The sequence below is a fragment of the Actinoplanes auranticolor genome, from assembly GCF_018332655.1.
Taxonomy (GTDB): Bacteria; Actinomycetota; Actinomycetes; order Mycobacteriales; family Micromonosporaceae; genus Actinoplanes; species Actinoplanes auranticolor.
The window spans coordinates 1-57,671 of sequence record NZ_BOQL01000065.1 but is presented as its reverse complement, the minus strand read 5'-3'; the positions used below and the strand labels follow the sequence as shown (position 1 = coordinate 57,671).

The following is a 57,671-nucleotide window of genomic DNA, read 5'->3' as shown; positions in this document are numbered from 1 at the left end:
ACCAGGGGCTGTCACTGGTGTCCTTGGCCATGCTTCCGGCCGGCAGCAGCATCCTGGTCACCGGGGCCAGCGGCGGTGTCGGCGGCTTCGCCGCCCAGCTTGCCGTTCAGAGCGGCTACCGCGTCCTGGCGCAGGCCAGCCACGACGATGAGCAATGGGTGCACGATCTCGGCGCTCACGAGGTGGTTTCCCGTTCGGTCGACCTGTCCACGGTGGGGCCGGTGGCAGCGGTGTTCGACGCGATCCCCCTCGGCGAGGCGGCGGCCGCTGCCGTCGAGGACAGGGGAGTCGTGGTCGTGACCCGGCCCACGCCGGCCATCGTTCCGGCACGTGGTGTGCGCCAAGAGCTGCAACTGATCCGGCTCGAGCGCGAGCTGTTGGCCGACCTGGTGGGGCAGGTGGCGACGGGACGGCTGCGCACGCGCGTGGCGGTCACGATGCCGTTGACCGAAGCGGCCGACGCCCACCGGCGGGTGCTGGCCGGTGGCCTGCGCGGAAAGGTCGTTCTGACGGTGGGCTGACGGGGAGCGTGGCGGCCGTCAGCTCGCGCGTTCACCGGTTGGTGGAGGACGTCCGGTCCAGGTACGGATCGGCTTCGGTTCGGACCGTGAGACAGTTCTTGGGGATCGTGTCGACCATCGTGCCGGCGCCGTTCAGGCATCGGTAGCGGACCAGAGCTGCCCATTCGCAGGCGCTCTCGACCACTCCCGCACGACGGGCACCACTCCGGTGCACCCATACCGGGTCGCCCGGCCGGCACGCCACTCCAGATCCCGAGAGGGTCGGTTCCGGCGGAGACCCGGGGGTCGCGGCCGGCTCGTACGTCTCGGTGTGGTCGCCGCTCTCCGTGGCCACGACCCAGGTGATCCCGGCCTTGTCGGTGGTGCTCGCGTGCCGCTTGGCGCTGAACATCGCCTGGTCCGCACGGCGCAGCAGGTCGGGAAGGTCGGCGGAGGGCCCAGCCGGTACGACGCCGATCGAGGCGGTGACGGACAGGGTGTGGCCCTGCACGTCCATCGGCGGTGCGATCGCGGCGCTCAGCGAGCCGGCCACCTCATGCCACCACGCCTCCGGAACGTCGGCGCGCGGGGCGCGCGGCAGCGCGGCGAACTCGTCGCCGCCGAACCGGGCCACCAGATGATCGCCGAGGCAGGCGGCCATCCGCCGGGCGACCACGCAGAGGACCTCGTCGCCGGCATCGTGCCCGTACGTGTCGTTGATCGGCTTGAATCCATTGAGGTCGAGGATCAGGACGGCCGACGGGCAATCGTCGCCGCGGAGCAGCTCCGGGGCGAGCGCGTGGAAGAGGCGGCGGTTGGCGAGTCCGGTGAGCTCGTCATGGTCGGCCATCCACCGGAGCGAGGCGCGCTCCTGCTCCAGCTGCTGAACGTGCGCCGCGAGCTGATCGATGCGGGCCTGGAGGCGGGCGGTTGCGGGCTCAGACCGCAGCTGAGCGTCATCCGGTAGAACACCGCCCGTGTCGGCGGCAGGTTCGAGGATCCGCATCGGCCGTCCTCTCAAGACTGCGGCGGACCAGCGGGAGCTGTCGAGTCGACGGCGAGGCATCGCCGAGCGCCACAATGGAATCATGGCAGCCGGCCGGGGTGCGTGCAAGATTTCACGTCGACAACTGTCACGGTGACGTGATGCATCCACAGCAGGTTTCGGCTACTTTAGGTACGTGCACTTTCATGGTGAAAGAGTCGTCCTTGGACCTGAAGCACTGATTTCGCACTCCAGGCCGGCGCTGAGAGGCACACCGGGCCTCTGGGTCGGTGGCAAGCTGATGACCCACAGTAAGCAACTCCAGAAGGAGGGGCACTGATGAGTGGCGAAAGCGGTTGGATCATTTCCAGCAGATCGACCGGCAACGGAGGCAGCTGCGTCGAGGCGCGCCGCCAGGACGGCCTCATCGAGGTCCGCAACAGCAAGGCCCGCGAGGCCGGCACCGTGGTGTTCACGGTCGAGGAGTGGGACTCGTTCCTGTTCGGTGCCAAGCGCGGCGAGTTCGACCAGCTCTTGACCGACTGATCGCGGCGGACCTCGGCAACCAGATCAGTTCGTCAGCGGAACTCTCCGACCGGTACGGAATCTTTGCTGATGAGATCGAAGACCCGCCGGTATTCGTCGACCTCGACCTGCTCCTCCAGGTAGAGCGCACCGACGTGGGATTCGAGGTAGACCACGTCCGGATCGTCCGGGTCGTCGAACTCCAGGATCCGGAAGGCGCCGGCCATCGCCGCGTGCGCCCCGGCCGAGAACGGCAGCACCCGGATGTCGACCGTATCCTCTCGGGACAGCCGCCGTAGATGCTCGAGCTGCCCCTTCATCACCTGCTCGCCGCCGACCATCCGGGTCAACGTCCCCTCGCCGAGCACCGTCACGAGGCGGACCGGCGGGTTGCGGGCGAAGAGCGTTTTCTGCCGCTGCATGCGGAGCTTGATGTGGCGCTCGGCGATCTCCGAGTCGGCCGGCTGCTCAGCGCCGAAGACGGCTCGTGCGTACTCCGGGGTCTGCAGCTCGCCGGGGACGACCTCGCCGTCGTACCCGAACATCCGGGACGCGGACGCCTCCAGCCCGACGTACAGCTTGAACCAATCGGGGATCACCGGGCTGGCGTCCCACCACTCCTGCTGTGACGTGCCCAGCGCGAGGTCGGCAAGCGCGTCAGTGATGCTCTGGTCGGCACCGTAGAGCCAGCAGAGCGCGCGCACGTTGGCCCCGGTGACCGGCACCTTGCCCGTCTCGATGCGGTGCAGCGTCGGTTCCGAGATGCCCAGCCGCGCTTCCACCACGTCACGGCGGCTCATCCCGGACGCCGTGCGCAGGCGCGTCAACCGCCGCCCCAACGCCCGTCGCACGACGCGTTGGCCTGTGACCGGCACCCTTACCTCCGCCTTGCCAACCCCTGTGGACGGTGACGCCGACCACCGTACCCGCAACGCCGCGTTGTCAACAGGCGACCCGGCGCGGTGAGCTCGCTGGACGTGGCAGCGGCGTCCGAAATACCGGGGCTGTGGCTGCGTGCCCCTCGGGGCAAGGGTTCTGCCTAGATGGTCCCGAAACGACCGGATGAGACTGCGGCGCCGACCGGCCGACGTAGCGTCACGGCGTGGTTGACGAACACGCAGCGATGTCCGATGTGGCGTCGGCGCCGGGAGCTTGGCCACTGATCGGCCACCTGGTACCGCTCATGCGCGACCGGCTCGCGTTCCTCCGGCGGTTGCACCATTACGGCGACCTGGTCCGCGTGCACATCGGGCCGTGGCGGGCGCTGGTCGTCACGAGCGCCGAGCTGACCGGAGAAATGCTGGTCGCCGACCGGGTCTTCGACAAGGGCGGCTATCTGTTCGACCGCATCCGGGAGACCGGTGGCAACGGGCTGGTCAGCTGCCCGCACCGCGACCACAGGCGGCAACGGCGCCTCGTGCAGCCGGCTTTTCACCGCGACCGGTTGCCGGGATACCTGCGGATGATGAGCAGGCAGATCGACGTGGTCCTCGCGGGCTGGCGGGACGGCGAGACCGTCGACGTCCGTACCGACATGCAGGCGATCACCGCCCGCACGCTGCTACCCCGGGGCCTGCCGCCCGCCGTGATGGAGCAGATGTTCACCGACATGCACGTGATCCTGGCCGGGGTGACGTGGCGGGCGATCGTACCGAAGCGCCTGGACCGGGTGCCGACACCGGCCAACCGGCGTTATCGCCGGGCGCAGGAACGGCTGCGCGCCATCGTCGCCGGCCTCGTCGCCGAGCACCGCTCACGGGAGACCGACCACGACGACCTGCTGTCCGGTCTGCTGTCCTCCTATGACCCCGACGGTCTCACCGAGGACGAGATTCATGACCAGGTGCTGACGTTCCTGCTGGCCGGGACGGAAACGACGGCGAACGTGGTCAGCTGGGCCCTGCACCTGCTGGCCGGGCACCCCGACATCGAGCGGCGCCTGCGCGCCGAGGCGGTGGAGGTGGTCGGAGACGGCGAGGTCACGGTGGCGGACCTGTCGCGGCTGGCGGTGTGCCGCCAGGTGGTGCTGGAGACGATGCGGCTGTATCCGCCCGTTCCTTTCCTGACCCGGCTGACCACCGAGGACACGGAGTTGGGCGGGCATCCCGTACCCGCCGGCACGACGATCGCCTACAGCCCGTACGCGGTCCAGCGCCAGGCCGCGCACTTCCCGGACCCGGACGACTTCCGTCCCGGGAGATGGGCGGAACACGCGGACCCGCTGCGGCCGCCACGCGGTCCTTTCCTCGCCTTCGGTGGCGGCGCCCGGCGATGCGTCGGTGACGTGCTCGGCCTGGCCGAGGCGACGCTGATGGTGTCGGCCATCGTCCGCCGGTGGTCACTGCGGCCGGTGCCGGGCCCGCCCGTCCGCCCCGCGGTGAGCCTGGTGCTGACCCCACGGGCGCTGCGTATGCGTCTGCACGCCGCCGACCCCGAAGGAGCAGCCGCATGACCGCACGGCCGATGGAGACGCCTACGGACGGCGATCTCTGGTTCTACCCGAGTGTCCTGGAGCACGACCTGCGCGGGACCGGCCTGTCGGACGAGATCATCGCCGAGACGCTCGCCTGTGCGTGGGAGTACACCAGGTGCGTGATCCCGCAGTTCACCAACTGGGAGCGCTACGTCGCCTTCACCCGGATCATCATCATCGGGATCATCGCGGAGTTCCGCGGCTCGCTCGTCGAGATCACCACCGGCGGCGAAGTCCTGGGGTACGACCTCGACGAGCTGCTCGACACGGTCTTCGCCGGCACCCCGGGCCACCGGGAGATGGCGCGGGAGTACCGGACGTTCCTGCTGATCACCGCGGACAAGTCCAGCGACCGGCGCGACTCGGAGCTGTTCCGCCGGTACGTGAACGCGCTGGCCCGCTCGCCGCGGGACTGGTTCCGGCTGCGCGACTGCGACGCGCTGGCCCGCTTCACCATCGCCGCCGCCCTGGCCTGCAACGACCTCGACGACACCTGGTTCGGCGAGGAGGAGTTCGAGATCCTCACCGAGCTCGGCGACACGCTGTACGACGCGGTCGCGTACCACAAGCATCGGGCCGAGGGCGAGACCAACAGCACCTTCGCGTACGCCGGGCACGAGCTGCGCAACGAGTCCTTCCGGCGCGCTCGCGAGGTCCTGTGGGCACTGGACGTTGCCTGGGCGACATCGCCGGCACACCGCTGCGCGGTCAACTTCCTGCGTTACTTCGGCGGCCCGATCCACATGATGATGCGCCGGTACCGCTTCACGGAGGACGGCCTGACGGTGGGGTTGCCGGAGACCCCGCACGTGGTGGCCGAGACCCGCCGGAACGTCAAACTGTGGAACCGGATCGACGCGACCGGCCGCAGCACCAGCGACACGCGCTACACCGGCGTGATCGCGCGCAGCGGCGAACTGATGTTCCCCGGGCTTGCGGACATGCTGGAGAAGTCCGGTGAACCGCATTGCGTCCAGTGCCGCTATCGAGCCTCGTACGGGGCCGAGGGATCCAGTCGCTTCGGCGGCGTCGACCTCTGTCACGGATGCCGCACCGCGTGGCAGAGCTATCTTGCCGACCTGCCGGCGCGGGCCGCCGAGGTATTCCCCTTCCTGCGGTCCGGCCGGAGGAGGATCCATGCCGCCGATTGACCGGTTCATCAAGGACCACGCGATCGAGACCGTGGAACTGGCGGTGGTGGACACGCACGGCGCGATCCGGGGCAAACGCATACCCGCGGCTGTGTTCCAGCAGACTTCCCAGTTCGCGATGTCGTCCGGGTACTTCTGTCTCGACTACGGCCTCGGCGTGCTCTCCGCCGGCGAGTACAGCTGGGCGAGTGGCTATCCGGACGTCTTCCTGGTGCCCGACCCGGACACCGTACGGCTGGTGCCCTGGCGCCCGGGAACAGCGCTGGTGTTCTGCACTGTCGTGGACCGGGCCGGTCATCCCGTCCCGCTCGACCCGCGCCTGATCCTCAGCCGGGCGGAGACCGAGGCCCGGCAGGCGGGGTACGACGCGCGCTTCGGTCTCGAGACGGAGTTCTATCTGCTCGACCCCGGAACGCTCCGCCCCCGGCATCCGCGCATCCCCATCTACAGCCTGCACGACGACTCCTACCTGTGGCCGGTGCTCCGGGACATCCAGTCGGCGCTGCTGGCCGCGGGCGTCGCGGTGGAGGCCAGCGGAGCGGAGTACGGCGCCGGCCAGGTGGAGATCAACCTGGGCCAGTCCACGCCGCTGGCCGCGGCCGACGACCTGCTGTTCTTCCGCTACGCCGTCAAGCAGATCGCGGCCGCGCACGGCTATCTGGCCACTTTCATGGCCAAGCCGTGGGCGGAGTCGTCCGGCAGCGGCCTGCACGTCCACCAGAGCCTGCGCAGCCGGGAGACCGGTCGCAATGTGTTCTGGGACGCGGAATCCGGCGAACTCAGCATGCAGGCGCGGTGGTATCTGGGCGGGCTGATGCATCACGCCGCCGAGACGAGTTACGTCGCCGTGCCGACGCCCAACGGCTACAAACGGTCGGCCACCTATTCGTTCGCACCCACGCACGTGACGTGGGGGTACGACCACCGCTCCGTCGCCCTGCGGGCGCTGGTGCACGGGGACAGCGGAACACGGCTGGAGCACCGGGTGGCGGCGGCCGACGCCAACCCGTACTTCCTGGTCGCCACCCAGCTGCTCGCCGGCCTGGCCGGCCTGGAGAAGCAACTGGAACCGCCACCCGCCGTCACGAGCGACGTGTACGCGGCAACCGACGCCGACCCGCTGCCGGGGAACGTGTCGGAGGCCCTGGCCCTGCTCAGCGGCAGCACCTTTGCGCGGACGGCGCTGGGTGACCAGGTGACTGACCTGTTGTGCCAGCTGGGCCGGGCGGAGCAGGCGGCCGCCGACGCCGAGGTGTCCGGCTGGGAGCGCAGCCGTTACCTCGAATCTGTCTGACCTACGAAAGGGGCTCGCTTCCATGTGCGGTGTCGTCGGCTTCCTCAACAGCCGAAAGCGCAGGGACGACCGGATCACCAGCCTGCGCCGGGGCCTCCGTGGCATCGCCCATCGCGGCCCGGACGAGGCGGGCATCTACGACGACGACGAGTTCACCCTCGGGACGGTCCGGCTGTCGGTCATCGACCCCATGCTCGGCAAGCAACCGATGGTCACAGCCGACGAACGATTCGTGCTGGGCTTCAACGGAGAGATCTTCAACTATCTGGAGCTCCGGCAGGAGTTGGTGGCGCAGGGCGTCACCTTCGCCACGAACTCCGACACGGAAGTGCTGCTGCACAGCCTCGCCACCTGGGGTGAGGCCGCCCTCGACCGGCTCAACGGCCAGTTCGCCTTCGCCTTCTACGACCGGCAACGCCGTGAACTGCTGTTGGGGCGTGACCCGTTCGGAGAACGCCCGCTGTTCTACACCGAGCAGAACGGCGCCTTCCTCTTCGCCTCTGAGATCAAGGGGCTGTTCGCGTTCCCCGAAGTGCACCGTGAGCTGTCCGTCGAGGGCGTCCGGGCCAATGGCCGGTTCTGGACACCGGTGCCGGGCGAATCGTGTTTCACCGGGGTGCGCAGCCTTCCGCCTGGTCACACTCTGCGCGTCGGGCCCGGCGGGACGGTGCTGTCGGCCTACTTCGAGATCCCGATCGACCGTGGCGACCGCGGCCGGACGGAGCTGTCGTTCACCGACGCGAAGGCGGCGTTGCGCGACAAACTCGACGAAGCGGTCCGGTTCCGGCTGCGGGGGGACTACCCGCGCGGCGCGTTCCTCAGCGGCGGCCTCGACTCCAGCATCGTCGCCTGGATCGCCCGGCAGCACATCACCGGCGATCTGCCGACCTTCTCCATCACCGTGCCGGACTCGTGGGCCGACGAATCGGCGTACCAGAAGATCATCGCGGCGAAGCTGGGCACCCGGCACTCGTCCGTCGTGGCCACCGGCCGGGACATCCGCGAGCGGTTCCCCAATCTCGTCCGCAAGTGCGAGTCGCTGCTGCACTTCGCCGCACCGGTCGCCGTCGAGATGCTGGCCGAGCACGTGGGGCAGAGCGGGGTCCGGATCGTGCTCGGCGGGGAGGGCGCCGACGAGGCGTTCTTCGGGTACGACATCCTCAAGGAGGCCACCGTCCTGGATTCCTGCCTGGCCGGCGGGTTCACGGCGGAGCAGGAGAAGCTGCTGGGCTCCGGCCTGGCCGACGTCCTGCTCACCGATCCCACGACACCGGCCGCGATCCTGCGCTTCTTCGAGGACCGTGCCGGCCGGCAAACGCCGGTAATGGGGGCGCACCTGCGCCGGTTCGAGGCCGAGCTGTATCCCGGCCTGCTGCGGGCCAGGAACGGCGTCGCCGACGATGACCGGCGACTGGCCGACTTCGCGCGCTCCCGCATCACCGGCTTCGACGACCTGGACACGGTCGGCCGCTCCCAGTGGCTGGACTACCAGACACTGCTGAGCGGGTACGGGATGACCTGCCTCGCCGACCGTCCCGGCGCGGGGTGCCGCATCGAATCGCGATACCCCTTCGTGGATCGTTCGGTCGTCGCCTTCGCGGCCGGTCTGCCCCGCGAGTGGAAGCTGCGCGGATTGACCAGGGAGAAGCACATTCTTCGCGAGGCGTACGCGGACGTTCTGCCCGAGGAGATCCGTGACCGGCCGAAGTTCGGGATGCGGATCCCCGGGGCCGAGCATCTCCTGCCCACCGGCACGGGGGACTGGGTGGACGACATCCTCTCGCCGCGCCGGGTGCGCGACTGCGGCGTGCTCGACGCCGCCGGGGTGCAGCGGCTGGTCGCCCACGTCGGCTCCTTCGCCGGGGGACAAGTTCCGTTCCCCTACAACCACGCCTACCTGCAGGTGCTCAGCACGCTGCTGCTGCAGGAGAGTCTGGTCGACAATGTCGAGGTGCCGGAGGTCGACATCGACCGGATGCTCCTCCGGCAGTTCGACGGCACGGGCGGGGCGCTGATCCGCCGATGAAGCCGGGCACGGGGACGGGCGCGGAGCAGTACGACTCGATCGGCGCGCGCTTCGAGGAGTCGAAGTCGACGGCCGCCTTCTCCGCCGCGGACACGTTCACGCTGCGCGGCGCCCTCGGTGAGGTCACCGGTCTGGCCGCCCTCGACCTCGCCTGCGGGTACGGCTACAACACCCGGCTGCTGGCCGCACGCGGGGCCCGGCCCGTCGTGGGCGTCGACGTCTCCGTGGAGATGATCCGCCTCGCCGAGAAGAACGAGGCCGGGTCGCCGATGGGCATCGACTACGTCGTCGCGGATGTGGCGGACCTGCCGTCCCTGCGACGGTTCGACCTCGCCACCGCGATCTACCTGTTCAATTACGCACCCACCCGCGCGGCGCTGGACTCCATGTTCCGCGGCATTCGCGCCAACCTCGCCGACCACGGCCGCCTGCTGGCCATCGTGGCCAACCCCACGCCGTTCCCGGAGGCCAACTATGACGAGTTCGGCCTGCGCATCCTCGAACGCGTTCCCGGCCGGGAGGTCCCGCTGATCCGTCAGGAGTTCACCACCGACCCGCCCACACCCCTGGAGGACTACGAGTGGCAACTCGCCGACTACGAGGGCGCCGCGAGGCGGGCCGGCTTCGACACCGTCCAATGGTCACCGATCCGCACGCCGCCACCCGACCGTGAACGCGACGAGGCCTTCTGGCGCAGATACCGGCGACACCCGGTCAGTTCCCTGATGACGTGTGTGGTCCACGGTGATCCGGATCGCTGAGATCGCTGGAAACTCAGCCTGTCGTTGCACTGGTCTGCCGACGGCTCACCCAGAGGCGACCGACTACCACCGGGCTGATCTACTTTTCGTATGGGCAGCTCGTACATGGACTACCGGGAGTCGGGTTTCTCGGCTTCATGGGATGCGTGTCGTTCTGCCTGGATAACCATCTCGGAACGGAGCCCGACCGTGTCGCGGTTGGGTAGCGTGGTCTGAACAGGCTGGGGAAGCGCTCTCCAGCAGCGATGAAGAGATCCGCCCGCTGAGTCGCCTGGTCGTCGCCATGGCCCGTCTGCCGACAGCAGATCATCGGCAGACCCGCCCCGGCCAGGCAATCTTCGTCGGACCGTCCCGTGGATCACCGCCGCGTGCTCCCCGGCCGGGCAAACCTCGGCAGGCGGTTTTTCACGGCGGTCGATGAAACCGTTGATGGGCGATGACGAATCTGTTAACTTTTCCACACCTCGATGGGAAAGCGCTCTCTCGCCGATCGAGGTGAAGACGACGGCACTGCACCCCCGATTCGGTCGCCGTCCACAGCCGCCCACGTCCACCCGACCCCCACCCCATCCCCCATCACGGCGCCGCGCGACCTTCCCCGAGGCGCGACGTGCCGACGACTCTCCACCGCCGGGACAGACGCGGCACCGCCATGCGCGTCCCGGGACCCGCCCGCGGGGTCGCCCACCGCGGCCCCCGTTCGAGACGTGATCGGCGCACGTCTCGGTTGCTTCCTCACGAGAGGTACCCAACCGATCATGATTCGCAGAGTGCTGTTCATCGTCGCTCTTGTCCTGGCCGGGATGGGCGTCAACGTCGCCCCGGCATTCGCGGCCGACTTCTCGGTGCTGATCTTCAGCAAGACCGCGGGGTTCCGGCATGACGCGATCCCCGCGGGGATCGCCGCGATCCAGCAACTGGGCACGCAGAACAACTTCACGGTCGAGGCGACCGAGGACGCCGCCCAGTTCACCGACACGAACCTGGCCAGGTTCAAAGCGGTCATCTGGCTGTCCACGACCGCCGACGTGCTCAACACGACCCAGCAGGCCGCGTTCGAGCGCTACATCCGCGCCGGCGGCGGCTATGTCGGCGTGCACGCCGCTTCCGACACCGAATACGACTGGCCCTGGTACGGCAACCTCGTCGGCGCCTACTTCGCCAGCCACCCCGCGATCCAGCCGGTCACCGTCCGCATCGAGGACACCGCCCACCCGTCCACCGCAGGCATCCCGGTGAACTGGAACCGCACCGACGAGCTGTACAACTACCGCACCAACCCCCGCCCGCAGGTGCACGTCCTCGCCAATCTCAACGAGGCCACGTACACCGGCGGCACCATGAACGGCGACCACCCGATCTCGTGGTGCCGGCCCTACGACGGCGGACGCTCCTGGTACACCGGCCTCGGCCACACCCAGGAGAGCTACACCGAGGCCAACTTCCGCACCCACCTGCTCGGCGGCATCAGGTACGCCGCGCAGAACCTCGGCAACTGCTCGGTCCAGGCCCCCGCCGGCACGTTCAGCCAGGTGACCCTGGCCAAGGGCGTGGCGGAGACCGGTGAGCCGATGGGCCTCACCGTGCTGCCCAACCGGGGTGTGCTGCACACCTCGCGGAACGGCGCCATCCGGTACACCGACGTCAACGGCAACACCAAGGTCGCCCTGACGCTGCCGGTCTACAGCCACGACGAGGAGGGTCTGCAGAGCATCAAGGCCGACCCGAACTTCGCCAGCAACCGCTGGGTGTACGTCTACTACGCGCCACCGCTCAGCACGCCGGGCGGCGACGCTCCGTCCACCGGCACGGCGGCGCAGTTCGCCCCGTTCAACGGCTCCAACAAACTGGCCCGGCTCACCGTACGGGACGACAACACGATCGACCCGGCCTCGCTGGTGACGATCCTCGACGTGCCGACCAGTCGTGGGCTGTGCTGCCACGTCGGCGGTGACATCGACTTCGACGCCGCCGGCAACCTGTACCTGTCCACCGGTGACGACTCCAACCCGTTCGACTCGGCCGGTTCCGCGCCGCTCGACGAGCGGGCCGACCGCAACCCCGCCTACGACGCGCAGCGCACCTCGGCCAACAGCAACGACCTGCGCGGCAAGGTGCTGCGGATCAAGCCGGGTGCGACGGGCGGCTACACCGTCCCGGCCGGCAACATGTTCGCCCCGGGCACGGCGAACACCAGACCCGAGGTGTACGCCATGGGCTTCCGTAACCCGTTCAAGATGAGCGTCGACAAGGCCACCGGGGTCGTCTACCTCGGTGACTACGGCCCCGACGCCGGCTCGGCCGACCCGCAGCGCGGGCCGGCGGGCACCGTCTCGTTCGAGCGGATCACCCAGCCGGGCTTCTACGGCTGGCCGTACTGCTCCAACTACAACACTCCCTACCAGGAGTTCACGTTCCCCAGCGGACCGTCGTCCGGTCCGTACGACTGTGCCGGTGGGCCGACGAACAACTCGCGCAACAACACCGGCATCACCAAACTGCCGCCGTCGCAGGCGGCCTGGCTGCCCTACGGCGGGCAGGGGCCCTGGCGGCCCGAGCTGGGTGGGGGCGGGCCCATGGCCGGTCCGGTCTACAACTTCAACCCGGCGCTGGCCTCCGATGTGAAGTTCCCGGCGTCGTACCACGGGAAGGTCTTCCTCGGCGAGTTCACCAGTCGCTGGATCAAGGCGGTCACCCTGAACGCCAACGGCACGGCCGGCGCGATCGAGCCGATCCCGTGGTCCGGAACCGCGATCATGGACATGGAGTTCGGGCCTGACGGCGCCCTGTACGTGCTCGATTACGGCACCACCTGGTTCGGCGGCGACGCCAACTCGGCTGTCTACCGGATCGAGTACAACACCGGCGGCAACCGGGCGCCGATCGCGCAGATGAGTGCCACCCCGTCGTCCGGTGCGGCGCCGCTGGCCGTGCAGTTCAGCTCGGCGGGCAGCAACGACCCGGACGGCGACCCGATCACGTACGCCTGGGACTTCACCAGTAACGGCAGCACCGACTCCACGGCGGCCAACCCGACGTTCACCTACCCGGCGAACGGCGAATACACCGCGACGTTGACGGTACGGGACTCCGGCGGCAAGACCTCGACGGCCAGTTCCGTCATCGGGGTCGGCCGACCGTCCATCCAGTTGATCACACCGGCCGACGGATCGGTGTACCAGCCCGGTGACCTGGTGCCGTTCGAGGTGCGGGTCACCGATCCGAACGCCGGCACCGTCGACTGCAGCCGGGTCGTGATCAACTACGTCCTCGGGCACGACAGCCACGGTCACCCGATCACCAGTAAGAACGGCTGCACCGGGTCGATCCAGACCACGGTGGACGGTGAGCACGACGCCAGCGCGAACATCTTCGGGGTGCTCGCCGCCGTGTACACCCCGGTCAGCGGGGCCGCCGTCCAGGACCAGCACGTGCTGCAGCCGCGGACCCGGCAGGCCGAGCACTTCGGCACCATGAACGGCGTCCAGGTCGCCGCCAAGGCCAGCGCCCACGGCGGCAACGCCATCGGATACATCGAGAACGGCGACTGGATCTCCTTCACGCCGTACAACCTGGCCGGCGTCACCGGCATCAGGGCGCGGGTGGCCTCGGCCGGCGTCGGCGGCACGCTGACCGTGCGGGCCGACTCGCCGACCGGCCCGGTGGCCGGCACGGTGCAGGTCGCCCCGACCGGTGGCTGGGAGACGTGGGCCGACGTCACGGGGACGATCAACCCGCCGACCGGTACGCGCGAGCTGTACCTGGTGTTCACCGGCGGCGCAGGATCGCTGTTCGACATCGACGACTTCACGTTCACCTCCGGCGGCACGACGCCACCGCAGTCGGGGAACCTGGCGTTGAACAAGCCGGTGACGGCGTCGAGCACGGAGTCCGGCGCGTTCCCGGCCTCGGCCGCGGTGGACGGTTCGCCGACCACCAGGTGGGCGAGCACCGCGAGCGACCCGCAGTGGATCCAGGTGGATCTCGGTCAGTCGACCTCCATCGACCGGGTCAAGCTGACCTGGGAGGCGGCTTACGGCTCGGGGTACCAGATCCAGACGTCGGCCAACGGGACGACCTGGACCACGGTCCGGACGGTCACCGGCGGTGACGGCGGGGTGGACGACAACACCGCGCTGGGCGCCACGGGTCGCTACGTGCGGATCAACGGTACGGCCCGCGCCACAGCCTGGGGTTACTCGCTGTTCGAGTTCGAGGTCTACGGTGGCGGCGTCGTACCGCCGCCCTCGGGCAACCTGGCGTTGAACAAGCCGGCGACGGCGTCGAGCACAGAGGCGGTCGCCTACCCGGCCTCCGCCGCGGTGGACGGATCGCTGACCAGCAGGTGGGCGAGTGCCTTCGCCGATCCGCAGTGGATCCAGGTGGATCTCGGTCAGTCGTACCCGGTCAATCGGGTCAAGCTGACCTGGGAGGGGGCGTACGGCTCGGGGTACCAGATCCAGACGTCGGCCAACGGGACGACCTGGACCACGGTCCGGACGGTCACCGGTAGTGACGGTGGGGTGGACGACAACACCGCGCTGGCCGCGACGGGTCGCTACGTGCGGGTCAACGGTACGGCCCGCGCCACGGCCTGGGGTTACTCGCTGTTCGAGTTCGAGGTCTACAGCTGACCGGGTAGACCGCGCGTGATGGGCGCGGGGACCTTCGACGGTCCCCGCGCCCTGGTCTGTCCCGGCCATCGCCGCATGACCGGGATCGACTCAGCTGTCCAGGAGGCGGGCGGCTTCGTCGATGGTGGCCACGAACTCGTCCGGCGGCACCCGGGCCACGAATATCTCACTACGGAACGGCTGCCGGATCCGGCAGGCAACGACCAGGAGATCGTCGAGCCAGGTGTACGTCTCCACGTTGTCCAGGATCTCGCCTCAGTGGCGCACCAGCCAGAAGTGCTGCGGGAGCTCGCTGTCGTTCGCAGCCGGAATTCGGAAGACCTCCGCGGGCGATCATCGGTGGACCGCGGGCCGCGTTAGAAGGTGAGCTTCGCGCCGGCCGCGGACAGGCCGGCCGACGAGCCCACCGACGCCTGAACCGGTGCCTCGGGCAAGCCTCGCGGCGCCGCCTCGATCTGGCCGGTGGACAGTCGCGCGACCCGTACGTCGGCGAAATCCCCGTCGCCGGCCAGGTCGAACAGCCGTAGCACCAGGGCGTCGTCGCCCTGCCAGAACAGGGGCTCGGCGCGCCGGTCCGGCGACAGCGGGAGTCGGCCGAGCTCGGGTCCGGTCGTTCCGCGCCGTGGGTCGAAGACGCGGTATATCTGGTCCGACCCGTCCTGCGTACAGCTCAACACCTTGCCGCCGTGGCTGGGCGGGGCCGTGCGCGGCGGGGCCTCGCAGGGATCGCCGGCCGGCAGCGGGCGCCAGCTGAGCATCCTGCCGTCCCGGCGCACCACGGCCACGCCCGCCTCCTCCTCAGCGCCTGCCCCGTCCGTGCCGACCAGCAGGGTGTCGTCGCCGGCCCAGCTCACCCAGCGCCCGTACCGGTCGCCGATCTCGATCTTCCGGCGCTGCATCGTGCCTGCACCCACGTCGACGAGGATGAGCTCGGTGAAGCCGTGCGCGGTTTTGAGGCCGTCGGCCGGGTTCCCGAACACCGGCAGCGCCAGCCGGCTGCCGTCCGGCGACCACACCGGGATGGCCGCGTCGCCGGCGATCTCGTGGTACTCGTCCGGACCGGCGCCCGAGGTCGGCGTGATCCGCACCAGGCTCGTCCTGCCGTCCTGCGTGGCCACGTCGGTGTAGAGCCGCAGATCCGGCGACACCGAGGCGACGCCGCCGCCGTCCACCTGCCGGTACCGCCCCGCCGCCGGATCGATCACGTACCACTTCTGGTCGGCCGCGTAGGCGGTGACCAGGCGCGGGCCCGCGGGGCCCGCGGGTAGCTCCGCGACCGGATCCGCCACGGGGTCGCGCAGCTGCACCACCGAGACCGGTACGCCGACGCCGGCCGCCAGGAGCAACACTGCGGACAGGCCGATCCACCGCCGCCGGCGCCGGGTCTCCGCATTCGGGTCCATACCCACCTCCATCCACAGACGCCGCTTCGACCCTAAACGAGGCGGACGGGTTTCGAGCCACCAGGGCATGAGCGCCGGGCGCCGCCGGCGTTGGCCGCCTCGTCATACGGGCAGTCAACTTCTTGCGCGGAGTCGCGAACCCGATCGGTTCGCTCGCGTCGTCTTACCGGTCATGCGTGACACAGGAGCTACGGCATGAGACGACAAGCGAGGATCGGTACCGCGGTGGCTGTCTTCGCCGCGGCCGTGACGGTAGGGACCACGCCGGTGTACGCGGGCCCGCAGGGCGACCTGCAGGCCCGGGCGAAGGCCGTCGACTGGAAACCGTGTCCCGTCCAGGACGAGCCGGTGGAGTGCGGCAGCCTGGCCGTTCCGATCGACTGGTCGAAGCCGAACGGGCCGACGATCGACATCGCGCTCGCCCGGCGCAAAGCCACCGGCGCACGCATCGGCACTCTCGTGGTCCTGCCCGGTGGTCCGGGCGGGTCCGGCGTGGACGCGGTGAGGGGAGGTATGTACAGCCAGCCGGTGCCCGCCGAGGTCGCCCGGCGTTTCGACCTGGTCGGCTTCGACCCGCGTGGCACGTCCGGGAGCCACCCGATCCGCTGCGACGAACCGGAATGGGGGTCCGTCGACGACTTCCTGCCCACGACGGATGAGCGCTTCGAGCGGTTGCACACAAGCATGCGGGCCACGGATGAGAGCTGCCGCAAGCACACCGGACCGCTGTTCGACTTCATCGACACCAAGAGCGCCGTCCGGGATCTCGACGCCGTCCGGGCGGCCCTCGGCGAGAAGCAACTGAGTCTGACCAGCCTGTCGTACGGCACCCTGCTGGGCCAGCAGTACGCGCAGGAGTTCCCGCGTCGGGTCCGCGCGCTGATCCTCGACAGCACGATGGACCACAGCCTGAAGACGACCTGGGACTTCCTGCGCACCGAGGCGATTGCCGTGGAGGAGACCTTCGACGAGTTCGTGGCGTGGTGCGCGCGGGCCACGCCGTGTGCGCTGCACGGCCGGGACGCCCGCCGCGTCTTCAACGACCTCTACGCCAAGGCCGAGCGTGGGGAGCTGACGCAGGTGACCGAGTCGGGGGAGACCCGGAAGCTCCACCCGCTGGAGCTGGTCGCCGACGTGCAAGCCCACCTCGGCGACCCGGACCACACCTGGAAACCGATCTCGGAGATTTTGGCGAAACTGGCCGCCGGTGAGCCCACCGACAGCCGGTCGCCGGCTGCCGAGCCCCAGGCGCCGCGCCTCGGGGTCGCGCGTTTCGGGACCGAGAGCAGCGAGGACCCGACGGCCATCTTCTGCGCGGACTGGCAGATACCGGTACGTGACGCCGCCCAGGTGAGGAGCTTGCTCCGGCGACAGGCGTCGGTGGCCCCGGACATGCGGATGTCGGTGCAGGCATGGGGAGTGACCATGCGATGCCTCGCCTGGCCGGCCGGGATCCGGAACCCGCAGGAGCCGGTGCGGTGGACGGGCGTGGCCCCGGTACTGCTGCTCAACAGCCGCTACGACCCGGCCACGCCGTACCAGTGGGCGCAGAGCGTGGAGCGTCAGACCGGCGCGGTGCTGCTGACCTTCGACGGGTGGGGCCACGGAGTGGCCTCGGCGGGCAGCGACTGCGCCAACGCGGCGATCGGGCTGTACCTGACCGAGGTACGGACGCCGAGACGCGGCACGCACTGTCCGGCCATCGAGCCGCGGGTGAGCTGACCCGCAGTGAGGCACCGCGGGCCCCGTCCCGCTGCACGTGGTGGGGCGGGGCCCGGCGTCACCCGGCCGCGTTCTTGAGGTCCTGGGCGCGGCCGGCGTTCTCCCACAGCAGTTCCGGCAGTTCCCGGCACCGACCTCGACGCCATCGGCAACGTCGCGGATCTCCCAGGCCGAAGCGGCCGGCTCCTCCGTGGAGGAGCCGGCCGCTTTCCGGGTCGAGTCGACCGATGAGGTCAGCGAAGCCGGTTGGCCCCGATCCAGGTACCGATGGCAGTGCCGGAGCTGATCCCGGCGTCTGCGTCCCACTGGAAGTGCACGCCGAGGTAGATCCGGCTGCGAGCGTTCTCGGCCGCGGCGGCCGAGAAGGAGGTGAATGTTCGCGTCACACCGTTGGCGATGAACGGATCCTCGGTGTTCGCGGCGAACGTCACGTTGTCGGTGCCGAAGAACGACTTCATGGCCCCGGCCCAGGCGCCGGCGAACGTGGCGTGGCCGGAGATGTAGGCCGGGAACGGTGGTGACACCGGCGTGCCGTTGCGCCTCTGCGAGAGCGGAAGCCAGTCGGGGTCCTTCACGGTCAGCTCAGTCAGGTCGGTGTCAGCCAGCTGAATCGCGCTCTCCGGGCGCCACAGGTCGATGAGGGTGTCGTACTTCGCCTCCCAGGCGACGATGGCGGCGTCGGCCAGCGCCATCGACACCAGGGCGTAGAGCCGGGCCCGCTCGCCGCGGGAGATGTTCGGGAACTGCCTGAGGACGATCCGGGTGTGCCGCAGCAGCTGGCCCGGCGGCTTGTAGGTGCCCTTCAGGTCGTTGGCCCAGAAGTGGGCGATCTGAGTCTGCTCGTCGTCACGGTTGGCCTTCGGTGCCGTGAGCTTGCCTACCCTCTTGACCTCGATGACCTGGGCCGCGTAGGCGTCGCTGGCCAGCATCGCCTCCAGCGACGTGAAACCACCGGGTGGTCCGGGCCGGAACTGCGGCGTCCCGTTGATGCCGAACGGTCGCACCCGGCCCCAGTGCGGCGTCACCGGATCGGGACCCGCTCCCGTGGGGCGCCACTGTCCGGGTACGCGCCTGATCTGATAGTCAATGGTGTCGGCGGAGCCGTCGGACCGGCGGGCGGCAAGGATCTGGTCGGCGGCCGCCTGACCGACACTCGTACTCCATCCCCCCGGCCCAGGGGTGCCGACCGGGGGAGTGGCCCGGGCCAGGGCGTACGCCGCATCGATCTTCGCTGCCACCTCCGGGTCGGGGAACAGGGCCTTCAGGACCGTGTACGCCGCCACATCGACGTTGGCGTTGAAGTCGTAGCTGACCCCCGGCTGCCGGGGCACCCTGGCGATGTACGGGGCGGTAGTGCTTTCCCCGAGTGACACCGAGGTGTCGTAGATCGCCAGGTGCATCATCGCCGCGGCCCGCGACAGCGCGGTGGGAGCGCCGAAGTCGGCGGCGTCGCGGAAGGCGTCCAGGAGCGTCTCGTTCCAGAAGTCGATCCGGTCGTCGGTGGCTGCGGCGGCGGCCGGACTGCCACCGATCGACAGGCCACCGGTCGTCAGCGCGATCGTCAACGCTCCGGTCAGAACTGTTCTGCGCGTAGGGATGGTTCCTCCTCCATCAGGGACGGTGGACGCGTGTCGCGTCACTCCGTTTCCTCGGTCTCATCGGACTTGGTGGCGCGCCATGGCGGCGCACGCCCTCCGCGAGTCTCGATACGGAGGCGTATGCGCCGAAAGTGATCAACTCCTCACGATCCGTCAGCTCGCCGCCATGCTCTCGGGCGTCGCTTGTGGATTCCTTGTGAGAACCTTTCCGGCGAGCTCTACGGCCGGCTGACGTCCGGCCGCTGACGGGCCAGATTCACGTAGAGGGGTACGGCCGTGATGAGCGTCCCGATGCCCGCCGTGATGTAGGCGGCGCGGTAGCCGACGTGCTCCACCACGAATCCCGCCAGCAGTACCCCGAGCAGGAAGGCGCCGGTGCCCGCCCCCTCGAACAGGGCGAACACCGTGCCCCGGATCCGGTCGGGGGTGCGGCGCTGGAGCTGGGAGTGGACCGCGACCAGCAGCATCCCGCTGCCGAAGCCGCCGACGGCCATCAACGGCGGTACCGCGGCGAACCACGGCGACAGCGGGACGGCGACCATGCCCGCACCCATGACGATGCGCCCGGCGAACAACGCGCGCGGTTCCGTGGCCGCGGACAGCCGCCGGCCGGCCAGCCATCCGCCCAGCACCAGGCCGGTCGCCCAGCCGGCGTTCATGAGGTTGTAGCCGAGCACCCCGGCGCCGAAGTCGTCGGCGAGGATGGGCTCCGCGACCATGGCGAAGCTCGTGGTCACGTACGCGGCCACGGACGAGGCCAGCACGAGGCGGATGCCGGGGGTCGCGCGGATGTGCCGGGCGCCCTCGGTGAGCCATCGGCTGCGATGCGGCTGGTGGCGGCGGGTGTGGCGGCGCAGGGGAACCCACAGCACGAGCGCGGCCGAGATCAGGAACGAGATCGCGTTGCAGGCGTACACGAGCCGGGGGTCGCCGAAGGCCAGCAGCGGGATCGCCAGGATCGGCCCGGCCGCCCGGCCGAGGCTGGCCGCGGCGGCGAGCAGCCCGTTGGCCCACGACAACCGGTCCTCGCCGACCAGGTCCGGCACGGCCGCCGCGGAAGCCGGCAGGAACGGCGCCTCCGCCAGGGCGGCCAGCGCGGCGAGCGCCACGATGGCCGGGGCCGGCCAGCCCAGCGCCAGCAGCGCGAAGCAGAGCGCGGCCAGGCAGTCCGAGGCGATCATGACCCGCCGGCGGCCGAGCGTGTCCGCGAGCACTCCGGCGAAGGGGAGGAACACGCTGCTCACCGCGGTGGTGCTGATCAGGACCGCGGTGATCCACAGTGCGGAGCCGGTCAGCGCGTACACCTCGTACACGATCGCCGCGGAGGCGGCCCCGGTGCCGATCATGGAGGCCAGGCGGGCGCCGGCGAGCCGGCGCACCGGCCAGATCGGACCGTCCGCGGCGGTCATCCGGTCGGCGCAGGCGGTCCGATCATCCGAACACTGTACGTGATCGGGGCTGCGTCGATCCGCTACGCTGATCCGGCCGACGAGGGAGGAATGTGGATCTCGAACGTCTGTTCGCCGTGTCCTCGGGAGCGGCCATCACCTCCCATGCCGTGTTCACCAACCGCGTGGCCGAGCTGGCCGCCTTCCGGTCGGCCGTGCAGCGCGTCGCCGCCCTGCGCCGCAGCTCCGGCCGCCTGACCGAGGACCTGGGCCGCGGCCGCGACAACGTGCTCGCCTTCTACGGCATGGGCGGCATCGGCAAGAGCACCCTCTCCCGGGAGCTGCAACGCCGCTTCGACGAGGGCGAGGTCCCGGTGGCCGAGCGGCGGGTCAGCGCCCGCGTCGACTTCGCCGACCTGTCCACGTTCGACCCCGAGGTCATGCTGCTGCGCCTGCGTGGCTGCCTGGGCGGGCTCACCGGCGAGCTGCACGCCTTCGACCTGGCCTTCGCCGCGTACTGGGAACGCAAGCACCCGGGCCAGCCGCTCGCCGAGTTCCTCGATCGGCGCTCGGCGATCGGTGCCCTCGAGGACAAGGCGAAGCTGTCGGACACCATCCAGTCCGGGCTCGACGCGTTCCTGGGCGGCACCGGCCTGGTCGGCGCGGCCTGGCGGCTCGGGACGCTGGTCAAGGACGGCGTCGCGGCCCGCCTCGCGAAGGCCGCCGTGCTGCGCGACTGCCCCTTCTTCGAGCCGCTGATGACCGAGACGCAGCCCGACCGGGCCCGGCAGTTCCTGCCCGCGCTGCTGGCCTGGGACCTCGAGCAATTCCAGCGCCGGGACGACGCCGACGTGACGATCTTCCTGGACACCTGGGAGACGGTGCAGGCCCAGCGCCGCGAGCCCGGCGGGGTGGAGGACGCGCTGAGCCGCCTCGTCTATCTCATGCCGAACGTGCTCTTCGTCGTCACCGGCCGCTCGCAGCTCAGCTGGGCCGACCCCGAACGCGCCGTGGACCTCAAGTACGCCGGCCCGCAGTGCTGGCCCGGGCTCGACCTGCGCGGCGGCGCCCCCGACCAGCGCCTGCTGGGGGCCCTGTCCCCCGAGGACTGCGAACGCTACCTGCGGCAGCGGCTCGTCGTCGAGGGCGGCCCGGCCATCCCCGGGCCGATCCGCGAACGCATCATCGCGGGCTCGCAGGGCCTGCCGCTCTACCTCGACCTGTCCGCCGAGCACTTCGACTCGCTGTCCGGGCGCGGGACCCCGCAAGCCGAGGACTTCGGATCCAGCCTTCCGCACCTGGTCACCCGGGTGATCCGGGACCTGGACGGCGGGGAACGCCAGCTCCTGCGGGCCGCCGCGCTGGTGACGGGGTTCAACCGTGACCTGCTGCACGCGGCCGTGCCGGAGCACCGCGACGCGGTCATCCATCGCTTCACCGCCCGGCACTTCGTCCGCGAGGAGCGGGTGGGCTGGTTGCGGCACTCCATGCACGACACGCTGCGGGCGTCGGTGCGCGAGTACGACTCCGTGTCGGGTGACCCGTGGTCGGCGCGGGAATGGCGGGAGGCGGCCGGACGGATCGTCGAGTTCTTCCGCCGGGAGATCGCCGAGGACGTGGCGGGCGGCACCACCGCGTACCGCAGCCGCCTGGTCGAGGCCTTCCTGGACGCCGCGCAGCTCGCCCTCGAGTTCAGCCTGCCCGCCGACTGGCTGCTGGACGTCGCGAAGACCGTGTGTGCCCTGGGCCAGTGGCAGGTGCTCCAGCGCCTGGAGTCGCTGCCGCAGGCTCCCGGCTCGGCCGGCAACCCCGTCGTCCTCGGGTGCCGGGCGGCGTACCGGCGGGACGTGGCCGGACTGGGCGAGGCGCTGGAGCTGCTCGACCTGGCCCTCGCCGAGCCGGCGCCGACCCCGGACACCACGCTGTGGCTGGAGCTGGAACGCGCCGAGGTCCTGATGCGCCTGGACCGCAACGCCGAGGCGCAGACGATCCTGGAGCGGCTGGCCCGCCGCTCGGACCGCTTCGGCCGGCGGGCCCGGCACTGGCGCGCCATCCTCGACGAGCGGGCCGGACGGTTCCCGGCCGTGCTGGGCTGGGCCGCCGGCGAGGACGGCGACACCCCGGACGACCGGCGCGCGGTCGCGAGCATGACCGGGTTCGTCCGGCTCGCCAACGCCGAGTTCGAACGCGCCGCCGAGCAGTTCGCGGCCGCGGTGGAGGCCGCCCGCGAGGGACGGCTCCCACCGGCGGAAGCGCTCATGCGCGAGCATCTGGCGTGGGCGACGGCCTGGTGCGACCCGGCGGCGGCCCGCGGGCTGGCCTCGGAGGCCCTGGAGCTCAACCGGCGCATCGGGAGCCTCATCGGGACCGCCCGCTCCCTCGCGGCGTGCGCGCTGGCCGGCGTCGGCTCCGAGCAGCCGGCGGACGTGCTGGCGCAGACCCGGGAGAGCCTGCGGCTGATCGAGCGCACCGGATATCGCGCCGACGCCCTGCACCCGCTGCTCGTGGAGCTGCTGCTGCACTGTGTGACCGGGGACGCCGCGGCCGCCGCCACGGTGCGGGAGCGCATCCTCACCCTGATCGCCGACAACGAGACCCACGTACACCTGCGCGACGTGACCGGGTGGTGGACGGGGGAGCCCGGGCCCGCCACTACCGTGGCCTGGCTGGACGGGGAGGAGAACGCCCGGCGCCGCTGGTCCGCCGTGCTGGTGGAGCGCCGGGACGCGTACGCTCGGCGGGACCGGCGAGCACCATCCGGCCAAGGTCGAGCGATCCTACGGTGAGCGGCGCCTTACGGGGCGCGTATCGACGCCCTGGGGTGATCACTCAACAAGCGACGACCGGCTCATCTCATCGATGCGGTCCTCGGCGCCGTACGGGAGGCGGATCTTCCGGGCGTACGAGCCCGCTTCTGTAGGCCCAGGCGACGGCCTGGGCCCGGTCGTGCAGACCGAGCTTCGTCAGCACCCGCGACACGTGGGTCTTGACGGTCGCCTCGCTTATGATCAGGTGCTCGACGATGTCCTGGTTGGTGAACCCGTGTGCGGCGATGATGAGGACTTCCGTCTCGCGCAGCGTCAGCCGTTCCAGGTACGAATCGGCGGGCAGGAGGGACACCGGCCGGGATACGAACTCGGCGAGCAGCTTGCGTGCCACCGGTGGGTCGAGCCACGCATAACCCCCGGCGACTGCCCGTACGGCTTCGCCGAGCATGCGGGACGAGGCGCTCTTCAGCAGGAAACCCGACGCACCGGCGTGCAGCGCCTCGTGCACGACCGAGTCGTCGTTGAAGGTCGTCAGGATCAGGACCGCCGAAACGAACTTTCCGTCCACCACGAATTCGTCAGCCACCAGCCGGCGCGTGGCCTGCACTCCGTCAGCGCGGGGCATCCGTACGTCCATCACCACCACGTCCGGTCGCAGTGACCGCGCTCGCGCGACGGCTTCGTCCCCGTCGCCGGCCTGACCGACCACGACCATGTCCGGCTCGGCGTCGATCATCATCGCGAGTCCGTCACGAACCATCTGCTCGTCGTCGACGAGCAGAACCCGGATCCGGGTGCCGTTCGGCGGGCGGCTCATGACCGGACATCCACGGCCGTCTCGGCGGCGACCGGCAGGACGGCCCGGACGACGAAGACACCGCCGGGTGCGGGATTGGCCGTCACCCGACCGCCGACGGAGTGCGCGCGCTCCTGCATGTTCAGGATTCCGTGGCCGGTGCCCAGTCTCCGGTGGGCTCTGCCCTGCGGTATCTGACGATTGTGGACGCTCAGGACGATGCGGGACGGCTGCCAGTCCACGGCCACCCGGACGACGGTTCCCCGCTCGGCGTACCGGGTGGCGTTGGTCAGCGCCTCTTGCAGGATCCGATAGGCGCACACCTCGGTTCCTGGCGGCAGAGCGCGGACCTGACCCGTACACGCGAGCTCGACCGGCAGATCGTCGGATCGCATATGGTTCACCAGCTCCGCAAGCCGGTTGAGGCCCGGCAGGGCCGACGGCTCGGGCGGCTCTCCGGCCCGGCCGACCCGCATGAGATCCAGCATCCGTCGTAGATCGACGATCGCCTGTTGACCCAGCGCGTCGACATGGCCCAGCGCCTGCTCCGCGCGGGCGGGGTCGGGACGCACCCAGCGTGCGGCGCCACCGGCCTGCAGCAGCATCATCGTGATCGCGTGAGCAACGATGTCGTGCAGGTCGCGGGCGATGCGGGCCCGCTCCTCCGCGACCGCATCGGCCGCGGCGTGCTCTGCGGCCAGGCGCCGCTGGCGTCCAGCCCAGCGCACCCAGCGGCCGACACCGAAGGCGATCGCATTGAACAGCGTCAGGCCGACCGTCACGCCGATCAGAGCGTCGATCCGCCGATCCGGTGGCTGACGGTCCACCGCATCAATGATGTTGAGACCCATCGGGACGGCGACCGCCGGCAGGCAGAGCAGAGCGACGCGCAATTCCTTGCAGTACGCAACGGTGTAGAGAGCCCACCACACGCCGATGGTGGGATGGAAGCCGGCAAAGAAGACCCCGGCCGATGCTGAATGGATCACGACGACAGCGAACACCGCAATCGGATAGCGTCGTCGTATCGCAAGGATCAGATATCCCGCAATGGCGTAGCCGGGGACAACCCAGAATGCGAGGTCGCCCCGGCGGTTGGCGCTCCATGAGATCGCGAGGTCGAGGGCGCAGAGTGGCACCGCCAGTGCGCCATCGATCAGAATCTGGCGGGTGGCCCCGGGCAGCCGCCGCCGGATCAGTCCCACCAGTCCCCCCGGCATTCCTGGCACCACCAGCAGATCACGAAGATGCAGCACTTCAGCTGCGCGACTTCGGCCGGACTGACCAGTCGTTCCCGTACCAGGGCGGCACGCCGGGCCGCCTCCCAATCCGCCACCGGGCGGAGCACTCGATCCTTGTCCAGGTCGGTGAGCTCGGTGCGCACCGCGCCGATGGCGCAGAGCCCACGCCATACGTCCGGATAGCCCTCGAGCTCGGTCCGCAGCCGGTCCCCGTCGAAGCGGCCACCGGCGTAGGGGCGGTGTGCCGCCGCCCGCTCCAGACGTAATACCGCGCAGGCGCCCTCCGGGCCGGAGTCGACACCGATCACCTCCGCCTGCCGGACCCGTACCCGCTCGACGTGGCCGGGGCCGCCCCGGCGGCTCGATGCGATCAACACCTCGAAGTCGATCGCCGGGTCCCGCAACCAGTCGAGAGGGCCGGGCACCACGACCGCGTCGGCATCAACGAGCTCTCCGAAAACAATGTGGCGATCAACGGCGTCGCCGGCCGTCACGCGCTGAACCGAAACGATACCTACACACGACGTGACCACGGTGACTCCCTTCGGGCAACAAATGGATCATCACCGATTCTTCTCGGTATCTCGGCCCGGCGACATCCGTCATTCATGTACCCGACACATACGACCGGGGCGGTACCCGCCTACGCCGGATACGTCCCGCGGATGACACCGCAATTCATGTCGCAGCCGGATTACTGCCGTCGCGCGACCGGCCAGCCTGGAAACAGGTGGCCGACTCCACCGGCCATTGCCACCGACCGGAAAGGCGTGATGTCATGCCCGACGACATCCTCGTTGCGGACAACTCCACCGTGCGGCTGGACGACCGAGCCGGGCAACCGTTCTCGGACGCCCGCCGGACGATGACGCTCACCAGGCTCGGCGACCTCGTCGATCAGGGCGTCGTCGACACCGACGGCGAACTTCGGCAGCTCGCCGAGGCCGCGACCACCGTCACCCGGGACGCGCTCGCGGACGTGGCCGTACACCGGTCCCGCCGCTTTGTGCCCGGGTCGTTGCGGCCGGACCTCGGCCGCTACCCGCGCATGCTCGCCGCCCTGCCAACCGCTGAGCGCACCAAGATCAGCACCTTCTGGCGGATCGCGCGTCAATTCGACCCGGCTGTGATCGCAACCCACGGCCTGGATCGCGACACCGTGCTCCCGGGCAAGCCGCAGATCGTCAAGTGGCTCTTTCAGGACGTGACCGTGAACCCCGGCGGCACGCTGCTGCTCACCGACTTCAACGCGGCACTGGCCTGTCGCAACCTGCTCATCCGAAGCAATGCCCGGATCGTCGCGTCGGGCAAGAGCTTGCAGATCACCGCGACATCCATCAAGGGCGAATAGGAGATCAGCATGCCTGGATTCAACATCGTGGCGGCCGGTGCCACTGGCGCTGCGGGACAGAACGGTTTCGTCGGTACGGCCGGCGCCAACGGCGTTCCCGGCCAGGATGCCGACTGCGGCTTCTGGGACGACAACGAGCCGACTCGTGGCTCCGACGGCGGGCGGGGTGCCGCCGGTAGTTCCGGTTCCGCCGGTACACCGGGTGGCGCCGGCGGAGCAGTCGTCATCAAGGTGGACGACTACCTGGGCGGTATCCAGATCAGCTGTCTCGGCGGCATCGGCGGCACAGGCGGCAATGGCGGCACCGGAGGCAGCGGCGGTCCCGGGGGCGACGGCGGATGGGGTGCCGACTGTGAGAGCAACGCGTACGGCGGCCGTGGCGGTGACGGCGGCCGTGGCGGTGACGGCGGTCGTGGCGGTGACGGCGGGCCGGGCGGCAGCATCGTGATCTACTACCGCGACGACCTCTCAGGAATCCCGCCCGTGTGGGACGTCAGTGGCGGCCGCGGTGGGCCCGGCGGGCTCGGCGGTGCCGGTGGACCGGCCGGCAACACCGGTCAAACCGGCAAGGGCCGCGCGACGAGCTACAGCCACTCCGACTACGAGCCGGGCGATCCCCCGGGACCCGCGAACACCGGCGAACCGGGCGCGTCGGCCGCCTCGGGCAACACCGGCGTTGCCGGCTCCGGGCAGTTCATCAAGCAGGCATGACGTCATGGTGGGCTCAGGCTGCCCCACAGCGGCGTCCGCCACCGCGGCTGCGCCGGTTCGCGCGCTGTGGGACGCGCTGGCCGCGGAAGCCGCGGGTGTGCCGGCCACAGCGACGTCTCGTTCGTGGGACGCCCTGACCGTCGGTTCGTTCCCCGCCTCCACCGGACGGCGTGGCTCGACCCTGACGCCGTCAGGCGTACCCGTGGAGATGTCGGTGTCCGTCCGGGCGGACGGCCGTACAGCGGTGCGGCTCACCACGGACGCCTACGCGACCGAACCGCCGGGACCGCAACGACTGGTTCGCCAGGCGGACCAGTTGACGCGGGTTTCGACCGCGCTTCGCTGGTCCGCCGGGCATCGGCTGGCCTGCCGTCTGCGGGCCTCTGCGCCGGCCCTCACCACGGTCCACCGATTCGGGCTCTGGTGCAGCATCGGTTACCGCGCCGGCGGCTCGTCGCCGGCCGTCGCCAAGGTCTATCTGCCGCCTCAGCTGGGTGCCGTGCCCGCCGCGGATCTGATGCCCGAGCACACCGTGCCGATGCTGCGCCGGCTGCTCGACGGCGACCGTGATCTTCCGGCGCGTACGGGCATCGTCGGTCTCGCAGTGAGCGGGGACGGCCCCGACACGGTCAAGGTCTATCGCCGGGTCGAACGACCGTGTACCGCGACTGCAGCGCTCGCATTGCTGCCCGAGGCGGCTCGGCACCCAGATGTGGCGGCCGTTCTGCGTGGTGCGGCACCCGTGCCGGAGCGGCAGGCGGTGGTGGGCCGGACCGGTACAGCGGACTTGGCCGCGCTGGTGACCACCGCGCTCTACCTCCCCACCAAGCTCCTCGATCCCGCCACCGACGGCGCCGCAGCGGTCGGTGACCTGACCCGAGTACTCGGCCTGCCCAGCGCGCCGGTGAACGCCGCCGTTCGGCTGGTAGCCGCCGGAGCCGTGCCGACCATGCTCGGCATCCGGCTGACCGGCATTCCCACGCTCACCTACTACTTGACCGCGACCAAAGGAGTCTCTTGATGGTCACGTTGGTGTACGACAGCGACTGCCCACACTGCGACGAACTCGCCCATGTCATCGCCGGCGCCGCCCGGACGCGCGTCCACGTGGAACCGCACAGGGGCCCGGGCCGCCTGGAACGCCCGTACGTCATCCGGTCGACTCGTGGCGGCCGGACCCGGATCAGCACCGGCGCCCACGCTCTGGCGGTGTTGTTGTCACGACTCGGCGTCCGCGGTGCCCTCGCCTTGTTCGCGGCTTCCCGCCGGCGAGGGATCCGTCTGTTGCCACCCTTCCCGAAGCCCGTGGAGGTGCGGTGATGGCCACCGAGAGCCGGGCTTACACGCGGGATCGGACCTGGCGGCTCGTCCTGACCGCCTGGCGTACCAACCTGTTGTTCTACAACGCCATCGGCGCGACGGTACACGCTCAGCACTGGGAGGAGACCACCGTCTGGATCTTCTTCAAAAAGCAGGACTGGGTCGACAAGCCGGTGGAGTCCATCGAGGTTTCCGCCACCTTCCAGGGCGTCCTGCCCAGCACGGTGCCCGGCGCGGCGCGCCGGTCCGACCGGCGGGTCAACGCCGCGGAGGCGGATGCCCGCCTGTGGAGTGCGGGGATCGGCATCTCGGTGGACGCCGGCGCCGGCTCCGGGTTGCCCGACCCGGGCACCGCCAAGCCCGGCATAGGGCCGAAGTTGGACGTCCGGTCGGTGCAGGCGACCGCGAACGCGGTCGTCAACGGAGAGATCCTGCGGTGTGACGAGGTGTCGGCCGCCTGACACCACCTCGGAAGGGAGGTGCAGACAATGCCCGAAGGGATTCCCGACGACGTCGGCGTCACCCGGACCCCCCGTACCCCGGTCGCCGACCCCGCGCTGGGTGTCGACGTGCAGACGAACTGGCAAGGTGTCCCGCCGCACCGTTTGGTGACAATCGGCGACTCCCTGTTCCATGGGTTCCAGAGCGGTGCCGTGTACCAGACCGACCTCTCGGTGCCGGCGATCATCGCTTACGAGCTCGGTTGCCTCGACACGTTCCGCCGCCCGACGTACGGCGGTCCCGGCGGTCTCCCGATCAACATCGAACTGCTCCTGCGCACTCTTGAACAGCGGTACGGCGAACAGCTCAGTTGGTGGGAAGTCCCGGCGGCTCTGTTCTCAGCCCGCCAGTGGATGGACACCCTCGAGGACTACTGGGAACGTGGCCCCGGCTCGGTCATCCCTCATGTCAACGGCGTGAATCACAACCTCGCCATGTACGGCTGGGATCTGCGCGACGCCCTGTCCCAGAACGCGAAAGCTTGCCGCGACCGGCTGGCGAAGCCCAAAGACGACCTCGTGACGCAGGTGGTCGAGAACAACAGCGAGCGGGCCGCCTTGCGCGTCTACCCGGACACCGACGCCCGGGGCTCCGCAACTCTGTTCGAACTGGCCGAGGAACTGGGCGAGGAGGGCGCCGGCGCCGGCGCGGACTGCGGCATCGAAACCCTGGTGGTGTCCCTGGGTGCCAACAACGCGCTGGGCGCCGTAACCCGGCTCAAAGTGGTCTGGAGCGGGGACGGATACGACGATCCCGACCGGAAGGGCGATTACACGGTATGGCGGCCCAGCCACTTCGCCGCTGAACTTGCTGAAGTGGTCGCCGCGGTGCGAAAGATCAAGGCCCGCCACGTCATCTGGTGCACTGTGCCGCACGTGACGATCCCTCCGATCAGTCGCGGCGTGGGCTCGAAGATCGAGGCCGGATCCCGTTACTTCCCCTTCTACACCCGGCCATGGATCTCGGATCGGGCCTTCGATCCGCGCCGGGACCCGAACATCACGGCGGACGAGGCCCGGGCCGTGGACAGTGCCATCGATCATTTCAACGACGCCATCACCGGGGTCGTACGGCAGGCCCGCTCCGACGGCCTCGACTGGTTCGTGATGGAGGCGGCCGGAATGCTCGACCGGCTGGCGGACCGCCGCTACATCGACGATCCAACCGCCAGGCCGCCGTGGTGGCAGCGATACCCGCTGCCGGCAGCACTGTCCGCGGTGTCGCCGCCCGTCACCTCGCGCTTCATGATCTCGGATCGGCGCGGTGGGCGCGCCGACGGAGGCCTGTTCTCGCTGGACGGCGTGCACCCGACCACGATCGGCTACGGCTTGCTGGCCGACGAGATCATCCGGGTGATGCGGCGCGCCGGTGTGCAGTTCTGTCGCACCGACGGGGTTACGCCGAGACCGGACCCGGTGAGCGTCGACTTCGGCCGGCTGCTACGCCGCGACACCCTGCTGACCAGGCCGCCCCAGAACCTCGCGGCCGGCTTGGCGGTACTCGGCTGGGCTGACGAGGCGTTCGACCTGCTGCGCCGCGCACTCCCGTTCTGAGGTGGGGAAGGAGCTGTGGTGATCCGGCCGGCTTGCGGAACCGATCGTGTTCCGCAAGCCGGCCGAGAATCGCTGCGGCGGTGCTGCGCTGACGCGGCGAGAGCTGGATCTCCGGCTGGGTACCGGTGTTCGCGGCACCGGGACCATCGTCGTCGGTGTCGCCGACAACTCGACTGAACACTCTTCCCGGCTCCGGCGAAGTAAGGGTGTGATGCACCCTGTGGAACAACCGGGCACCACGGGCTTGGATGCCGACGCTCACCTCATCGAGCGGGACTTCACGGCGATCTTCGACCGGCACTATCGCGCCATCTACGCGTACGTGGCGCGGCGGCTCGGGCCCGATCTGGCCGAGGACGTGGCGTCGGAGACGTTCCTGATCGCGTTCGATCGCCGGCACACCTTCGACCCGGCCCGCGGCGACGCGCGGCCCTGGCTGTTCGGGATCGCCTCGAACCTGGTCGCCCGGCACGTCCGGGCCGAGTTGCGGCGCTATCGGGCGCTGGCCCGGGCCGGCGGGCAGGACACCGGCGAGGCCGACAGCCACGCCGACGCAGTCGCGGGACGGCTCGACGCGGCGGCCGTGCGCGGCCGGCTCGCCGAGGCCCTGCGGCGGCTGCCGGAGCCGGTACGAGCCGTCCTGCTGCTGGTCGCCTGGGCTGGGCTCACCCAGCACGAGGCGGCCGAGGCGCTGGGCATACCCGCGGGCACGGCCAGGTCCCGGTTGCACCGGGCACGACAGGACATGCGGCAGGCGCTGGGCGCCCAGATCGAGGTGGACGAATGATGGACGAGATCAGCATCCTGCGGGAGACCTTCGGCCCGGACCCGGAGCCGTCCCCGGCAGCCGAGCAGCGCGCGCTGAAAGCCTTGCGGGGCCGGATGACGCCCCGGACCCGGGCCCCGTGGCGTCTGCGGGTCCCGGTGGGCGTCGGTGTCGCCATGGCGGCGGCCGTCGTCGCGGCGGTGGCGATCAGCAACGCCGATGGCGGGACCCGGGTGACGCCCCCGATATCGGAGCAGCGGCCGGACCACACCCAGGCGGTCGCGACCGTGCCGCACCTGCGACCGGTCAACGCGGCACAGGTGCTGGAGAACGCGGCGTGGACGGTCGAGCAGGAGAAGTGGACCGATCCGGCTCCGACCGATTTCATGTACGTCGAGACCCAGGAGATGCGCAACCCGCCGGCGTACGAGCAGAAGGCGCCGAACGGGGCGCTCCTGCCCGGCAAGGCCAAGTACCGCAAGGTCCAGAGCTGGAACCGGATCGACGGCCAGGTGCAGGCGTCGATGCGCAACGGCAAGCTGGACGTGCGGCGGCAGGGCCAGGACGACACGTATTTCGCCTTTGTCCCCTGGTCGCAGATCGTCAAGCTGACCACGCCCGAGGCGATCGCCTCCTACCTCGAGCGTCCCGAGGGCGGGGTGATGGCGGTGCCCGACGCGCTGGCCGGCCAGTACGCGCTGCCGCCCGAGGTCAAAGCGGCCATCTTCCGCTACCTCGCCCGGCAGCCGGGCATGAAGGTCAACCCGGACGCGGTCAACCTCGACGGCCATCCGGCGATCGGGCTGGGCCGGGTAACGGAGGGTTACCTGTCGCAGGAGCTGCTCTTCGACAAGCAGACGTACACACTGATCGGCGAGCGCCTGATCGCGGTCGAAGACCAGCGCGGCGCCGGCGACGGGCGCAAGGGTGACCTGTACCGGCAGGTGATCTATCGCAAGGCGGCCATCGTGGACCGCCCGGGCGAGACCGGGTGAGCGCCGGCGCCCGGTCGCTCCGAGGCCCGATCTCCCGGGCGCACCGCCCCTGGGACGGCAGGCTCGGGCCTGGACCGCTGGTTGCGCCGGGCTCAGCCGACGTCGGTGACGGTCAGCCGGCCGTCGTTCGTGCCGCAGATCAGGTTGTCCGCGACGGCCGTGCAGCCCTGCGGGCCGACGGCCTCGACGATGCCGCGCAGCTGCAACCCGCCGGTGGTCAGGTCGATCCGGCCGGCCGCGACCCGGCGGCCGTCCGGGGCGACCGGGCGCAGGTAGTACGCCGGGACGGAGCGGACGGCGTCCCGTACGGCGGTGCCCACGCCGAGGGACACCACGACGGTGCCCGTGGCGGCGTCGATCAGCGCATACCTGCCCTGGTCGCCGTTGTCCGCCAGCACCCTGTTCTGCCCGGTGACCGGTACGGCGTCGACGAAGCCCGCCGCGCGCCAGCGGACGGTGCCGGTGCCCGGATTCAGCCCGACGGTCGCGGTGCCGTCGGCGAAGCACAGCACGACGCCGCACGCGCGGGCCGCCGGCCCGGTCACGATCTCGTCGGTCGCCGACTGCCCGTACCGCCAGCGCTGCTGCAGCGTGTCCAGGTCGTACGCGGTCACCACCGCCCGGTCCGTCTCCATCCGGTTGACGAACAGCAGGCCGGACTCGGCCACGAGGCCGTTGGGGACGGGTACGCCACTGCCGTTGTCCACGCGACCCTGGGACAGCAGAGCACCGTCGCTCAGGCGCAGCACCTGGACCCGGCCGTCCGGGGTGGCGGCCACGATCCGTTGCCGTTCGGGACCGACGACCGCCCAGGACTCGTCACCCTCGATCGCCCGCGACCAGATCCGGCTGCCGTCGGCCATCCGTACCAGGCTCAGCGCCCGGTCCGGCTGCCTGAGCAACGCGGTCTCGGGTGTCGCGGACACGACGTCGCCGGGAAGCCGCCACATTTCTGCCCCCGTACGCGGATCGAGCGCGACCGTGCCCTCCAGCAGGATCGGGACCAGCACCGCACCCGGCACCCGGGCCGTCATCCGGCCGCGCGGCATCGGCAGCCCCTTCGACCAGCGGACCGCCCCGCTCCCGAGCTCGTACGCCGTGATCTGGGAGCCCGCGTTGATGGACTGGACGAACACCGTGTCGCGGGCCGCGTCGACGAGGCTGGTCAGGCTGAAGGCGACGCTCCACCGGGGCCGGATCACGGCGGACCCGGAGACGGCCGAGCCGGTGAGCGTCGCCGCGCAGAGGACCGCCACAGCGGCTGCCGCCCAGCGCATGACGACGCGGTGATCAACACGGCGTCGTGCCGGTGCGGCCGCCGTCGCGGGGGAGCCGGGATCACCCAGCTCGATGATGGTCATGACGACCTCATCTAACACCCGGCGTCCCCGGACCGGTACCCCGCCGACCTCCCGGCCCGGGCGCCGGTCGAGCCCTGCCGATCGCTGAGATCGTGGCCGGCCGGCGGTGCGCTCAGCTGCCGTCGTGGCGCCGGAAGACGAGCACTTGCGGGTCGATCTCCGGTGGCAGGACGAGGCGGCCCAGTTCGGGTTGCTCGGCCATCAGGAAGCGGTCCTGGCCGGTGTAGGCGGCCCGGTCACCGGTGGCGAACTCGTGCCGGCTGCCCAGCACGATGTAGAGCTGCACGCTGGGCGTCGCGAACACGTGCCGCTCGAAGGAGTTGCCCGCGGGTGGCCAGGAGCAGACGACCGCCTGCGGCCGGTGCGCCCGCAGCGCCGTGCGCGCGTCCTGCCGGCGGACGTCGGCGGGGAAGCTGACCGCGTGCTTCCAGCTGTGGTCGTCGGTCGCGGTGATGCGGACGCCGGCATCGGCCAGGAACCGCGACAGGGTGCCGTCGCCGGCGGCGATCTCCAGGGTGTCGCGCTCGCCGATGAGGGCGGCCAGCTCGGCGATCAGCCGGTCGGAGTAGAAGCAGTAGATGCCTTTGGAGCTGACCAGCGGCATCAGCCGGCGCCGTTGCCACAGCAGCGGCCACAGCGTCCGGAACCACGTCATCGGCACCGGCTTGCGCTCGAGCTCGCGGGCGAACAGCAGCTTCTGCGCGACCCAGCCGTTGACCAGGTTGAACCGCATCCGCCCGCGGCGCACCCCGGCGGCCGTGGCCAGCGACACCTGTTTGAGGGCGGCCACCATCATCTGCCGGCGCACCTCGAGCCGTACCTGCATCTGCGGGTTGCCGCTCCGCCCGCGGGCGGCCTGCGGGGCCGCCACGGCGGCGACGTGCGCCTTGAGCTCTTCGATGTCACCGCGCTCGGTCAGCTCGCTGATCTCGGCCTCGACCGCCGCCCACTCGGCGGGCCAGCGTTCGCACAGCTGGTCCAGCGACGGCCTGGTCCGCAGCCAGGCACGGACGTCACCCGACTGCGACGCCATGACCATCACTTCCGGTACGCACGCGTCCATGGTCACCCACCAGCGCGCCCCGAGTGGCGAAGACCGGCAGATCGGCGCAACTCGGCACATCCTGTCCGGCTAGCTGGCCTTGGTCCTGGACCTTGTCGCCGATTTTCCACCCGAGCCCTGCGCGTGGAAGGACAGCGCCGCCGTCATCCAGTACGCGAAGTCCTTCTCCGCAGCGAAGGCCGTCTTGCCGACCGTGATCCACCCTTCGCCCATCGAACGACCTCTGCCCATCTCTGCGCGTGCGGCGCCCGGCTTCTCCAGGTGCTGGGCGTCGCTGTCCGGCGATACCCGTACGAGCAGGTCGGAGCCGCCCCCGGAGACGCAGACGACCATCCGCTCGTCGACCATGAAGGCCAGCCCGCCGAACATCTTGACCTCGCGGACCTGTCGATCGGCCAGCGCGGCCCGGACGCGTTCGGCCGTCTCCGAGTCGTACGCCATGACCCACCCTCCTCAGTCCGGTTCGCTGTCAGGAGGAACGTACCTCCGCCCGGAGGCCGCCCGGGATCGTGGGCGGCCTCCTCGGCGCGTTCCGCGAGGCAGGACGGCTCAGAGGGTCAGCTTCCAGCTATCCAGCAGGCCGCCCGGCGGGAAGCTCGATTGCCGGTCCTCGACCTTGAGCGTCCACACGCCGTCAGCCGGTCCCGGCAGACGTTCGAGGTACGTCCGGATGACGTCCCGCTGCCCGGAGGGTTTCATGTCCTGCAGAGTGATCTGCTCGCCGTTCGGGGTGACCAGGAAGACGCCGAGGTCGCGTTCCCACGGGTGCCTGATGCGCACCTCGATGTAGGCGCCGGCGGCCGGCGCCCGGTCGCATCCGGTGACCGTGATCGGGCTCTCGGCGACGCCGTCCGCGATCGGGACGTCGGTGGTGGCGACGCCGCCGCACACCGGCGCGGGTAGCTGCTCGCCGCCCAGGTCGAGCACGACGTTGTCGAACGTGCCGATGCCGTTCGGCGCATTGTCCAGCAGGTACACCTTCCACACCCCGTCTGCCTGCTCGGCGGACAGGTCGTGGGTGAAGGTGTAGTCGATGTCCTGGATGTCGTCGCCCGTCCGGGAGAGCAGGCTGTAGCTGGTGCCGCTCGGCGCGAGGAGCCGGATCTCGAGGTCACTGACGTACGTGTGGTCGACGTGCAGCTCGACGGTGCTGTCCACGGCGCCCGGCCCGGCGCAGCCGTCGATCGTCACCGGGATCTCGACGACGTTCGACTCGGGCAGGGTGACGTCGGTGTCGCTGGCGCCGATGCACCCGGCGGCTGCCGCGACGGTGAGCGTGAACCAGGCCGCTCGCGTCGTGCCCGTGCCGCTGCCGACGACCAGGAGCCGGTACGTGCCCGGCGCGGTCCTCGGGCCGGTGGTGACGGTCATCGCGGAGCCGTCGAAGGTGGCCTTCGCTCCGGCCGGGAGCCCGTTCACGCTCCAAGTGACGGGCCGGGACGCGTCCACGGCGACGGTGACGGCATCGCCCGCCGTGACGGTGGCGGCGGCCGGGGCGACGGCGAGCGAGAAGTCGTCGGCCGGTGGGGTGGCGTCGACGTACAGCAGCCGGTCGGGCGACCCGGCGCCCGGGCCGGTGACCACGCCGGGGGTGGCGTCGGCGAGCAGTTCGGCCGTCACCTGAGCCGGCGTCCAGGTCGGATGGTCGGCCAGGATCAGCGCGGCCGCGCCGGTGACGTGCGGGGCGGCCATCGACGTGCCGCTGGCGATCCGGGTGGCGGTGTCGCTTCCGATGGACGCGCTGGTGATGTCCACGCCGGGCGCGAACAGATCCACGCAGGGGCCGAAGTTGGAGAACTCCGCCCGCGCGTCGTCCGGGCCGATCGCGCCCACGGTGACGGCGTCGGGCAGGGCGGCGGGCGTGTTCGCGCAGGCGTCGGTGTTGTCGTTGCCGGCCGAGACCACGTAGGTGACGCCGTCGGCGATGGACCGGCTGATCGCCTGCTCCTGCGGTGCGTACCGCCGGCCGTTCAGGCTCATGTTGGCCACCGCCGGGGTGCCGGCGGCGTGGTCGGCGGTGATCCAGTCGATCGCCGCCATGACGGTGCCGACCGAGCCCCGACCCTCGCAGTCGAGCACGCGCAGGGGCACCAGCTCCACGTTCTTGGCCACACCGAAGCTCGTCCCGCCGACGGTGCCCGCCACGTGCGTCCCGTGCCCGCGGCAGTCGTCAGCGGTGGCGTCGTTGTCGATGAAGTCCCGTCCCGGGCGGATCCGCCCGGCGAACTCGGTGTGCGCGAGGTTGATGCCGCCGTCGATGATGTAGGCGGTCACGACCGGTGAGCCGTCCGGATAGGTGAAGCTGCCGTCGCCCGGCAGGGCGCGCTGGTCGATCCGATCCAGCCCCCACGAGGTGGTCGGCGCCTGCACATCGGAGGCGGTGACCACCTGGTTCTGGGTCACCGACGCGACCGCCGGGTCGGCGGCCAGCCGGCGCGCGGCCCGCTCCGTGAGCGTCGCCTCAAAACCTCGCAGAGCATGACGGTACGTCCGTACGACACCGCCGTCGTGCCGATCGGCCAGCGCTGCCGCCGTACGAGCGACCGCGTCCGCAGCCACGTCCTCGAGTACGACGATGTAGGACCCGGCGATGGCGGCCGGCCCCGCGGCCGCGGTGACCGGGCCTTCCGCCGAGGCGGGCACGGCAGTGCCGGTGGCGATGAGCGCCCCGGCCGTGGCCGCGGCGATTCTCCGGCGATGTCGAGTCGATACCAAGGCTGCTCCCCATCCACTGGCGGACAAAGTCTGGACGAAACACCCAGACATGGAAGGAAATCTATTTTAAGGCTCAAGTAATTGCAAGGACGTGCCCACAAACTCCCAGCCGCTCAGGGCAGCAGCGGCAGTTTGCCCACGGTGGCTCGCTTCCAGCTGGGCGAGGGCCTTCGGTCCCTCGGTCAGCTGGTAGGTGGTGGGCCGCCGAGGGCTGAGCACCCCGGCCGCGATGAGCCCGAACAGCTCGCCCATGACGTCGCCGAAGATCTGCGGTGCGGCCCGGATCAGGACGCCGATGCCGACGACGTGGACCTGGTGCCGGTAGACCAGACCGCGATGGGTGATCGCGGCGTCGCCGCCGGGCAGGCCGTAGACCACGACCCGGCCGGTGCCGCGCTTGGTCGCGGCCAGGCCGGCCTCGAGGGTGGCACCGCCGACCGCCTCCAGCACGAGGTCGACGCCCGCGCCGCCGGTCAGTCGCAGGACCTCGGCGGCGAGGTCGGTGCGCCGGGAGTCGATGACGTGGTCGGCGGACGATGGCTACTCGCGGCCGGCCGCGCACCTTCGACCCGGAAACCGCCCTGCACCAGGGCGTTGGACGTGTTCTGGGAGCGGGGCTACGAGGGGACCTCGCTGAACGACCTGGTCCGGGCCGTGATGTCGCCGCCCGGGTCGGCGGGGGTCAGACCGAGCTGGTCGGCGTGTCGCATGCGATGGGCCAGGCCGGCCGACTCGATCAGCGCCTTGCTGGGCACGCAGCCGGTCCACAGGCATTCACCGCCGGTCCGCTCCCGCTCGACCATCAGCACCTTGGCACCGAGGCCGCCGGCGATGACTGCGCTGACCAGGCCGGCCGTGCCGCCACCCAGCACGAGCAGGTCCAGATCCGCCGTCACGCGGCCACCGCCCCGGGACCGAGGGATCGTCGCTCACGCCGGTCGTCGTCCATGATGTGAAACTACCGCGCCCTGCGGCGACCCACGCTCTTCCGGGGAGACAGGAAAGCGAACGGTAGGAGCTCGTCGGCGGTGGAGGGCATACCAGCAGTGGCGGCAGCTACGTCGAGGAGCATCGGTGATGAGGCGACGACGCTATGAGCTCACGGCCCGGTTCTACGACCTGGTGTCGCTGGAGCGTCCGGTCTATCGGGTGGGACGTGAGGCCGGTATCGCCGCGTTGGGCCTGCGCACCGGTGACCGAGTGCTGGACGTCGGCTGTGGCACCGGGCTCAACCTTCCTCTTCTCCGCGCCGCCGTGGGGCCGTCGGGCGCAGTCGTCGGCCTCGACGCGAGCTCGGCGATGCTGCGTCAGGCACACGTCCGTATCCGCCGGCACCGATGGACGAATGTCACCACGGTCCTCGGCGACGCCGCGGAGACACCACCGACCATCGGTGAGCCGTTCGATGCACTGCTGTTCACTTACACACTCAGCGTGATGGACCGCTGGCGACAGGCGTGGAGCCGATCACTCGCGCTGGTGCGGCCCGGCGGCCGGATAGCCGTGGTCGACCTCGGTCTGCCCACGGGACGCTGGCGTCTGCTGGCGCCGCTGGCCTGGCTTGCCTGCCAGGCCGGCGGAGCCGACCCGTACCGGCGTCCCTGGCAGGCGTTGACGCGAACCACCGCGGACGGGTCACATGAAGTCTTTCGCGCCGGTCACGTCCACGTGGCAGCGGGATCGTCACCGTGTGGCTGATCGCCACCGGCACCACCGGCACCGTCGGCGGATCGGCGGTGCCGGTGGTCGGGTTGATCCGAGATTCCGGCTCGCGCTACTCCACGATCCAGATGCCGTAGTCGCGGGTCGCGGTGCCGAAGTCCTGGAAGCCGAGGATCGTGTTGTTGCCGACGTAGGTGTAGTTGTTGATGCCCTTGGCGACCACTCCGCCGTTGGCGGCCGGACCGTAGACGGGGCCGCCGCTGTCGCCCCCGCGGACCGCCGGCCGGCCGTCGACCTGGCGGGCCTCGACGGCGTCGCCGGAGTCGGTGTTGAACTTCTCGACCCGCAGTCCGCACACCGGGCCGCCGGTGTCGCGGGCGGACGACCCGCCGGACTGGCAGAGGTACTCGCCGGGGAACGTCCAGTCCCAGCCGACGACAGTGGTGACGACGTTGCTGTCGAGCCCGCCGACGTACATCACGTTGTCCACGTTGCCGGGCGTGCTGATCAGGGCGATGTCGTGCCCGTCGTTGTCGGCCGTGAAGGTGCCCATGAACTCGCCGACGCCGTCGCGGATCTGGTTGCCGTTGCTGCCGCAGTGCCCGGCGGTGAGGATGAACCGCTCGTTGTTGCCGTTGCGGACGGGGAAGCCGGTCGTACAGCGGGAATTGCCGTTGATCTGGTCGGCGCCGCTCTTCCAGGGTGCCCAGTCGTCGCGCCGGCTGGTCAGCAGCTTCGTGCCCTGGTCGACGATCTCGACTGCCACGCCGACGTTCGGCAGTTGCCGGGTGATGCCCGAGCGCCCGCTCGTCGCGACGACGATGCGGCTGCCGTCCACGGCGTACTTGATCCGTGGCTTCGCCGCGGCATAGGCCGACCGCAGCTCGGCGCCCGCCGTTCGCAGTTCGCGCAGTGAGTGCTTGGCCGTCCCGACGTGTACGGGCGCGATCTTCCGGGCGGCGGCAATCGTCCGTTCCATCTCCGCGGGCAGCTTGCCCTTCCACCACACCGTGACGTGTTCGTCCTCGAGCTCGATCCCGGCGTAGCCGGCCGGGCCCCGGCGCTCGATTTCTTTGCGCACGGCGCTGGCCGCTTGGACCAGGGGAATCTGTTTGCGGGCGTGCTCCGGGAATGGGAACGTCACAGCTGCTGGGTCCGGGGCCGGCGAAGCGGCGGCCGGGGCCGAGGCCAGCACGGTGGAAGCCAGAACAGCGACGCCGACGGCTGCGCTGAGACGCTTGCGATGCGTCATGCGATTGCCTTTCGCTTGCCCCGCTCGGGGGAACGAGCGTGGGATCGGGGATTCCTCCAGGCATGGAGGATTGCCACGCGGTGGGGTAGCCGCATGTCAGGCGAGGGAGCGGAATTCGGTGCACGTTCGCGTGGAGGGGAATGGTCGGACGATGCGTTTACCGATGGGGCGATAGGGCGCACGGAATGGGCGACGCGCGGCGACCGGCACGGATCGGATCGACGGCCGTATCAGATTGATCCGTTATCGCCGACATCGTTGTCAACGATAGAAGGCGACGATGCTGTTAACAACCCCTACAGATCGAATTTCGCCGATGTCTCTACGCGTCGGCGGAGGGGACGCTCAGCGACCGTGCCGTACGTCGTTGGGTGGGTGCTCACGCAGGTACTCGTCGAGCCGTCCACCCCGCAGCGCGGCGAACAGTTCCCGGCAGCGCGCCGGATCGGGCACCATCACCGCGCCGATCCCGGGAACGTCCCGGTTCTCCGCGATGGGCAACGTCACGAAGATCAGATCCTGGGCGCGCAGGTGCCGGAGCGTGATGGCGAGGCGTTGCACCGGCATGCGCCGATCCACGGTGAGCATGCCGGCCGCGGTACGAACCAGCCGATCCAGTTTTCGCGGATCGGTGAGCAGATTCCGGCCGGCCATCTTCTCGGCCAGCGCCCGCAGGTACTGCTGATGGCGCCGGGCCCGGTCGAGGTCGTCGGCGGGCAGGCCGCGGCGCTGACGGACGTAGAACTCGGCGAGCTTGCCGTCGAGATGCACCTTGCCCGCGGGGAAGACCACGCAGCGCCGGGGACGGCCCTGCGGGTCGGTGCATGGTGCCGACGGGTACGGGCTGTCCTCGGGCAGAAAGCGGTAGGCGTCGACGCTCTTCTTGTCGATGGTGACGTCGACCCCGCCGACCAGATCGGTGATCCTGCGTATCCCGGCGAAGTCCACGATGACCGGCCAGTCGATGGTGATACCGCCGAACCGGTTGATCGTCTGGACCAGCCTGGGCGCGCCACCCCAGGCGAATGCCGCGTTGATCTTGTTCCCGGACCCGCGCCCGCCGTCGGCCGTGGCGATCGGAACGTACGTGTCGCGCGGGATGGAGATCACGTAGGCCTTGCCGGTCGACGCCGGAATGTGAACGAGGATGACGACGTCGCTGCGCCCGTCACCCGGTTCGCCTCTCGTGCGGCTGTCCGAGCCGATGAGCAGCAGGTTCATCGGTCCCCGTACCTTGGGCGGCTCGGTCCTGGCGCCCGGGGACCGGGCCGGTGCCGGAGGCAGCAGGTCGGCACGGTCGACCGCGTCCTCGTAGCGGCCGGAGAGCGTTCGCATCCCGGCGACGCCGGCCACCGACCCGGTGACGAGCACGGCAAGAACTGCGGCGAGCACCAGACGCCGGCGGCGTCGCGGATGACGACGTTCGGCCATCGCTCACACCCCCACGAACCGGTATCCGGTATCGATGAGCACGGGCAGAACGCTGCGCAGCGCCCGTACGGTCTGCGACCGGTCGCCGCCGCCGTCATGGGTGAGCACGATGGACCGGTTGCCGACCTGGTCCAGGATCTCGGCGCGGATCCGGCCCGCACCGGGGTTGTCCCAGTCGCGCGGATCGACGTCCCATGCGACCGAGGTCTGCCCGAGCGTGGCGCACGCCTCGAAGACCGTGCGCGACCAGCTTCCGTACGGGGCTCGGAAGAGCGCGGGTATCCGGCCGATCGTCGTGGCTACGGTGTCCACGGCCCGGCCCACCTCGGTCCGTACGCGTCCGGCCGGCAATCGGCTGAGGTTCGCGTGTGACCAGGTGTGGGTCCCGACCGTATGGCCGTCGTCGACGATGGACCGCACCAGATCCGGGTGGGCCGAGGCCTGCTGCCCGATCACGAAGAAGGTGGCCCTGGCGTGGTGCTTCCGCAGGATCCGGAGTACCTGCGGGGTGTACGCCGGGTCCGGGCCGTCGTCGAAGGTGAGCGCCACGACCCGCGAGCCCTTGTTGCCCGGCGTGGCCGGTACGACGTACCGCGGCTCCTTCTGGACCGGAATGCGTGGCAGCCTCGTCGCGGAAGGCGATGGTGGTGCCGGCGAGGGCCGGGCCGTCACCGGGGGGAGCCCGGGCGATTCGGGCTGCGGCTCGGCGCAGGCGCTGAGCAGAGACAGACCACCGAGGGCGAGGAACACCCGCCTGCCTCCGGTCCACCGTTGTTGCGTCATCGACATGATCACCTCCGGACCCGCGCGGTCGCCGCAGAGGGAGCGACGGTTCGTTCGCGGAGTACCGGAAGTCTGGTGACGAGATGTCAGGAACTGGTGAGCGCCCGGACGGCGGAGTTCCGGCCAGGGCCCCGCGCAGGCTGTCGGCCTGGGCGGAGCCCTGTGATCATGGAACGGGTCAGCGTGTGCCGTTGAGTGTCGAGGTGGGAACCCGGTTCGCCACCGGCGGAAGCTGCTTGGGCTCGCCGGCTGCCGGAGCGCCCTTCTCCGCCAGGTCCGTCTTGGTCTCGTCCATCCGCTTGACGCGGGTCGTCTCGTCCGGCTCGGTCATGAGCGGCTCGGTGAACGGCTGGAGGTCGCCCTGACACACGGTTCCCGCCGCGGGCACTGCGCCGGTGAGCAGGTATTCGTCGATGGCGCCGGTCGCGCAGGCGGACGTGCCGTACGCGGTGTGGCCGAAGTTGGTACTGGACAGGAGCCGGCTGTTGGGCAGCAGCCGGGCCGATTCGACGGCCTCGACGTAGTTGGTGGCCGGATCCCAGTAGTTGCCGATGACCAGGACCGGTGCCGCGGTGCGGCGGTTGAAGGGGCCACGGTAGGCGTCCTCGTCGCGGACGGTCCAGGTCTTCGAGGCGCAGGAGGCAGTGCCCCAGCCCCAGGCCCGGCCGAAGTACGGGGCCCGCTTGTCGTACTTGGCGGTCTCCGCCGGCCAGGACTCCGCGTTCTTCGGGTGCAGGCCGTCAGTGCAGGCGACCCCGGCGTACGTCTCCAGGCTGTTGTCGTACGGGAAGTCACGTCCCGGTGCGCTGCGCCGAGCCTCGCGGATGCGGCGGGCGAGCGCGGCCTCGGCCGCGGCCTGCCGGGCCGCGGTGACGCTGCCGTCGGCGTTGAGGATGTCCCACAGCTGCGTGGCCGAGCCGGCGACGGCGTCACCGGCGTTCGGGCTGTACAGAGCGCCGAGGATGCCGCCGATGAAGTCGGCGTAGGTGACCGTGTAGGTGCCGAAGTCGTCGGTGACGGTCACCGGTTCGGCCTTGAGCTTCCTGGTGATCGTGTCGAAGTTCTCGACCGGGTCGCCGGCCGCGAAGGTGCAGAACTTCTCACCGGCGGTGTCACAGCGCCTGAGGATCTCGGTCAGCGCCTTGTAGGCCCCGTCGGCCGACCGGAGACGGTCATCCTGGATGCGGTTCCTGGTACGGCTGTTGCCGGTCCAGGTGACCGGGTTGATCACACCGTCGACCGCGACCGCGCGGACGCGATCGGGGAACATGTTGGCGTAGTACTGCCCCAGGGCGGTGCCGTAGCTGAAGCCGAGGAAGCTCAGCTTCTTGTCACCGACCGCGCGGCGCAGCACGTCCATGTCCCGGGCGACCTCCGCGGTCGACATCGCCCCGGCGACGGCCTTGCCGGTGGTCGAGCAGCCACGCCCGACAGCCTTGGCCGAGGCGATGTACGCCGCCTCCTCCTTCTTGCCGTACGGGAAGGCGACGTTCAGCCCGGCGTACGCCTCGGTCTGGGCCTTGACCGACGGGAAGCACCGCACGTTCTGGCTGCCGGCGATGCCGCGCGGGTCGACCCCGACGATGTCGAATTTCTCCAGCACCGATTCGCTGAGGAAGTACGGCGCGGCGAGGGCGATGTCGGTGCCGGAGCCGCCCGGCCCGCCCGGGTTGAGGAACAGGCTGCCGATCTTCGCCTTCTGATTCTTGGCCTTGACGCGCAACACGGCGATCTCGGTCTTGGCGCCGGTGGGCTTGTCGTAGTCCAGCGGCAGGTCGACCGTGGCGCACTCGGCGTAGTCGTAGCAGGAGTACCAGCCCAGCTTGGGCGTCTTGACCCGGTCGACGCGCTTCTTCTCCGCCGCGCTGGTGACGTCGGTGCGGGCCGCGAACCCGGCGGGCGCAGCCGTGGTCGGGGGTGCGGCCACGGCGGGGACGGTCACCGATGCGGCGAGGAGCGCGCCGGAAAGACCGGCAGCCCAGACGGATGTGGCAGACGGCATGCAGATTGCCTTCCTGGAGGGATTGCCAGAGCAATGTGGACGCGATGGACGCCTGTGAATGCGCCTCGCGGAACCACTAGACAAGCCTCCGGGTAAAGCGGGCGTAAGTAGGTCGATCGCCGCGTCGTGGTCACCACCGCTCGGCAGGCAGGCGAGTTGAGGACGCCGAGTGGGCGTCGAGGGGAATCGGAGGTCCATCCCTCATCGGCGGGTCTTGGGCAGGTCGAACTGGTCGGCCGCGCGGCAGTCCTGCTGGCTTCCGATCGCGGCGGGGCCCAGTTCGGCGAGGGCTTCGCGGGCCCGTTGCCGGCCGAGGTTCCAGGCGTACCAGGGGTCGGGTTCCTCGAGGTCCTCGGCGATCCAGCTGAGCGTGCACCGGCGTACCGGATCGGGCAGTTCGGTCAGGGCCGGGGTCGCGTCGGCGGAAAGAGCCCGGAGGTACCAGGCGTCGATCTTGCCGGAGCCTTCGTAGCGGGCCGCGTTGCGGCCGGCCACGTAGCCTTCGGGGTCGAGGGCGGCGAGACCGAGCAGCATCAGCACGGCCAGGCCGACGGTGGCCCCGGGGACCCAGCGGCCCTGCCATTTGAGGCCGGCGACCGCGATCAGCACGAAGATCACGCCGAGCAGCAGCTCGGAGGCCATCACGAAGATGCGCTCACCGGTGAAGCTGTAGACCCGCTGGTACTCCCACATCCGCGACAGCGCGGACGCGACGATGATCACGCTCAGGGCACAGAGCAGACCCAGGAGTACGCGGAGCAGTACCCGTTCCACCGCCTGGTCCCGTTTCGCCCAGCGGGCCAGGCTCGCGATCAGCGCAAGTGACAACAGCGTGACCGCCACCAGCTGCCAGAAGCCGCTCCGGGCGTACTGGGAGTAGCTGAGCCCGGCCGTCTCCAGCACGTGCCGGCTTCCCCCGAACAGCACGGTGAACTGCACGGCAACAAAACCGCCGAAGAGCAGCACGAGTGCGGCGCCGGCCGGTGCCCACTCGATCAGGCCGAATCTGCCCCTGCCCTCGGTGTCCAGGCTGGATGTCGCCGGCGGTGCGGCCAGCGTGTAGATCCCGGAGACGGCGAGCAGGCCACCGGCCGCGGCCAGGAAGATCCACAGGAAGATCGAGCTGAGCCTGAGATCGGGGACGGCGCCGTCCAGCAGCTGGGAGAACGCGACGTCGGCGGACGACAGCAGCGCGCCGAAGACGAGCAGCACCACAGCGGTGAGGGCGATGGAGAAGAGGATCCGCCGGGCGATTCCCGGGTTGCGGCCCGCTTTCAGGTGGCTACGGACCCACGGGATGCCGGCCAGTGCGGCGTACGGGGCAGCCACCAGGCTGAACAGGATCGACCTGAGCCGGCGCCCGCCGACGATGGCCAGCGCGGTGCAGCCGATCGCGCCCAGCACACTGAACGTCACCAGCCACCACGCGTTGCGGAACGCCGGGATGAGGAGCAGGGCCAGCGCTGCCACGGCCCAGCCGGAGCGGAGCAGCCGCTCCCCGCGCGGGAGCTCGGCGGATTTCCGGACGGCGAACGCGACGCCCAGCGTCAGCGCCAGCCAGCCGAGGAACCAGCCGATGCCCACCCGGTTCAGCGGCAGGAAGATCAGGAAGCCGAGGGCGCCGGCGAGCACGCCGGCCGGGACGGCCCAGCCCTGGGCCTTCTTCGGCCCGGGCCAGTGCTTCTTGCGGAACGTCTGCCACGCGGTCGGCGGCCGCTCGTACGTGCCGAACGGGCGCGCCGGGTACTGGGCGACTGGTACTTGCGGAGGCTGAGGAGCCGGTGGCATCGCCTTCGCCGGCGGGAGGGCGGGGGGTGCCGGGGCCGGGCTCTGCGCAGCTGCCGGAGCGGTCGCAGCCTGCGCGGTGACGGCCGGGGCGGTGACGGCCGGGGCGGTGACGGCCGGCGTTGCCGCGGGTTTCCCGGATCGGCCGGCCGGTTCGCCGGCGGCCCGGGCCGCCGGCTCAGCGGGAACCATCGGCACGAAGATGGCATAGCCCCGCGTGCCCGGCGGGACCAGGACCGGGATCGCCCATGCCGCCTCCCCTTCGGCCCCCGGCCAGACCAGCGACGGGATCGCTTCGGTGGGCGGCATGACCAGCAGCTGGGGGGCCGGCGGCGGGTTCGCGGCGGCGGCCTTCGCCGCCGTCGCGGGATCGGGCTGTTTCGGTGGCTGATCCGCCACTGCACCCTCCTGGGTTGGTCATTTCGGCACAGGGTGAGCCGACCGTGCGGCAGGTTTCACGTTGGGACGGGTCCGTATCGCCGCGACGACGGGAGAGTAGCCTGCGGGAACAAGATCCGCCCGCACGGACGCTGGTACCGGTGTGATCAACGCCGAGGTTCGACTTTCCTTGCTGGACCGGTCACGGACCCGTAGCGGTGAAACGGACGGTGCGGCGCTGCGGGGCACCGTCGCTCGCGCGACGCGGGCCGAGCAGCTCAGCTATCACCGTTTCTGGGTCGCTGAGCACCACGGCGTGCCCGGGATCGCCGGCGCCGCCCCGGCAGCGCTGCTGACCGCCGTCGCCGGCGCCACGACGGTGATCCGGCTCGGTTCGGCCGGTGTCATGCTGCCGCACCACCAGCCGCTCGTCGTCGCCGAGCAGTTCGCCACGGTGTCCGCCTTCGCGCCGGGCCGCGTCGACCTCGGCCTGGGCCGCTCGCCGGGCTTCACCCCGCCGGTGCGCCGGGCACTGCGGCAGGCCGACGGCGATTTCGCGGCCGACCTCGCCGAGCTGCGTGACTTCCTCACCGGTACGGCGGAGATCACTCTGCACCCGCAGCCGGACGGCCCCATCCCGCTGTACGTGCTGGCCACCGGAACCGGCGTGCGGATCGCGGCACGGCTGGGCCTCCCGGTGATCGTGGGCGGCCCGCTGCTCGGTGCGGACGGTGCCGAGGCGCTGGCCGACTACCGGCGTACCTTCGAACCCTCCGCCCAGCAACCCGAGCCCTGGATAGCGATCAGTGCGGACGTGCTGGTCGCCGGCACCGACGCGGAAGCCGCCGACCTGGCGCTGCCCGAGGCGTGGGCGATGGCTCGAAGCCGTACGACCGGAGTGTTCCCGCCCCTGGAACCGGTGGCTGCCGCCCGCGCCGCCGCCCGGACCCCGCGCCAGCAGCAGTACCTCGACCAGTTCCTCGCCGCGGCGATCACCGGCACACCCGACCGGGTGCAACGCCGCCTCTCCGGAATCCTCGACCGCACCGGAGCCGCCGAACTGGTGGCCACCGGCAGCACCTTCGATCGCGAGGCCCTGCACGCCTCGGACGCCGCCCTGGCCGCGCTGTTCTCCCGCCCCTGATCCCGGACTATCGTTGCGCCGATGAGTTCGAGCGCGCCTCCACCCGCATCCGGCCCGGTCGCCCTACCCGGCTGGCAGCGGTACAGCGTGCTGATGGCCGAGGCGGACTACCGGTCGGTCAGGAAAGACCCCCGGGTCGCCTATGCGTTGTGGTGCGTGGTCGGCATTCTCGGAGGACACCGTTTCTATCTGGGGGACACCGGCCGGTCCATAGCGATGCTGTTCACCTTCGGGGGGCTCGGCCTGTGGACGCTGCTCGACGTGTTCTTCGTGGGACGCCGGGTGCACGCGGTGAACCGGGCACGCCGGTCAGCGATCATGGTCCGGTACGGCATCATCGAGGACTGAGCAGCGGATCGGCCTGCCACTCCTCGCCGGGCCAGCGCCGTTGGTCGACGTCCCCGATGACCTCGGCGTAGCCGGCGACGTGATCCGCGAACTCGGTCGTAGTAGGCAGATTCCGGTGTGAGCTCCGGCGTGCCGTACGAAGCCGTTGCTGCATCTGGTGCTCGGTCCACGAAGCGGTGTAGGCATGCATCGGCGACTGGTCGACGACTTCGCTCGTCACCATGGTCAAGAGGGTCCAGCACACCAGTTCGCCGACGACGGCCGCGTGGATGTGCTGAGCGGCGTCGTCGTCGGGACGGTCGGCGCCGACTTCCGCGACCCGGTCGATCAGCTTGAGCACCTGCGCGGTCGGTTGAGCCTGCTGCACGAGTTTGGTGAACTCGTCGGGATTCCGGACGAGCATGGTGCCGAGGAACACCGAGATCGCCTCGGTGGAACCCTCGAAGATCCTGAACAACCGATAGTCACGGAAGTGCTGGCCGACGGTGTTGGTGTCGAGGAAACCCCGGGCCGCCAATACCTGCAGAGCCGTGTCTATCGCGCCCCAGCCGAGCTCACACCCCAGTATCTTGGCGCAGAAGAACCAGGCGTCGGACACCTCCCTGCCCTCGTCCTGCCACGTCGCAATACGGGAGATCAGCGTCTTTACTGCCTGGACCGCGGCTCCGGCCTCGGCCAGCCTTTCCCGTATGCGGCCGTTCTCGGCCAGAGAGCCGGTGGCCACCGCACGGCCTTCGGCGAATCTCTGGGCCAGTTCGAGAGACCGCATGGCCGCGCCCACTGACATCGCAGCGAGCACGACGCGGCCGCCCATGAACGCCGCTTTGGCCGTAGCCAGACCGTCTCCCTCGATGCCCAGCAGCGCAGACGAGGGGACCCGCACATCGGTGAAGCTGAGATCGTACTGCGGCACTGCGCGGAGCCCCAGAGTGAGCATCTCAGGACCGATGCCGAAACCGGGTGTGCGGCTGTCCACTAGGAAGCCGGTGATGCCCATCGGCCGGCCGCTCTCATCGTGGAGCTGAGCGAATACGTTCACGTATCGCGCGTCTCCGCCCAACGAGATCCATTTCTTGAAGCCGTTGATCGTGTAGGAGCCGTCCACGTTCTTGGCCGCACGGGTGGTCATTCCCCGCAGGTGCGAGCCGATGCCCGGTTCGCTGATCGCGCTGGTGGTCAGCGCCTGTCCCATGGCCAGGCGGGGCAGCACGTGACCCTTCACATCCTCAGGTGCGGACAGCAGAATCGGCGCTATTCCGAGGGTGTTGTGCACGGCGCAGAAGACGGCAAGGTTCGCATCGATGGCCCCGAGTTGGGTGAACACCCGGTTCATGTCGGTGTGGGACAGATTCTGTCCGCCCAGTTCCCGGGGAATCTGCAGACCGAGCAAGCCGGCGGCGGCGAAATCCGACACCAACGCCGGAGGTAAGGAGCGGCGCTCGTCCAGCAGCCGGGAGTTGAGGAAATTCCGGGCATACTCGCGCAGGAAATTCAGCATCCCCGTCGCCGATGACGTTTCCGGCCGGTCGTCCTTCGCTGCGGAGAGCACAGCAGCCTGACTGAGGGCATCCGTGTCCATCGTTCGCTCCTTCTGGGGAGTCATGCCGCCCCGTGCTGGCCTTCGTAGCCGGGCCGCACCTTGCCGGCTGTGCACCTCGAGGCCGACGATGTCCGTGGGGAGCCCTTCGTGGTCTCACCCTCCAGGGAATGGCGGGATGCATGAAGCATTGGTGATCCGTTTTGTACACCTGGGTGTATGTTCGTCTATTTCGAGAGCACTCTACAGCGGAACCTTTGGTTCCTCAACGGGGTCGCATCGTCACCCACGGTGAGGCGGCTCTCGATGATGTTCCCGGGCATGGCCGCTGGCACGGGTCCTGTGGCAGGCGCCAGGTGCCTCACGGTGCGGAGTTGCCGGTAGTCGTGCTGCGCAGCCGCCACCCTCGGGCCAGGCGGTGCGATGGTGCTTCGTCTGTTTACGCAGGCCGCATCAGGCAGACGCGCTGATATGCCGCAGGTGCCGGGCACCTGCGGCATATCGGCGGCCTTACCTACTTCGCCTCGCGGGCATGGATCTGGGCGACCAGTTCCGCGGCCAGCGCCTTGATCGTCTCCAGCCCCGGCCGGCCCCAGGGGCGCGGTTCCATGTCGACCACGCAGACCGTGCCGAGCGCGATGCCGGTGCGATCGATCAACGGGGCACCCAGATAGGAACGGATGCCGATCTCGTCCACCACCGGGTTGCCGGCGAACCGGGGATAGTCGCAGACGTCATCGAGCACCAGTGCCTTGCGCCGGACGACGACATGCGGGCAGTACCCGTGCTCGCGGGTGAACGTGCGGCCGGCCAGAGCCGCCTGCAGAGCCCCCGGAACGGTGGCGCCGGTGTACAGACCGCCCAGGTACTGACGATCGTCCTGGATGAAGTTGACCATCGCGAGGGGCGCCCTGGTGACGTCGCCGACCCTGCGCGCGAACTCGTCGAGCTGCGCGTCCGGGCCTTCCCCCAGGCCGATCTCGCGCAGCCGGCGCATGCGAGCGGGAATCTCGGGATCCGCCGGGGTGAGGGGATGGTGTCCGGAGAGGTCGTAGATCATGCCGGAGCTCCGTTCGGTCATCGGCGGGCACGCGAGGCGAGGAGATGGTGGATCAGACTGATGAGCACGGCGGTGGCAGATCGCCGGTCACGCGCATCGCAGAGCATGATCGGGACCTCGGACTTCAGGTCGAGAGCGCTGCGCAGATCGTCTGCCTCGTACCGGCACGAGTTGTCGAATTCGTTGACCGCGATCAGGAACCCGATGCCGCGCGACTCGAAGAAGTCCACGGCGGGGAAGCAGTCCTCCAGCCGGCGGGTGTCGGCCAGCACGACCGCGCCCATCGCGCCGCTGGACAGCTCGTCCCACATGAACCAGAACCGCTCCTGTCCCGGGGTACCGAACAGGTAGAGCACGTGATCCTGGCTGATCGTGATGCGGCCGAAGTCCATCGCGACCGTGGTCGTCGACTTGTGCTCGACACCGGTCAGCCGGTCCGTGCCCACGCTCGCGACGGTGAGCAGCTCCTCGGTGTGCAGCGGCTCGATCTCGCTGATCGCACCGACGAACGTCGTCTTGCCGACGCCGAAGCCGCCCGCGATCAGGAGCTTCAGCGCGGACGGGAACCCGTCAGAGCCGTCGTTGAAGGGCATTGAGAATGGTCTCCAGTACCGCCGGGTTTGAGGCATTGGCCATCGGGTCGGGGGAGCGGGCGTCCACCGCGCCCCAGTCCACGAGATCGGAGAGCAGAATCTTGGTGACCACCGCGGGTAGCCTCAGCCGCGCCGCGACCTCGGCGACCGTGGTGACGGTGCCGCAGAGCCCGAGCACCTGGGCATGGTCCGGTCCGAGCTGACCGTGCGGGTGGCAGCCGGTGGCGATCACCATCGACAGCAGCTCCATCGGGGTGGTCGGCTCAGTCCGGCCGTTGCTCACCGTGTACGGCCGGATGAGGCGTCCCGCAGCGTCGTCGAACCAGTGCTCGTCGTCCGTCCCCAGCGTGGTCACCGTCCGCGCACGTCCAGGAAATCGGGCTCATTCCGGGCTGGCGTCGCCAGGTACGGCCGGACGCTCTTGACCAGCTGTGCCATCTCGTAGCCGAGCACGCCCGGATCGGCCGCCTTTCCCGCGATGACCGCGAGTACGGCCCCGGAACCAGCCGCCGAGACGAACAGCAGTGAATCGTCCAGCTCGGCCACCACCTGCCGGACCCCGTCGCTGCCGCCGAACCGGGTGCCGGCGCTACGGGCCAGCGAGAACAGCCCCGACGCGACCGCGGCCAGGTGATCCGCGCCGTCGTCGTCGAGCCCGTGAGCGGCCTTGCGCAACCCGTCGGACGACAGGAGCAGCGCGCTCTTCGTGTCCGGTACGCGATCGACCAGGCCGGACAACAGCCAGACCAGGTCCTGGGACGTGCGTGCGGGGTCGCTGCGCGACATGTGAGCCGGGCCTTCCTGGGGAACGGAGCGGGGATCAGCCATGACTTTCCGGGGCGGACGTGTCTGCCTCGCCCCGCGAGACGCCGTTCATGAACGACGCCATCAAGCCTGCTTGGTGCTCAACAGCCGGTTCCGTGGCCGGGCGCGGCGGGCCCTGCTGCAGCTGCGGAGCCATGTGGGTCTGACTGCGGCGACGCGGGAGCGGGGGCCGCGACGGCGTGGGTTGTACCTGCTGGGCGAGGGTCGCGCCGGCGATCTGCAGGGTCGCGGCGGACGCCGCACCGGCCTGACCGGACCCGGCCCGGCCGGGCTCGGCGTGGTTGGACCCGGCCCGGCCGGGCTCGGCGCGGTTGGATCCGGCCCGGCCGGGCTCGCCGTGATCGGATCCCGCCCCGCTGGGCTCGGCGTGATGGGATCCGGCCCGGCTGGGCTCGCCGTGACCGGATGTCGTGTGGCCGCGCCGGACGTGGGCCGGGAAGCCGGTCGCCGGAGGCGCCTGAGCCGGTGTGGGCTGGCCCGGCGCGACGCGAGCCGAGGTGGCGTGGGACGACGCGGCCAGGGTGGTCCGGCCCGGCGTGACGACCGGCCGGATCGACTGTTCGGCGATCTCGGGGGTGCCCTGGAGGCGGCCCGCCGGACGTTCCTGCAGCGGGACCCGTTCCCGCAACGGGATCCGCTTCTGGAGCGGAACCCGTTCCTGCACCTGGAGCTGCTCCGGTGCCCGAGGCAGGCGTTGCGGCCGTACCGCTTCCGGCGCGGATTCCGGCAGCGAGCCGATCAGCATCTGCGGCAGGATGACCACGGCCTGGGTGCCGCCGTAGATGTTGGCCTGCAACTGCACGATGATCCCGTGCTGCCGGGCGATCATCGAGACGACGTAGAGCCCGATCCGCCCGTCCCGCAGCAGATCGTCGAGGTTGGTGTCCTCCGGGTTGGCCAGCAACTGGTTGACCCGGTCCAGATCGGCGCGCTGTATGCCGAGCCCGCGGTCCTCCACCTCGATCGCCATGCCCGCGGCGACCTGCTGTGCGCGCAGCAGCACCTGGGTGTGCGGCGGGGCGAACATCGTCGCGTTCTCGATCAGCTCGGCGATCAGGTGGATGACGCTGGCGACGGCGTGCCCGGGCACCGTACCTTCGATCGGCGGCACCAGCTTGACCCGCGAATAGTGCTCGACCTCGGCGATCGCGGACCGCAGCACCTCCGTCAGCGCGACCGGCCGGCTCCACTGCCGGCGCGACACCGACCCGCCGAGCACGGCCAGGTTCTCCGCGTGCCGCCGGATCCGGGTGGCCAGGTGGTCGACCTGGAACAGCCCCTTGAGCAGGTCGGGGTCCTCGACCTCGTTCTCCAGCGCGTCCAGCAGCTTGATCTCGCGGTGCACCAGCGACTGCAGCCGCCGGGACAGATTGACGAAGACCTCGACATGCCGGCCGTCGGCATGGGCCGCCGGCACCCGGACGGTTTCCACCGCCGGAGCCTGCCGGAGCCGCTCAGTGAGCTGATCGACCTGGGAGAGGGCAGCCGCCAGCTGAGACTGGGTCTCGGCCAGGGCCGAGGGGGTCTCGTCGGCCGTGACCCGCCGCCCGCTCGACCGGGCGCTGGAGTGCCGGGCCGCCCAGATGGCGAAGACGACCGCGGCGAGCACCGCGATGACGGCGATCAGATAAGGCGTGTCGGGCATGAGCATCCTCGTTCTTGGTGATGCGGCAATGTCCGGTGCGAAGGCGTTTACTTTAGTGCCGGCAGGACGCGCGGCCAAAGGCAGGAATCTCGCTCGGCATCGATCTGATGAATCGGCCGGCCTCGATACTGCGAATGTCATCTGAACGGGTGAACCGATGGTGACAGAAAAGCTCCGCCGAGGTTATTCTCCTGCTGGCCGCAATCCCCGCCCCGAGGATCGATGTCCGGCACTACCGTGCAGGTATGGCTGTGCTCATGGATCGGGCCGGGGACATCGCGGCTGCCCTGCGAGGGTCCACTCTGGAAGATCACCCGGTGGAGGAAGGTCTGGGCGGCACGTTCCTGGTGCAGAACGTGGACCCCGCCCGGGTTCTCGAGGCGTGGCAGGCTGCCCGTGCGGCCATGCCGCTCACCGGCCGGTGGCCGGTCTTCACGTTGCCGGGGGACCTGCACCACGAACCGGAGCCTGCGGAGCTGGTGGAGCTGGACCGAGCGGCCCGGACGCTGGATCCATGGTCGGTGTACCGGCGCTACGGCGCCGACGAAGCACAGGACCGGCACGACGTGGAGCGCTATGTGGACGTATTCCTGGGCGCGGATCTGGTCGAGCCGGCGCTGCAGCAGTTGAGGCCGCCGACCACCTCGCACGTGCTGCAGCGGTGGATCTACGACACCGTTCTGGCTGATCCGCAGCTGACCACGCGGGCCTTCAGCGGGTGCGAGCACCTCGTCGGCACCAACAGGTGGCACACGTGGCCCGAAGTGCAGTTGGTGCTGTTACCCACCACGGCACAGTGGCTGGCACCCGCGTGGGTGTCCTACTTCGGCGCAGCCCGCGACAACGGCCAGGCGGGATGGGCCGCGGCGATGCGTCAATGGGAACGGCAGTGGGGCGCCGGCCTCGTCGCCGCGTGGGGAACCATGCTGCAGTTCACCGCGGCACGCCGGCCCGAGCCCGGTCCGCAGGCGTGGGAGCTCGCCGGGCAACTGATGGCCGTCGGGGGCAGCCTGCAGTGCGAGCAGTGGCAACTCGCGATCGCCCTGACCCGCGGCGACGCATGGTTCCTGCACGACCGCCCCTGACTGTCGCTTCAGCGGGGGCGATGGGCCCGGACGTCCACCGGGCGTCCATCGGGATCGTGAGCTGTCATCGTCCATTGTGTCGGCAGGGTCTCGATCTGTCCGACCGGCCACCCGGCACCCAGGATCTGTTCACGGAGCTCACGCAGTTGCGCGTGAGTTCCCACGCGCAGCCCCCAGCCCGCCCGGCCCAGCGGGTCGAGACCAATAGTCGGAGCGTCAGCGGTTTCGACGATCATCAAGTGGTCGTCCCCGCCGACATCGATGACGGCGATCCGCGGATCGGAATGCGTGGCAGCGCGCTCGAATGCGAGCTTTGCGCCGAGCAACTCCGTGTAGTACTTCACGAGCCGGTCCAGATCGCCTGTGGGCAGAGTCAGATGATTGATTCCGAGAAGATCAGGCATGGTCAGCCCACTGTAGTGCGGCCGGACGACGCCGCCGGCTTGACAGTGTGCTGGGAACACGGTCTGCACTGGACGCATGAATCGATGGAATGACATACGCCGAGGACTGGCTGTGACTGTCGTGATCGGACTGGTCGGGTCACTGGCGACGGCCCCGGCCGCAGCGGCCGGCGGCAGGACCGGGCAGGTGGAGTGGGGCGCCTGCCCGGCTCCGATCGCGGCGGCCGCCCCGACGGTGCAGTGTGGGACCGTGACGGTGCCGCTGGACTACCGGGATCCGGGCGGGACGCAGATCGACCTGATGGTGTCGCGGATTCCCAGCACGGACCCGGAGAAGCGGCGCGGCGTGCTGCTGCTCAACCCGGGCGGCCCGGGCGGCTCGGCGCTGACGATGCCGCACGACCTGGTCGGCCTGGGCGTGCCGGCGAGCGTCACGGACGCGTACGACCTGATCGGCATGGACCCCCGGGGTGTCGGCTACTCGGCCCGGATCGACTGCGGATTCACCGACGAGCAGGGCTACCCGGGCAACGTGCCGCCGTGGGCCGAGGACGACGCGGCGGTCCTGAAGCAGGCCGCCGCCGCCCGGGCCGTCGCCGAGCAGTGCGCGGCCCACGACACCGGGGGCCGGATGGCGCACATCTCGACGGCCAACACCGCCCGCGACCTGGACCGCATCCGTGCCGCGCTGGGCGAGCAGAAGGCCAGTTTCTTCGGGCTCTCGTACGGCTCGGCGCTCGGTGCCGCGTACGCCTCGATGTTCCCGGACACCACCGACCGGGTCATCATCGACAGCAATGTCGGAGACACCGCTCTGACCCGCGCCGGACTGCGCCGCTTCGGGCTGGGTCTCGAACAGGCGTTCCCGGGCTTCGCGCGCTGGGCGGCGGCCCGGCACACCTCGTACGGCCTGGGCCGCACACCCAGGCAGGTCCGCGCCACCTACTTCGCGCTGGCCGAGCGGCTCGACGAGCAGCCGCTGCCCTGGATGGACGGTCGCTTGTTCCGGCTCGCCACCTTCGCCTCCTTGTACCGGGAGTCCGACTACCCGGTGCTGGCCCGGGCCTGGCAGCAGGTGAAGGATTCCGGTGCGGCGCCGGCCGGCCCGCAACCCGCGGCGGCGCCCAGCCCGTACTCCAACTTCTTCTCCGCGTTCCTGGCCGTCACCTGCAACGACAGTGAATGGCCGAGCAACGTCGGGGTGTACCGGCGCAGTGTCGCCGAGGACCGCGTGAAGTACCCGATGTTCGGCGCGGCGTCGGCCAACATCAACCCGTGCGCCTTCTGGTCCCTCGGGCCGACCGAGCCGCAGGTCGCCGTCAACGACGACGGTCCGGCCAACGTCCTGATCCTGCAGAACCGCCGGGACGCCGCCACGCCGCTGTGGGGCGGGCAGATCATCCGGGCGAAGTTCGCCCACCGGTCCCGCCTGGTCACCGTCGACGAGAACCAGCACGGCGTCTACGTCTTCGACGACAACCCGTGCGCCCTCGACATCGGCACCGCCTGGCTGGTCGACGGCGTGCTCCCGCCCGACACGACCTGCGCGGCCTCCACCCGGTCCGGGCTGAACCTGGACCGCGAGGGCGAGCAGCGCCGGGCCGAGACCCTGCGCAAGCGCCCGCTGGGCACGGTCACCACCAACTGATCAGCGGCTCATCGCGCCCGGACCGGCCCGACGCTCGCAGCTGCGGCGGAGCCGGTGCAGGACCTGGGCGTGGAGCCCGCGGTGAAGCTCCAGCAGCTCCACCAGCGGATGCTCGCCGGCGACCCGACCCTCGCCACGTCCGTCAGCTGACCCGGCCCGCCGCCGCGGCCGTCATCGCCCACCGCCAGTCACCACATCGACAGAAGATCATGTGCTACGGTGGTCGAGTTGCAGTTTTGATTTCCGTAGACGTTTTTCAGCGCCTGATGGGTTATCCAAAACCCACCGGGCGCTTTTCGTTTGTCGTGTCGTTCTCGACGCGGGTGATCAACGCAGCGGCGATGGAGTCCGCACAGTGCGGCTCTGCAGCTCGCGAAGGAGCAGACATGACTACAGGCACCGTGAAGTGGTTCAACGCCGACAAGGGCTTCGGATTCATCACCCCGGACGACGGCGGCGCCGACGTCTTCGCCCACTTCTCCGCGATC

At 70.2% G+C, this 57,671-nt stretch carries 51 protein-coding genes (1 of these 51 running past the window's edge); 24 read left to right on the top strand and 27 right to left on the bottom strand.

Annotation, left to right across the window (positions count from 1 at the left end; all coding sequences use genetic code 11):
• Positions 1–521: the 3' portion of an NADP-dependent oxidoreductase gene (locus tag Aau02nite_RS36560; RefSeq protein WP_246595708.1), read on the top strand. The gene continues 358 nt to the left of window position 1, outside the view; only the last 521 of its 879 coding nucleotides appear in the window; its start codon lies off the left edge, out of view; the stop codon is at positions 519–521.
• 31 nt (positions 522–552) lie between these two features.
• Here the strand turns inward: Aau02nite_RS36560 and Aau02nite_RS36555 are convergent, their stop codons facing one another.
• A complete protein-coding gene (locus Aau02nite_RS36555; RefSeq protein ID WP_212993203.1) occupies positions 553–1,506 on the bottom strand; it encodes a GGDEF domain-containing protein in 954 nt (317 codons plus the stop codon).
• Between the two features lie 318 nt (positions 1,507–1,824).
• On the opposite strand from Aau02nite_RS36555, the gene Aau02nite_RS36550 reads away from it, so the two are divergent.
• On the top strand, positions 1,825–2,031 hold the full coding sequence (locus Aau02nite_RS36550; RefSeq protein ID WP_212993202.1) for a DUF397 domain-containing protein: 207 nt from the start codon (positions 1,825–1,827) through the stop codon (positions 2,029–2,031).
• 32 nt (positions 2,032–2,063) lie between these two features.
• On the opposite strand, the gene Aau02nite_RS36545 is transcribed toward Aau02nite_RS36550, so the two are convergent.
• Positions 2,064–2,861, bottom strand: coding sequence for a helix-turn-helix domain-containing protein (locus Aau02nite_RS36545; RefSeq protein WP_281421125.1), 798 nt, complete (start codon positions 2,859–2,861; stop codon positions 2,064–2,066).
• A 251-nt stretch (positions 2,862–3,112) separates the two neighbouring features.
• On the opposite strand from Aau02nite_RS36545, the gene Aau02nite_RS36540 reads away from it, so the two are divergent.
• From Aau02nite_RS36540 to Aau02nite_RS36515, 6 genes are all read left to right on the top strand, one after another.
• The gene (locus Aau02nite_RS36540; RefSeq protein ID WP_212993200.1) at positions 3,113–4,462 is read left to right on the top strand and encodes a cytochrome P450; all 1,350 of its coding nucleotides are present in this window, start codon (positions 3,113–3,115) and stop codon (positions 4,460–4,462) included.
• Complete coding sequence (locus tag Aau02nite_RS36535) at positions 4,459–5,634, top strand: hypothetical protein (protein WP_212993199.1); 1,176 nt, start codon at positions 4,459–4,461, stop codon at positions 5,632–5,634. Before Aau02nite_RS36540 ends, Aau02nite_RS36535 begins: the two co-directional genes overlap by 4 nt.
• The gene (locus tag Aau02nite_RS36530) at positions 5,621–6,928 is read left to right on the top strand and encodes a glutamine synthetase family protein (RefSeq protein WP_212993198.1); all 1,308 of its coding nucleotides are present in this window, start codon (positions 5,621–5,623) and stop codon (positions 6,926–6,928) included. Before Aau02nite_RS36535 ends, Aau02nite_RS36530 begins: the two co-directional genes overlap by 14 nt.
• 22 nt (positions 6,929–6,950) lie before the next feature.
• Positions 6,951–8,954 carry an asparagine synthase (glutamine-hydrolyzing) gene (asnB, locus tag Aau02nite_RS36525; RefSeq protein WP_212993197.1) on the top strand — a complete coding sequence of 668 codons (2,004 nt, stop codon included), beginning with the start codon at positions 6,951–6,953 and terminating at the stop codon, positions 8,952–8,954.
• Entirely contained in the window at positions 8,951–9,715 is a 765-nt protein-coding gene (locus tag Aau02nite_RS36520; RefSeq protein WP_212993196.1) for a class I SAM-dependent methyltransferase, read from the top strand. The genes asnB and Aau02nite_RS36520 overlap by 4 nt, the downstream gene beginning before the upstream one ends.
• Before the next feature lie 758 nt (positions 9,716–10,473).
• A complete protein-coding gene (locus Aau02nite_RS36515) occupies positions 10,474–14,349 on the top strand; it encodes a ThuA domain-containing protein (RefSeq protein WP_212993195.1) in 3,876 nt (1,291 codons plus the stop codon).
• Between the two features lie 90 nt (positions 14,350–14,439).
• On the opposite strand, the gene Aau02nite_RS36510 is transcribed toward Aau02nite_RS36515, so the two are convergent.
• Both Aau02nite_RS36510 and Aau02nite_RS36505 read right to left on the bottom strand, forming a co-directional pair.
• Positions 14,440–14,586, bottom strand: coding sequence for a hypothetical protein (locus Aau02nite_RS36510; protein ID WP_212993194.1), 147 nt, complete (start codon positions 14,584–14,586; stop codon positions 14,440–14,442).
• Between the two features lie 119 nt (positions 14,587–14,705).
• Positions 14,706–15,752: a hypothetical protein gene (locus Aau02nite_RS36505; RefSeq protein ID WP_212993193.1), complete on the bottom strand. Its 1,047-nt coding sequence runs from the start codon at positions 15,750–15,752 to the stop codon at positions 14,706–14,708.
• 195 nt (positions 15,753–15,947) lie between these two features.
• Between Aau02nite_RS36505 and Aau02nite_RS36500 the strand changes: the two genes are divergently transcribed.
• Positions 15,948–17,474: an alpha/beta hydrolase gene (locus Aau02nite_RS36500; RefSeq protein WP_212993192.1), complete on the top strand. Its 1,527-nt coding sequence runs from the start codon at positions 15,948–15,950 to the stop codon at positions 17,472–17,474.
• 233 nt (positions 17,475–17,707) lie between these two features.
• Here the strand turns inward: Aau02nite_RS36500 and Aau02nite_RS36495 are convergent, their stop codons facing one another.
• Together Aau02nite_RS36495 and Aau02nite_RS36490 are read right to left on the bottom strand one after the other, a co-directional pair.
• A complete protein-coding gene (locus tag Aau02nite_RS36495) occupies positions 17,708–19,039 on the bottom strand; it encodes a vanadium-dependent haloperoxidase (protein ID WP_212993191.1) in 1,332 nt (443 codons plus the stop codon).
• 251 nt (positions 19,040–19,290) lie between these two features.
• Complete coding sequence (locus Aau02nite_RS36490; RefSeq protein WP_212993190.1) at positions 19,291–20,481, bottom strand: MFS transporter; 1,191 nt, start codon at positions 20,479–20,481, stop codon at positions 19,291–19,293.
• A gap of 92 nt (positions 20,482–20,573) precedes the next feature.
• Here Aau02nite_RS36490 and Aau02nite_RS36485 point away from each other — a divergent pair, with 92 nt between their 5' ends.
• Positions 20,574–23,246, top strand: a complete 2,673-nt coding sequence (locus Aau02nite_RS36485; RefSeq protein ID WP_212993189.1) for a hypothetical protein — start codon at positions 20,574–20,576, stop codon at positions 23,244–23,246.
• Between the two features lie 67 nt (positions 23,247–23,313).
• Here Aau02nite_RS36485 and Aau02nite_RS36480 read toward each other — a convergent pair whose 3' ends face one another.
• Genes Aau02nite_RS36480 through Aau02nite_RS36470 form a run of 3 tightly spaced genes read right to left on the bottom strand, consistent with a single transcriptional unit; the run spans position 23,314 to position 25,759 of the window.
• Positions 23,314–24,045: a response regulator transcription factor gene (locus tag Aau02nite_RS36480; protein ID WP_212993188.1), complete on the bottom strand. Its 732-nt coding sequence runs from the start codon at positions 24,043–24,045 to the stop codon at positions 23,314–23,316.
• Positions 24,042–25,280, bottom strand: coding sequence for a sensor histidine kinase (locus Aau02nite_RS36475; RefSeq protein WP_212993187.1), 1,239 nt, complete (start codon positions 25,278–25,280; stop codon positions 24,042–24,044). The genes Aau02nite_RS36480 and Aau02nite_RS36475 overlap by 4 nt, the downstream gene beginning before the upstream one ends.
• Positions 25,220–25,759, bottom strand: coding sequence for a hypothetical protein (locus Aau02nite_RS36470; protein WP_212993186.1), 540 nt, complete (start codon positions 25,757–25,759; stop codon positions 25,220–25,222). The genes Aau02nite_RS36475 and Aau02nite_RS36470 overlap by 61 nt, the downstream gene beginning before the upstream one ends.
• A gap of 284 nt (positions 25,760–26,043) precedes the next feature.
• Between Aau02nite_RS36470 and Aau02nite_RS36465 the strand changes: the two genes are divergently transcribed.
• From Aau02nite_RS36465 to Aau02nite_RS36435, 7 genes are all read left to right on the top strand, one after another.
• Entirely contained in the window at positions 26,044–26,616 is a 573-nt protein-coding gene (locus Aau02nite_RS36465) for a hypothetical protein (RefSeq protein ID WP_212993185.1), read from the top strand.
• 9 nt (positions 26,617–26,625) lie between these two features.
• A complete protein-coding gene (locus Aau02nite_RS36460) occupies positions 26,626–27,327 on the top strand; it encodes a hypothetical protein (protein WP_212993184.1) in 702 nt (233 codons plus the stop codon).
• A 4-nt stretch (positions 27,328–27,331) separates the two neighbouring features.
• On the top strand, positions 27,332–28,348 hold the full coding sequence (locus tag Aau02nite_RS36455) for a hypothetical protein (RefSeq protein ID WP_212993183.1): 1,017 nt from the start codon (positions 27,332–27,334) through the stop codon (positions 28,346–28,348).
• A gap of 298 nt (positions 28,349–28,646) precedes the next feature.
• Positions 28,647–29,108 carry a hypothetical protein gene (locus tag Aau02nite_RS36450; protein WP_212993182.1) on the top strand — a complete coding sequence of 154 codons (462 nt, stop codon included), beginning with the start codon at positions 28,647–28,649 and terminating at the stop codon, positions 29,106–29,108.
• Positions 29,109–29,216: 108 nt separating this feature from the next.
• Positions 29,217–30,701, top strand: coding sequence for a hypothetical protein (locus Aau02nite_RS36445; protein ID WP_212993181.1), 1,485 nt, complete (start codon positions 29,217–29,219; stop codon positions 30,699–30,701).
• Between the two features lie 211 nt (positions 30,702–30,912).
• Positions 30,913–31,488, top strand: coding sequence for an RNA polymerase sigma factor (locus tag Aau02nite_RS36440; RefSeq protein WP_212993180.1), 576 nt, complete (start codon positions 30,913–30,915; stop codon positions 31,486–31,488).
• The gene (locus tag Aau02nite_RS36435; protein WP_212993179.1) at positions 31,485–32,462 is read left to right on the top strand and encodes a hypothetical protein; all 978 of its coding nucleotides are present in this window, start codon (positions 31,485–31,487) and stop codon (positions 32,460–32,462) included. The genes Aau02nite_RS36440 and Aau02nite_RS36435 overlap by 4 nt, the downstream gene beginning before the upstream one ends.
• Positions 32,463–32,554: 92 nt before the next feature.
• Here Aau02nite_RS36435 and Aau02nite_RS36430 read toward each other — a convergent pair whose 3' ends face one another.
• The 6 genes from Aau02nite_RS36430 to Aau02nite_RS36405 all read right to left on the bottom strand — a co-directional run bounded on the left by Aau02nite_RS36430 (position 32,555) and on the right by Aau02nite_RS36405 (position 38,497).
• The gene (locus Aau02nite_RS36430) at positions 32,555–33,823 is read right to left on the bottom strand and encodes an outer membrane protein assembly factor BamB family protein (protein ID WP_212993178.1); all 1,269 of its coding nucleotides are present in this window, start codon (positions 33,821–33,823) and stop codon (positions 32,555–32,557) included.
• Between the two features lie 112 nt (positions 33,824–33,935).
• Positions 33,936–34,856, bottom strand: coding sequence for a class I SAM-dependent methyltransferase (locus Aau02nite_RS36425; protein ID WP_212993177.1), 921 nt, complete (start codon positions 34,854–34,856; stop codon positions 33,936–33,938).
• 99 nt (positions 34,857–34,955) lie between these two features.
• Positions 34,956–35,327, bottom strand: a complete 372-nt coding sequence (locus Aau02nite_RS36420; RefSeq protein ID WP_212993176.1) for a TfoX/Sxy family protein — start codon at positions 35,325–35,327, stop codon at positions 34,956–34,958.
• Positions 35,328–35,435: 108 nt separating this feature from the next.
• Complete coding sequence (locus Aau02nite_RS36415; protein WP_212993175.1) at positions 35,436–37,601, bottom strand: S8 family peptidase; 2,166 nt, start codon at positions 37,599–37,601, stop codon at positions 35,436–35,438.
• Between the two features lie 66 nt (positions 37,602–37,667).
• Positions 37,668–38,078 (bottom strand): zinc-binding dehydrogenase, encoded by a 411-nt coding sequence (locus tag Aau02nite_RS36410; RefSeq protein ID WP_246595709.1) that lies wholly within the window; start codon positions 38,076–38,078, stop codon positions 37,668–37,670.
• A 140-nt stretch (positions 38,079–38,218) separates the two neighbouring features.
• On the bottom strand, positions 38,219–38,497 hold the full coding sequence (locus tag Aau02nite_RS36405; protein WP_212993174.1) for an FAD-dependent oxidoreductase: 279 nt from the start codon (positions 38,495–38,497) through the stop codon (positions 38,219–38,221).
• 226 nt (positions 38,498–38,723) lie between these two features.
• Between Aau02nite_RS36405 and Aau02nite_RS36400 the strand changes: the two genes are divergently transcribed.
• Complete coding sequence (locus Aau02nite_RS36400; RefSeq protein ID WP_246595705.1) at positions 38,724–39,299, top strand: class I SAM-dependent methyltransferase; 576 nt, start codon at positions 38,724–38,726, stop codon at positions 39,297–39,299.
• A gap of 76 nt (positions 39,300–39,375) precedes the next feature.
• Here Aau02nite_RS36400 and Aau02nite_RS36395 read toward each other — a convergent pair whose 3' ends face one another.
• The 5 genes from Aau02nite_RS36395 to Aau02nite_RS36375 form a co-directional block, all read right to left on the bottom strand.
• On the bottom strand, positions 39,376–40,407 hold the full coding sequence (locus tag Aau02nite_RS36395) for a trypsin-like serine protease (RefSeq protein ID WP_212993172.1): 1,032 nt from the start codon (positions 40,405–40,407) through the stop codon (positions 39,376–39,378).
• A 453-nt stretch (positions 40,408–40,860) separates the two neighbouring features.
• Entirely contained in the window at positions 40,861–41,946 is a 1,086-nt protein-coding gene (locus tag Aau02nite_RS36390; protein WP_212993171.1) for an LCP family protein, read from the bottom strand.
• A gap of 3 nt (positions 41,947–41,949) precedes the next feature.
• Positions 41,950–42,729, bottom strand: a complete 780-nt coding sequence (locus tag Aau02nite_RS36385) for a polysaccharide deacetylase family protein (protein WP_212993170.1) — start codon at positions 42,727–42,729, stop codon at positions 41,950–41,952.
• A 178-nt stretch (positions 42,730–42,907) separates the two neighbouring features.
• Positions 42,908–44,656, bottom strand: coding sequence for an alpha/beta hydrolase (locus Aau02nite_RS36380; protein WP_307857975.1), 1,749 nt, complete (start codon positions 44,654–44,656; stop codon positions 42,908–42,910).
• A 276-nt stretch (positions 44,657–44,932) separates the two neighbouring features.
• Positions 44,933–46,915, bottom strand: a complete 1,983-nt coding sequence (locus tag Aau02nite_RS36375; RefSeq protein ID WP_212993168.1) for a DUF4153 domain-containing protein — start codon at positions 46,913–46,915, stop codon at positions 44,933–44,935.
• A gap of 169 nt (positions 46,916–47,084) precedes the next feature.
• Between Aau02nite_RS36375 and Aau02nite_RS36370 the strand changes: the two genes are divergently transcribed.
• Both Aau02nite_RS36370 and Aau02nite_RS36365 read left to right on the top strand, forming a co-directional pair.
• Positions 47,085–48,038 (top strand): MsnO8 family LLM class oxidoreductase, encoded by a 954-nt coding sequence (locus tag Aau02nite_RS36370; protein WP_246595704.1) that lies wholly within the window; start codon positions 47,085–47,087, stop codon positions 48,036–48,038.
• 21 nt (positions 48,039–48,059) lie between these two features.
• Positions 48,060–48,386, top strand: a complete 327-nt coding sequence (locus tag Aau02nite_RS36365) for a TM2 domain-containing protein (RefSeq protein ID WP_212993167.1) — start codon at positions 48,060–48,062, stop codon at positions 48,384–48,386.
• Here Aau02nite_RS36365 and Aau02nite_RS36360 read toward each other — a convergent pair.
• The 6 genes from Aau02nite_RS36360 to Aau02nite_RS46895 all read right to left on the bottom strand — a co-directional run bounded on the left by Aau02nite_RS36360 (position 48,373) and on the right by Aau02nite_RS46895 (position 54,046).
• Entirely contained in the window at positions 48,373–49,965 is a 1,593-nt protein-coding gene (locus Aau02nite_RS36360; protein WP_212993166.1) for an acyl-CoA dehydrogenase family protein, read from the bottom strand. The genes Aau02nite_RS36365 and Aau02nite_RS36360 overlap by 14 nt on opposite strands.
• Before the next feature lie 472 nt (positions 49,966–50,437).
• A complete protein-coding gene (locus tag Aau02nite_RS36355) occupies positions 50,438–50,983 on the bottom strand; it encodes a GAF domain-containing protein (RefSeq protein WP_212993165.1) in 546 nt (181 codons plus the stop codon).
• A gap of 17 nt (positions 50,984–51,000) precedes the next feature.
• Positions 51,001–51,576 (bottom strand): GTP-binding protein, encoded by a 576-nt coding sequence (locus tag Aau02nite_RS36350; protein ID WP_212993164.1) that lies wholly within the window; start codon positions 51,574–51,576, stop codon positions 51,001–51,003.
• Positions 51,554–51,931 (bottom strand): DUF742 domain-containing protein, encoded by a 378-nt coding sequence (locus tag Aau02nite_RS36345; RefSeq protein WP_212993163.1) that lies wholly within the window; start codon positions 51,929–51,931, stop codon positions 51,554–51,556. Before Aau02nite_RS36345 ends, Aau02nite_RS36350 begins: the two co-directional genes overlap by 23 nt.
• A complete protein-coding gene (locus Aau02nite_RS36340; protein ID WP_212993162.1) occupies positions 51,928–52,362 on the bottom strand; it encodes a roadblock/LC7 domain-containing protein in 435 nt (144 codons plus the stop codon). Before Aau02nite_RS36340 ends, Aau02nite_RS36345 begins: the two co-directional genes overlap by 4 nt.
• Positions 52,363–52,396: 34 nt before the next feature.
• On the bottom strand, positions 52,397–54,046 hold the full coding sequence (locus tag Aau02nite_RS46895; RefSeq protein WP_246595703.1) for a sensor histidine kinase: 1,650 nt from the start codon (positions 54,044–54,046) through the stop codon (positions 52,397–52,399).
• Here Aau02nite_RS46895 and Aau02nite_RS36330 point away from each other — a divergent pair.
• On the top strand, positions 54,045–54,191 hold the full coding sequence (locus Aau02nite_RS36330; RefSeq protein WP_212993161.1) for a hypothetical protein: 147 nt from the start codon (positions 54,045–54,047) through the stop codon (positions 54,189–54,191). The genes Aau02nite_RS46895 and Aau02nite_RS36330 overlap by 2 nt on opposite strands.
• A 100-nt stretch (positions 54,192–54,291) precedes the next feature.
• Positions 54,292–55,131 carry a DUF4253 domain-containing protein gene (locus Aau02nite_RS36325; protein ID WP_212993160.1) on the top strand — a complete coding sequence of 280 codons (840 nt, stop codon included), beginning with the start codon at positions 54,292–54,294 and terminating at the stop codon, positions 55,129–55,131.
• An 8-nt stretch (positions 55,132–55,139) separates the two neighbouring features.
• Here the strand turns inward: Aau02nite_RS36325 and Aau02nite_RS36320 are convergent, their stop codons facing one another.
• A complete protein-coding gene (locus Aau02nite_RS36320) occupies positions 55,140–55,535 on the bottom strand; it encodes a VOC family protein (protein ID WP_212993159.1) in 396 nt (131 codons plus the stop codon).
• 112 nt (positions 55,536–55,647) lie between these two features.
• On the opposite strand from Aau02nite_RS36320, the gene Aau02nite_RS36315 reads away from it, so the two are divergent.
• Positions 55,648–57,183, top strand: coding sequence for an alpha/beta hydrolase (locus tag Aau02nite_RS36315; protein ID WP_212993158.1), 1,536 nt, complete (start codon positions 55,648–55,650; stop codon positions 57,181–57,183).
• 386 nt (positions 57,184–57,569) lie between these two features.
• A partial coding sequence (locus tag Aau02nite_RS36310) for a cold-shock protein (protein WP_212993213.1) occupies positions 57,570–57,671 on the top strand: 102 nt, incomplete at its 3' end.

Bases quoted from the DNA above. Each gene is read 5' to 3' on its own strand.
- Aau02nite_RS36555 (WP_212993203.1), bottom strand. From the start codon at position 1,506: ATGCGGATCCTCGAACCTGCCGCCGACACGGGCGGTGTTCTACCGGAT.
- Aau02nite_RS36550 (WP_212993202.1), top strand. From the start codon at position 1,825: ATGAGTGGCGAAAGCGGTTGGATCATTTCCAGCAGATCGACCGGCAAC.
- Aau02nite_RS36535 (WP_212993199.1), top strand. From the start codon at position 4,459: ATGACCGCACGGCCGATGGAGACGCCTACGGACGGCGATCTCTGGTTC.
- Aau02nite_RS36530 (WP_212993198.1), top strand. From the start codon at position 5,621: ATGCCGCCGATTGACCGGTTCATCAAGGACCACGCGATCGAGACCGTG.
- asnB (WP_212993197.1), top strand. From the start codon at position 6,951: ATGTGCGGTGTCGTCGGCTTCCTCAACAGCCGAAAGCGCAGGGACGAC.
- Aau02nite_RS36520 (WP_212993196.1), top strand. From the start codon at position 8,951: ATGAAGCCGGGCACGGGGACGGGCGCGGAGCAGTACGACTCGATCGGC.
- Aau02nite_RS36515 (WP_212993195.1), top strand. From the start codon at position 10,474: ATGATTCGCAGAGTGCTGTTCATCGTCGCTCTTGTCCTGGCCGGGATG.
- Aau02nite_RS36505 (WP_212993193.1), bottom strand. From the start codon at position 15,752: ATGGACCCGAATGCGGAGACCCGGCGCCGGCGGCGGTGGATCGGCCTG.
- Aau02nite_RS36500 (WP_212993192.1), top strand. From the start codon at position 15,948: ATGAGACGACAAGCGAGGATCGGTACCGCGGTGGCTGTCTTCGCCGCG.
- Aau02nite_RS36490 (WP_212993190.1), bottom strand. From the start codon at position 20,481: ATGACCGCCGCGGACGGTCCGATCTGGCCGGTGCGCCGGCTCGCCGGC.
- Aau02nite_RS36480 (WP_212993188.1), bottom strand. From the start codon at position 24,045: ATGAGCCGCCCGCCGAACGGCACCCGGATCCGGGTTCTGCTCGTCGAC.
- Aau02nite_RS36465 (WP_212993185.1), top strand. From the start codon at position 26,044: ATGCCCGACGACATCCTCGTTGCGGACAACTCCACCGTGCGGCTGGAC.
- Aau02nite_RS36460 (WP_212993184.1), top strand. From the start codon at position 26,626: ATGCCTGGATTCAACATCGTGGCGGCCGGTGCCACTGGCGCTGCGGGA.
- Aau02nite_RS36455 (WP_212993183.1), top strand. From the start codon at position 27,332: ATGGTGGGCTCAGGCTGCCCCACAGCGGCGTCCGCCACCGCGGCTGCG.
- Aau02nite_RS36450 (WP_212993182.1), top strand. From the start codon at position 28,647: ATGGCCACCGAGAGCCGGGCTTACACGCGGGATCGGACCTGGCGGCTC.
- Aau02nite_RS36440 (WP_212993180.1), top strand. From the start codon at position 30,913: ATGCACCCTGTGGAACAACCGGGCACCACGGGCTTGGATGCCGACGCT.
- Aau02nite_RS36435 (WP_212993179.1), top strand. From the start codon at position 31,485: ATGATGGACGAGATCAGCATCCTGCGGGAGACCTTCGGCCCGGACCCG.
- Aau02nite_RS36430 (WP_212993178.1), bottom strand. From the start codon at position 33,823: ATGACCATCATCGAGCTGGGTGATCCCGGCTCCCCCGCGACGGCGGCC.
- Aau02nite_RS36425 (WP_212993177.1), bottom strand. From the start codon at position 34,856: ATGGCGTCGCAGTCGGGTGACGTCCGTGCCTGGCTGCGGACCAGGCCG.
- Aau02nite_RS36420 (WP_212993176.1), bottom strand. From the start codon at position 35,327: ATGGCGTACGACTCGGAGACGGCCGAACGCGTCCGGGCCGCGCTGGCC.
- Aau02nite_RS36390 (WP_212993171.1), bottom strand. From the start codon at position 41,946: ATGGCCGAACGTCGTCATCCGCGACGCCGCCGGCGTCTGGTGCTCGCC.
- Aau02nite_RS36385 (WP_212993170.1), bottom strand. From the start codon at position 42,729: ATGACGCAACAACGGTGGACCGGAGGCAGGCGGGTGTTCCTCGCCCTC.
- Aau02nite_RS36365 (WP_212993167.1), top strand. From the start codon at position 48,060: ATGAGTTCGAGCGCGCCTCCACCCGCATCCGGCCCGGTCGCCCTACCC.
- Aau02nite_RS36360 (WP_212993166.1), bottom strand. From the start codon at position 49,965: ATGGACACGGATGCCCTCAGTCAGGCTGCTGTGCTCTCCGCAGCGAAG.
- Aau02nite_RS36355 (WP_212993165.1), bottom strand. From the start codon at position 50,983: ATGATCTACGACCTCTCCGGACACCATCCCCTCACCCCGGCGGATCCC.
- Aau02nite_RS36350 (WP_212993164.1), bottom strand. From the start codon at position 51,576: ATGCCCTTCAACGACGGCTCTGACGGGTTCCCGTCCGCGCTGAAGCTC.
- Aau02nite_RS36340 (WP_212993162.1), bottom strand. From the start codon at position 52,362: ATGTCGCGCAGCGACCCCGCACGCACGTCCCAGGACCTGGTCTGGCTG.
- Aau02nite_RS36330 (WP_212993161.1), top strand. From the start codon at position 54,045: ATGAGCATCCTCGTTCTTGGTGATGCGGCAATGTCCGGTGCGAAGGCG.
- Aau02nite_RS46895 (WP_246595703.1), bottom strand. From the start codon at position 54,046: ATGCCCGACACGCCTTATCTGATCGCCGTCATCGCGGTGCTCGCCGCG.
- Aau02nite_RS36325 (WP_212993160.1), top strand. From the start codon at position 54,292: ATGGCTGTGCTCATGGATCGGGCCGGGGACATCGCGGCTGCCCTGCGA.
- Aau02nite_RS36320 (WP_212993159.1), bottom strand. From the start codon at position 55,535: ATGCCTGATCTTCTCGGAATCAATCATCTGACTCTGCCCACAGGCGAT.